Source organism: Streptomyces sp. GL_141, from assembly GCF_057834385.1.
Genome location: NZ_CM174402.1, coordinates 4,601,394 through 4,654,868 on the forward strand (window position 1 = coordinate 4,601,394; position 53,475 = coordinate 4,654,868).

Genomic DNA, 53,475 nt, shown 5'->3' on the forward strand with positions numbered 1-53,475 from the left:
ATGTCGCACAGCGCCCAGGCGAAGTCCAGTACGGGCACCCATCCCCAGGCTGTGGACACTTCCCGGTCCGCGTTGGTGTCGGCGAGGTAGACGTCCCCGCAGAACAGGTCGTGGCGCAGCGAGTGGACGTCCGCCGAGCGGTAGTCGGTCTGCGGGGGGTCGGGGAAGCGCCGGGAGAGGGAGTAGCCGATGTCGAGCACGTACCCGATGGTGTCATGCGTGGGGCGGGGGGTGGCCCGCCGTGGGTGCTCCCGGGGGCCTGCTCGCCGTCCCTTGTGGGGGGTGTGGGGCCGAGGATCAGAGTTGCTGATGCCCCCCTGGGGTGTCGGGTTCGCCGGATTATGCTCGGCGCGTCCGGGGGGTGTGGCGAGAGGGGACGGGCGTGGGAGGGGCCGGGGGGCAGGGGGAGGCCGTGGTGGCCGGCGTGCTGCGGGAGCGCCACCGGCTCGCGGCCGAGTTGCACGACACCGTGGCGCAGGGGCTGACCAGCATGCACCTGTTGCTCGACGCGGCCGACCGGGAGTGGACGCGGGAGCCGGGGCAGGCCCGGCAGCTGGTCCGGCAGGCCGCCGCCGCGGCCCGGGAGAACCTCGCCGAGGCCCGGCGGCTCATCCATGACCTGGCTCCGGTGGAGCTGGAGCGGGCGGCCCTCGCCGATGTGCTGCGCGAGCTGTGCGCCGGGGTGGCCGGGGCCCGGTTCCGGCTGGAGGGGGAGCCCCGGGTGGTGCCGGGCAGGGTCGAGGCCGCGGTGCTGCGGGCGGCCCAGGGCGCCCTGGCCAACGTACGCCGGCACGCGCGGGCCTCCGTCGTCGTGGTGACGCTGACCTATCAGCCGTACGTGCTCGCGCTCGACGTGTGGGACGACGGTGTGGGGTTCGATCCGGAGGCTGCCGATGCCGGGTACCCGGGTGGGGACGGGTTGCGGCTGCTGCGCCGCCGCATCGGGTACCTGGGGGGTACGGCGACGGTGGAGAGCAGTCCGGGTGGGGGTGGGACGGTGGTGTCGGTCTGCGTGCCCGCTCTGGGGGAGGGGGAGGGGGAGGCCGGGCCTGGACCGGGGGTGGGGGCGGTATGACTCCCGTGCGGATCCTGTTGGTGGACGATCATCCCGTCGTGCGGGCGGGGCTGCGGGCGTTGCTGGGCGGGTGTCCGGAGTTCGAGGTGTGCGGGGAGGCCGCGGACGGGGGCGCCGCGCTGCGGATGGTGCGCGAGCTGGGTCCCGAGCTGGTGCTGATGGACATCCGGATGGGCCCGGGGATGTGCGGGGTGGAGACCACGCGGCGGATCGGGCGGATGCCGGCTCCGCCCCGGGTGGTCGTGCTCAGCAGCTACGAGTCCGATGCGTACGTCGTACGGGCCGTGGAGGCGGGTGTGGCGGGGTACCTGCTGAAGGGGTCCCCGCCCGACCTGCTGTTCCAGGCGCTGCGGACGGTGGCGGCGGGGGAGTCGGCGCTGTCGCCGTCGGTGGTCTCGCGGCTGATGAGCCGGTACCGGGCGCCGAGTGCGGCGCTGACGGCCCGGGAGACCGAGATCCTGGAGCTGATCGCGACGGGCCGCTCCAACCGGGAGATCGGATCGGCGCTGTTCATCAGCGGGACGACGGTCAAGACGCACCTCGTGCACGTCTACGAGAAGCTCGGGGTGGAGAACCGTACGGCGGCCGTGCGCGCGGCCGTCGACCGGGGGCTCATCGGGCTGGGGTAGCCCCTGTGGGGTGGGCTAGTTCGGGTAGTTGATCTGGATCGCGGTGCCGTTGTACTGCCAGAGCGGGGAGAAGACGCGCTTGCGGATCTTCCAGACGCCGGCCGACCTCACGTACTCGTCGCGGTAGCGGATGCCGCGTACGACGACGGTCTCCGGGGCCGTGGCGGTGGCCGGGTAGACGAGCTGGGCGGTGGCGTGGCTGTCGCCGGTGGCGGTGTAGCGGCCGGTGACGCGGATGTGGGCGTTGGCCGTGACGTGGGTGGAGTAGCCCCAGGCCGCCGCGCCGTCGAGGTTGGCGACGACCGCCTCGATGCCGGTCTTGACGATGCCGGCGGTGCCGTCGGGGTGGGCCATCACGGTGAGGACGGCGTCGTCGGTGAAGAGGGTCCGGAAGACCGTCTTGTCCTTGGTGTCCACGGCGAAGAGGTAGGTCTCCAGCAGGCGGTTGATCGCCAGCTCGTCCTCCGCCGTACCCGCCGGGCCGAAGCCGTAGGAGGCGGTCGAAAGCTCCTCGGACGCGGCGGTGGCGGGCGTCGCGGCGGCGAGGGCGCCGAGCCCGGCCGCGGCGGCGCCGGTGCCCAGCATGGTGAGCATGCGGCGGCGTTCCGGGGCGAAATCGGTGGTCGGCATGGCGGGTTCCTCTCGACACGGCTGGTGGTGCCCGGGCCTGCTCGGGGCGGTCCGGGCACTGACGAGCCTGTCGTGTCGCCGCCCGCGGGGGATCGGCGCGGCGTACGAGCGCGATCTCGTACGGATGGACGATGAGATGCGGTGTCGTGCCGTGCGATGCCGTGCGATGCCGGGCGGTCGACGTGGTGTCGTGCCGTGGGCGGGGTCCTCAGGGGAGGAGGCGCTGTTCCTTGGCCACCGAGACCGCGCCCGCGCGGGTGTCGACGCCGAGCTTGTCGTAGATGCGGCCCAGGTGGGTCTTGACCGTGGCCTCGCTGATGAACAGGGCGCGGGCGATGTCGCGGTTGCCGAGGCCGCGGGCGAGCTGGCCGAGGATGTCGAGCTCACGGTCGGTCAGGGTGGGCCGGGTGCCGCGCATGTGGGCCATCACGCGGCTGGCCACGGGGGCGGAGAGCGTGGTGCGGCCCTGGGCGGCGGAGTGGATCGCGGCGAACAGTTCCTCCGGGCGTTCCGCCTTCAGGAGGTAGCCGGTGGCGCCCGCGCCGATGGCCCGGGTGATGTCCGCGTCGGTGTCGTAGGTGGTCAGGACCAGGACGTGCGGAGGGTTCGGGGCGGCGGTGATGCGGCGGGTGGCCTCCACGCCGTCGATGCCCTCGCCGAGCTGGAGGTCCATCAGGACCACGTCGGGGCGGAGTTTGGCCGCGAGCGCGACCGCCTCCTCGCCGCTGCCCGCCTCGCCGAGGACCTCGATGTCCGGCTCGCTGCCGAGCAGGGCCAGCAGGCCGGCGCGGACCACGACGTGGTCGTCGCAGAGGAGGATCGTGGTCGCCTTCTTGGCCGCCGGGGGCGTGGCGGCGGGCGCGGGGGTGGGGTCGGGGGTGGCGGCCGGGTTCTCGTTCGTGGTCACGGGGTGGGCTCCAGGGGGATCGACGCCGACAGGACCGTGCCCTCGCCCGCGGTGGATTCGATGGTCAGGGTGCCGCCGAGCTGGCGGACGCGGGCGCGCATCGCGGGGAGGCCGTGGCCGCGTTCCCCGGCGGCGGCGCGGAGTTGGGTGAAGCCGTGGCCGTCGTCGGCCACGTCCAGGACGACCTGGTCGCCCAGGAAGCTGAGGGTGAGGGCCGCGGTACGGGCCCCCGAGTGCTCCCGTACGTTCGCCAGCGCGCCCTGCGCGATGCGCAGCAGCGCCTGCTCCGCACGGTCGGGGAGGGGGACCGGCGCGCCCTCCAGGTGGAAGCGGACCTCGATGTCCGGGCCCGCCTCCAGTGCGCGCAGGGCGTCCGGGAGGCCGGCGCCGCCGGCGAGTTCGGGCGGTGCGAGGTCGTGCACCAGGCGGCGGGCCTCGGCGAGGCCGCGCGCGGTGATGTCGGTGGCGGTACGGACGTGCGCGCGGGCGGTGCCGGGATCGGTGTCCCAGGTGCGGTCGGCGGCCTGGAGCAGCATCTGCTGGCTGGACAGGTGCTGGGCCAGGGTGTCGTGGATCTCCATCGAGAGGCGCTGGCGTTCGGCGAGGGTGCCGGCGCGGCGTTCGGTGGCGGCCAGTTCCCGGCGGGTGCGGATCAGGTCGTCGATCAGGGTGCGCTGGGCTGCCGCCTGGCGCTCCATGTGGATGAACACGGCGGTGGCGAGGGCGGCGACGGCGGGCGGGGCGAGGAGGAGGTTGGGGTCGAAGGGCTCGCCCGAGCCGGAGGTCTGGGCGAGGCGGAGCTGGGCCGCCACGACGAACACGGTGAGCAGGGCCACGAGGACGACGGCCGCGCGGGGCGGGAGGGTGCGCAGGGCCGTGTAGAAGAGCGGTACGGCGCACCAGGCGAAGCTCGGCGCGAGGACGACGAGGACCACCCAGACGGCGACGACCAGGCCGAGCCAGATGAGGCGGCGCAGGGTGGGGGCGGCGCCCAGGGCGGGGCCGAGCACGTAGAGCAGGGCCAGGGTGATGCCGAGGGCGATGATCCACGGGGTGCGGGGTTCGTCGGGGTGGCGGAGGAGGAAGCGGGCCACGGAGGCGCCGAGGAGGAGGAAGAACGCGGTGTGCATGACCGTGGCCAGGGCGCGGGTGTCTTGTGCGGGTGGGGTGGTCGCCGGGCTCGGTGGGCGTGCCGGCCGCGGGGGTGCCGGGCTCGGCGGGCTCGGTGGGGGCGCGCTGGTCACGGGGTGCTCCTGGGGGTGGTGCGTTTGTCCATGGTGCCGGGTTGGTGGGGGGTGCGGGTGGGTGGCGCTGCGCGGGGCCGTCCCCTACCCACCCTTCCACCGTTCCCAGGGCTCCGCCCTGACCCGTTCGGACCGGGCTGCGCCCGAGGCTTCTGGGGCTCCGCCCCAGACCCCGGTCCTCAAACGCCGGACGGCTGAGGGGAGCCCCGGGCGGCTGGGAAGGGCCCCCGACAGGGTGGGAGGGCCAGGTAAGCGCCCCGTGGGGGGTGGCCGCATCAGCCGATCGGTTGACCCTGGGGTCAACCGGTGGGGGGCGGGTTCGGAGCCGGTACGGGGACGGGTGGGTGGGGGTGGCGGGGAGAGGCTTGGAGCAACGGCAGGAGAGCCCGCCGTGCCGACGTTCACAGGAGCAGCAGACATGAAGACCCGCACCCGCGTTCTCACCGGTACCGCCGTCGCCGTCGCCCTCGGCGCCGGAGCCTTCGGCGCGGTCAGCGCCAACGCCGCCCCGGCCTCCGCTCCGGCCGCCGCCGTTGCGAAGAAGGACGGCGACAAGAAGAACTTCACCACCTCCACCCACCTCACCATCGACGCCGCCACCCGCGCCGCCCAGGCCGCGCTGGACGCCGCCGAGAGCGAGAACCAGAAGGTGACCGTCGCGGTCGTCGACCGCAACGGCAACACCATCGTCACGCTGCGCGGCGACGGCGCCGGTCCGCAGTCCTACGAGTCGGCGCAGCGCAAGGCCTTCACCGCCGTGTCCTGGAACGCCCCGACCTCGGTGCTCGCCGGCCGCCTCGCGCAGACCCCGAACCTGAAGGACATCCCCGGCACCCTCTTCCTCGGTGGCGGCACCCCGGTCCAGGCCGACGGCGCCCCGGTCGCGGGTGTCGGCGTGGCCGGCGCCCCGAGCGGTGACCTGGACGAGAAGTTCGCCAAGGCCGGCGTGGACGCCCTCAACAAGTAGCAGCGCCGAGAGGCAGCAGCAGCGTCGAGCAGCGCGTCGCGGGACGTACTCTCGAACGCGTGGATCACCGCGTTCTCTCCCGCCTGGCCGCCCCCGCCGTCGCCACCCTGCTCGCCCTCACCACGGGCTGCACGGGGGAGACCGTGCAGGGGCGGCCGGGTGCGTCGGGGGTGCGCGACCCGTTCTTCCCCAAGGCCGGCAATGGCGGCTACCAGGTCGAGCACTACTCCCTGGACCTCGACTACGACCCGGCCGACGGGCGCCTGCACGCCACCGCCGTGATCACCGCCCGGGCCGAGCAGGGGCTCAGCTCCTTCAACCTCGATCTCAGCGGGCTGGAGGTGGAGGGCGTGAGCGTGCAGGGCGCCGGGGCCCGCTTCAACCGCACCGGCAACGAGCTGACGGTGCGCCCCGCCGAGGATCTGGAGCGCGGGGAGGTCTTCCGTACGGAGATCGACTACTCCGGCCGGCCCAAGGCCGTCACCGACCCCGACGGGTCCGAGGAGGGGTGGATCGTCACCCCGGGCGGCAAGGGCGCGGTCGGCGTCGGCGAACCCGTCGGGTCGATGGCCTGGTTCCCGGGGAACCACCACCCGAGCGACAAGGCCACGTACGACATCACGGTGACCGTCCCCCGGGGGTACGAGGCCGTGTCCAACGGCGAGCTGCGCTCCCGTACGCAGGAGAGCGGCGGGAGGACCGCGTTCGCCTGGCACTCCGCGGAGCCGATGGCGAGCTACCTGGCGACCGTGGCCGTCGGGAAGTTCAAGGTGACGACCGGGCGGACCGCCTCCGGGATCCCCGTCTACACGGCGGTCTCGCCCGGGGAGGCGGCGGCGAGCGAGGCGGCGCTCGCGCGGCTGCCCGAGATGGTGGAGTGGGGCATCGGGCGCTTCGGCCCGTACCCGTTCTCCGCGACGGGCGCGATCGTGCTGCCCGCGCACAGCCTCGGCTACGCGCTGGAGACGCAGACCCGGCCGGTGTTCCCGGGGGCGCCGGGCAGCGAGGAGCTGGTGCTGCACGAGCTGGCGCACCAGTGGTTCGGGGACTCGGTGTCGCCGAAGTCCTGGAAGGACATGTGGCTCAACGAGGGGTTCGCGACCTACGCCGAGTGGCTGTGGTCGGAGGACCACGGCGGGCCGAGCGCGCAGCAGCACTTCGACGCCTACGTCGCCGGGGACACCCGGGTCGACGGGGCGGCGGGCTCGGACTGGGGCGCCTTCCCGCCGGCCGCCCCGCGGAACCCGAAGGAGATCTCCGGGTCCCCGGTGTACGGGCGCGGGGCGATGGTCCTGCAGCGGGTCCGGCAGGAGGTCGGCGACGAGAAGTTCTTCGCCCTCGTACGCGGCTGGGCGGCCGAGCACCGGCACGGGAACGCGTCCACGGCCGACTTCACCGCCTACGCGGAGGAGAAGACGGGCCGTGACCTGACGGAGGTCTGGGACGTGTGGCTGTACGGGAAGGACCGCCCGAAGGCACCGAAGGCACCGAAGGCCCCGACGAAGGCGCCGTAGCTCCGCCTACAGGGCCTTGCGCAGGACCGTGCAGGGGCGGCCCATCTCGCGGTCGGCGGCCCGGCGCAGGGTGGCGTAACCCTGGGACTGCCAGAAGGCGAGGCCCTTCTCGTTGGCGTCGAGCACGGCGATCCGTACGCCCGAGCGTCCCGCGGCGCGGAAGCGGTCCTCGACCATGGCGACCATGGCGCGGCCGTATCCCTCGCGGTGCGCGGTGGCGTCGATGAGCAGCAGGCCGATCCACGGGTCGGGGTCCTCGGACTCCGGATCCGGGTGCCGGGCGAGCGTGGCGGCCAGGCCTACGAGGCGTCCGGCGGAGCGGGCGAGGAGGACCTCGGCGCCCTCGTGGGCGAGCTCGTCGGCGAGGGCGGCGGCGACCTGCTCGACCGTGATGCGGCCGGGGTCGGGGAAATCACCGCTGAGCTCGAAGAACGCGTGGTTGGTCGCGTAGAGCGTGGCGATTTCGGTGAGGACCGGGCCCGGGAGGGCGCCGTCCTCGACGGGAGCGAGCGGCAGGAGGATCACGTACCGAACGGTAGCGAAGCCCCCTCCCCGGACGGCCGGGAGGGGGCTCCAGCTCAGACGCGTCCTCGGACGCGGGCGCTCAGGGTCAGACGTTGACGCCGAAGTCCTGGGCGATGCCGGTCAGGCCGGAGGCGTAACCCTGGCCCACGGCGCGGAACTTCCACTCGGCGCCGTTGCGGTAGAGCTCGCCGAAGACCATGGCGGTCTCGGTCGCCGCGTCCTCGGAGAGGTCGTAGCGGGCGATCTCGACGCCGCCGGCCTGGTTCACGACGCGGATGTACGCGTTGCGGACCTGGCCGAAGTTCTGGCTGCGGGTCTCGGCGTCGTAGATGGAGACCGGGAAGACGATCTTGTCGACGTCGGCGGGCAGGCCCGCGAGGTTGACGTTGATGGCCTCGTCGTCGCCCGCGCCCTCGCCGGTGCGGTTGTCACCGGTGTGGACGATGGTCTGGTCCGGGGTGGACTTGTTGTTGAAGAAGACGAAGTGGCCGTCGGAGACGACCTTGCCGAGCGCGTTGACCGCGATGGCGGAGGCGTCCAGGTCGAAGTCGACACCGGTGGTGGTGCGGGTGTCCCAGCCGAGGCCGACCGTGACGGCCGCGAGGCCCGGGGCCTCCTTGCTGAGCGAGACGTTTCCGCCCTTGGAGAGGCTTACTGCCATGGTGACTGGTGTCCCTTCCTAGTCTCACTTGGTCTCACTTGTCGTATCGACCGTGAGAGTGCCCAAGTTACCGCTGCCCTCCATAACGCGGGGAGAGGGGCGCCAGGTTCCGCATTCGGGGATTTGTCCGCGATGCGGGCGGAAATGCGGGTGACGGGGTCCCGGCGGGCACGGATCATAGGGGGCATGCCTGGTCCCTATGTCATCCGCGGTTCGGTCGTGCTCCCCGAGGGCGAGCTCGCCTGGCGCTTTTCGCGATCCTCCGGGCCGGGCGGGCAGCACGTGAACACCTCGGACTCGCGCGTGGAGCTCCTCTTCGACGTCGCGGCGACGAAGTCGCTGCCCGACGTGTGGAAGGAGCGGGCGCTGGAGCGGCTCGCGTCCCGGCTGGTCGACGGGGTGGTGACGGTACGGGCCTCCGAGCACCGCTCGCAGTTCCGCAACCGGGAGATGGCGCTGGTCCGGCTGACCGCGCTGCTGGCCGAGGCCACGGCGCCGCCGCCGAAGGCGCGCCGGGCGACGAAGATCCCCCGGGGGATCAACGAGCGGCGGCTGCGCGAGAAGAAGGCCCGCGGCGAGACCAAGCGGGGCCGCAACGCGCGGGACTGGTAGCCGCGGGGCCGGTGGCCGCCCGGCTGATGGCCGCCCGACCGGTGGCCGCCCGACCGGTGGCCGCCGGCGCTCAGGGCGCCAGGTGCCGGTAGCGCCCCCGGAAGTACGTCAGCGGCGGGGAGTCCGGCGCCGGCTGGGCGGCGCTGAGGACGTGGCCGATGACCAGGGTGTGGTCGCCCGCCTCGACGCGGTTCTCCGTACGGCACTCCAGGGTGGCCAGTGCCCCCGACAGCAGCGGGGCGCCGGAGACGCCGCCGCGCGTGTAGGGCAGGTCCGCGAAGAGCAGCCGGTCGCTGATGCGGTTCTTCATCGAGAACCGGCTCGCGATCTGGAGCTGGTGGTCGGCGAGCACCGATACCGCCCACAGCGGCTGCTCGGCCAGCAGGTCGTCCATCCGGGAGCCCTCGCGCACGCTGACGAGGACCAGCGGTGGTTCGAGGGACACGGACATGAAGGCGGTCGCCGTCATGCCGACGTCCTCGCCGCGCCGGCCGTCGGCCGACAGGGGCGGCTCCTGCGCGGTGATCAGGCACACGCCTGCCGCCAGTCGGGACATCGCGGCCCGGAACTCGTCGTTGCTCACCCCCTCAGCATGGGGTGCGGGTAGGGAAAGTGGTGTCACGGGGGTCGTTGGGGGCACGGTCGGGACGCTACTGTCACCCCTCGCGCGGCGCATCGGGCGCAAGTCCGAGCAGCGCCCCCGCCCGTTGGCCTAGGTCGCCGCGGCCCCGGGCGTATCGTTTGCTTCCGGGAATGATCCGGACGAACCGGTGGGAATGAGCCCGAGTGGGGCGGCGCGGCGGTCACCCTTATTCATCTCATGTGACTTGAGTCACAGAGAGCAAGATTTGTTGACCCTGTGTACCTGCCGCACAGCTCACTGTGATTCAGTGGACGGGACACCGCAACGAAGCGCCGATGACAAACCTGGAGTTGCTGTCGAGGTCTCGGGGAGAGCGAGCAATGGAGACCGAGTCGGAGCCGTACGTCCGTCTTGCGACCCTGCGGCAGCTGCACCGGGTGGTGGCCGAGCTCAATACGGCCCGGAGCCTGGCGGACACCCTGCAGACCGTCGTGGACGGCATCGTCCTCGGCCTCGGCTACGAACTCGCCTGCGTCAACCTCGTTCGCCCCGACGGTGATCTGGTCGTCGCCGCCTTCGCGGGAGACCCCGCCGCAGAAGCCCTGATCACCGGCCGCGTCGGCTCGCGCGCCTCCTGGGAACGCCGTCTGACGATGGGCGAGAACTGGGACGGCCTGCGCTTCATCCCGCACACCGAGGGCTGGGTCCTCGTCGAGGACGACGTCCCGCAGTGGCACACCGAGGGCCCCGACCCGCGGTTCGAGGACGAGTGGCACCCCGAGGACCGGCTCTACGCCCCCATGTACGCCTCCGGCGGCGAGCTGCTCGGCGTGGTCTCCGTGGACCGCCCGCGCAACGGCCGCCGGCCCGGCGCCTGGGGCCGCGAAGCGCTCCAGATGTACGCCTTCCAGGCCGCGATTGCCATCAGCAACGCACGGCTGCGCGCCAACATGCAGCGGGCCCTGGTCCGGCTGGAGCGTGAACAGCAGGCGCTGCGCGCCAGTGAAGAGTCGTTCCGCCAGGCCTTCGAGTACGCGCCGAGCGGCATGGCCATCGCCGAGATGGGCGGCGACCAGCACGGCCGCCTGCTGCGCACCAACGACGCGCTGTGCCGGCTGCTGGGACGGCCCGCCTCCGTGCTGCGCCGCTACTCCTTCTCCGACCTCGTGCACCCCGAGGACATCGGCACCCTGCTGCGGACCTCCGCCGAGGGCGGCCGCGCCGAGCTCAGACTCGGCCGGCGCGACGGTACGTACGTCTGGGTCTCGCTGCGCAACTCCGTCGTCGCCGACGCCGCCGACGGGCCGCGCTTCCTGCTCACGCACGTCGAGGACATCGAGGAGCGCAAGCGGCACGAGCTGCAGCTCGCCCACCGGGCCAGCCACGACTCGCTGACCGGCCTGCCCAACAGCGCCGAGCTCCGCTCCCGGCTCGGGGCCCGGCTCTGCCGCCGCCCGCAGTCGGTGCGCGCCACCGCCGTGGAGGCGCTGGACGCGGCCTTCGAGACCCGGCCCTCGGTGGAGGCCCAGGGCGAGCACACAGGGCACGGTGAGCACGGGTTCCGGCCCGACGGCTTTCCCGAGCCCTTCGAGTTCCCCGGCGGCATGGGCGGCGGCTCGGCCGCGGTGGGCCCGTACGACCACCACGTGCACACGGTCGCGCCGGCGACCGACATCGACGACGGTACGAAGGGGCTCGCGGTGCTCTTCTGCGACCTCGACGGGTTCAAGTCGATCAACGACCGGTTCGGGCACCACACCGGCGACGCCGTCCTGATCGAGGTGGCCCGGCGGCTGACGACCGGTGTCCGGGACGGGGACACGGTGGCCCGGCTGGGTGGTGACGAGTTCGTCGTCCTCGCCGACGGGCTGGGCGCCGCCGACGCCGCCGACCTCGCCGTGCGGCTGCGCAACGCCATCATCCCGCCGATCCGCGTGGACGGCCGCGCGGTCCGCGTGGGAGCCAGTTTCGGCATCGGCTGGGCGAGCTGCGGCATGTCGGCCGACGAGGTGCTGCGCTCCGCCGACCAGCGCATGTACATCGAGAAGCGGTCCCGTTCGAAGGCGCACCGCCGAGCCGGGTAAGCTTTCGGGCCGCCCGTGGGCGCACCTGTTCGGGGTAGGCTCCCCGGGGTCGAAAGGAGTGACCTGCGATGACGACGCCCGCGAACCACGGCCCGAACAACGGGGCGAACCAGCCCGAGGATGACGACCCGTTCGGCTACCTCTACGAGGACGGCCAGGCCGCGGGGGCCACCCCGCCCGGGCAGGGCGGCGGGTACGGCTACCCGGGACCGGCCGGCGGTCAGCCGGGCGTGCCCCGGACCTCGTACAACCAGGTCCGCACCGTCGGTGACCGGCCCTACGGCGGCCAGCGCGGCCAGGTTCCGCAGCAGCAGCCCCCGGCCTACCAGGCGCAGTACCAGGCCCCCGAAGCGCTCCAGGCGGGCGGCTACGGCGTTCCGCCGCAGCAGCAGCCCCCGCAGTACACCCAGTCCGTTCCGCTGCCGGGCTCCGGCGGCGGCCACGGCGGCGGCGGGTCCAGCCGCAGGGGCATGCTCATCGCGGCCGTCGCGGTGGTCGCCGCGGTGGCGATCGGCATCGGCGCGGCGGTGATCTTCGGCAAGAAGGACGACGCCGACAAGAACAAGAACGCCGCGAACACGGGCCAGAGCCCGTCGGCGCCCGCCCCGAACACCCCCTCGGGCCAGCCGAGCGGCTCCGCGCCGGCGGACGCACCGCTGCCCAAGGGCGACGCGGGCGGCTCCGGCATGGTGATCAGCGGTGGTGCCAAGCTGGAGAGCGCGGTGCCCGGCGCCAAGAGCGCGGGCGGCCAGTACGTCGGCGGCTTCACCCAGCAGGGTGCCGCCGTGACCTGGACGCTGGAGGTGCCCAAGACCGGCGAGTACACCTTCCGGATGTACTACGGCGTGCCGGGCAAGGACGCCAACATGACGCTGGCGATCAACGAGACCGTGCAGACCCGGCCGATCAACATGAAGAACTTCGCGAAGGCCGGCGAGGGTGCCTGGGACAAGGGCTGGACCAACACCTACTCGTACGTGAACCTCAAGCAGGGCACGAACACCATCAAGATCTCCTGCGAGGCGGGCAACTCCTGCGAGGCGGTCATCGACCAGTTCGTCCTCGAGAAGCGCTGACCGATCCGGGGGCCTAGCCCTCCGTGACCTTCACCGACCCCCGTACCTCCTCGTAGGTGCGGGGGTCGAAGTCTCCCGCCGTGGGGGATGCGACCGTGGCGGCCGAGAGGGCCACCGCGCGGGTCAGGCGGTCCGGCCAGTCCAGGCCTTCGGTGAGGGCCGAGAGCAGGCCCGCGACCGCGGAGTCGCCGGCGCCGGTGGGGTTGCCCGCCAGGGTGCGGGGCGGGGCCGCCCGCCAGGTGCCGCGGGCGGTGGCGGCGAGCAGTCCGGCGGGGCCGAGCGAGGTGACCACCGCGTGGGCCCCGCGCCGGCGGGCGCCCTGGGTGGCGGGGAGCGGGTCGCGGGACCCGGTCAGCTCGGCGAGCTCGGCGGCGTTCGGTTTGATCACGTCGGGGCGGGCGGCGACCCCGCGGCGCAGGGCCTCGCCGCTGGTGTCGAGGAGGACGGGCACGCCGGCCGCGCGGGCCGCCCGGACGAGGGTGGCGTAGGCCCCCACGGGCACGCCCGGGGGCAGGCTGCCGCACAGGGCCACCGCGCGGGCGCCGCCCGCCAGCAGGGCCTCGTAGCGGGAGAGGAAACCGGTCCACTCGGCGGCGGTGATCAGCGGGCCGGGTTCGTTGAACTGCGTGGTGTCCCCGGAGGCCTCGTCGACGACGGCCAGGGTGCGCCGGGTGGTGTCCGCGCAGGGGACCAGTTCGTCGCGGACGCCGGGGGAGCCGGCGAGCAGCTCGCGTACGAGGGCTCCCGTGGGGCCGCCCGCGAAGCCGGTCGCGGTGACCTCGTGGCCGATCGCGGCGAGCACGCGGGCCACGTTCAGGCCCTTGCCGCCGGGGCGTTCGGTGACCTCGGTGACGCGGTGGGAGGCGTGCGCGAGCAGGCGCGGTACGCGGTAGGTGACGTCGAGCGCGGTGTTGAGCGTCACGGTCAGGATCATGGTGGGGCCCCGGGTCTCTGTGTGTGCCGGGATCATGCCAAAAGAAGGAGCGGTCGGCCCAGTACCCCGGGCCGACCGCTTTCGCGTACGGCGCTGGTCAGCTGCCCGCCGCGAGCGGGTTCACGATCCATTCGCCGCGCCGCATGACGCCCCGGACGTCGAAGGCGGAGTCGAGGACGACGAGGTCCGCGTACTTTCCGGGCTCCAGCGAGCCGACCTGGTCGTAGACGCCGATCAGCTTGGCCGGGTTGGCGGAGATCGCCTGGACCACGGACTCGACGGGGAGCTTGTCGAGGGTGACGGACCGCTTGAAGGCGGTGTCCAGGGTGAGGGTGGAGCCCGCGATGGAGCCGCCCTCGACGAGGCGGGCGACGCCCTCCTTGACCTCGACCTCCAGCGGGCCGAGGTGGTAGATCCCGTCGCCGAAGCCGGCCGCGTCCATCGCGTCGGTGATCAGCGCCACCCGGTTCGCGCCCGCGTGGTGGAAGGCCAGCTCCAGCATGGCCGGGTGCAGGTGGGTGCCGTCGTTGATGAGCTCGACGGTGACCCGCTCGTCCTCCAGCAGCGCCGCGATGGGGCCGGGGGCGCGGTGCTCCAGGCCCGGCATCGCGTTGTAGAGGTGGGTGGCCACGGTCGCGCCGGCGTCGATGGCTTCGAGGGTCTGCTCGTACGTGGAGTCCGTGTGGCCGATCGCCGCGATGACCCCGTGCTCGGCGAGCAGCCGTACGGAGTCCAGGCCGCCCGGGAGTTCGGTGGCGAGGGTGAACATGCGGGCGGCGCCGTGCGAGGCGTCGATCAGCTTGCGGACCTCGGCCGGGTCGGGGTCGCGCAGCAGGTCTTCCTTGTGCGCGCCCTTGCGGCAGGGGTTGATGAAGGGGCCCTCGAAGTGGATGCCCGCGATGTCGCCCTGCTGGGTCAGCTCGGCGAGCAGTCCGGCGCGGCGGGCGAGCTCGTCGAGGTCGCCGGTGACGGTGGAGGCGACCAGGGTGGTCGTGCCGTGCTCGCGGTGGGTCCGTACGCCCTGGAGCACCTCCTCGGCGGTGCCGGAGGTGAAGGAGGCGCCGCCGCCGCCGTGGTTGTGCATGTCGACGAAGCCGGGGACGATCAGGCAGCCGGTGAGGTCGACGACGGCCGCGTTCTCGTCGGCGCTGCCGGCGATGCGCTCGCCGTCGACGATGAGGCGCCCGCCCTTGACGATGCCCGTGGGCAGCACCACGTCGGCGCCGGAGAGAACGGTGCTGCGGCCCACATGTGCGCTTCCGGACATCAGGCAGGTACCTCCGTGGCGAGTAGATCCCAGGCGAGCAGCCCTGCACCCAGGCATCCGGCGGTGTCCCCGAGGGCCGCCGGAACGATGTGGGGCAGCCGCTGGAACGTCACGCGTTCCTCGACGGCCGTCCGTAGTGGTGTGAACAAGGTTTCCCCGGCCTCGGCCAGTCCGCCACCGATGATCAGCGTGCGCGGGTCCAGCAGGGTGATCGCGGTGACCAGCCCGTCGGCCAGGGCGCCGATGGCGGCGAGCCACACCTCCTGGGCGCGCTCGTCGCCGGACTCCACGGCCTTGGCGCAGTCCGCGGCGTCCGCCTCGGGGTCGCCGGAGGCGGCCGCCCAGGCGCGGCTGACGGCGGAGGCGGAGGCGAGGGTCTCCAGGCAGCCGCGCTGGCCGCAGCCGCAGGCGGGGCCGCCGGGGCGGACCACGATGTGGCCGATCTCGCCCGCGTACCCGTGCGCGCCGGCCTCGATGCGGCCGGCGATGCCGATGGCTCCGGCGATGCCGGTGCCGAGGGGAACGAACAGGAAGCGGTCGGCGCCGCGGCCCGCGCCGATGCGGCCTTCGGCGAGTCCGCCCGTGCGGACGTCGTGGCCGAGGGCGACGGGGATGCCGCCGAGGCGTCTGCCGAGCAGTTCGCGCATCGGGACGTCGCGCCAGCCCAGGTTCGCCGCGTAGACGGCGATCCCGTTCTCGGCGTCGACGATGCCGGGGACGGCGACGCCGGCCGCGGAGGCGGTGGTGGCGAAGCGTTCCCGGCCGAGGTCGAGGAGCTCGGCGGCGAAGTCCTGGATCGTCTCGACGACGGCTTCGGCGCCCCGCTCACGGCCGGTGGCGCGGCGCGCCTCGTGGAGCAGGGTGCCGTCGGCGGCGACGAGGGCGGCCTTCATCCCAGTGCCGCCCACATCGAGGGCGATGACGTGTTTCACGGGTTTCACGGGTGACAGTCTCGCGTGATCGGAGGGTAAAGGTCTAGTCCACTGAGGGGGATTGTTGAGTGGCCATACAAATTCAGGACCTTCGTCGATGGGCGGGCCGGTACGCGGGTCCGTACGTGTGTGCGCATGCGTGTCCGCGTGCGGGTCCGTACGTGTGTGTGCGTGCAGGCCGTGTGCACGTTTGGGCCCGGATGTTGACGCGGCTCAAAAGTGGTGTAGACCTTTACGCGAATCGTACGGAACAACCTGGGGTGGAACGAGAACTGTGAAGGCCCGAACTGTCCAGGCCAGAAAGCTGAACCTCGCCGCGTCCGGCCTCGCACTGTGCCTGACCACGGTGACGCTGACCGGCTGCGGCGCCGTGTCGGACCTCGCAGGGGACAACGAGGTCACCCTGAAGGTCGTGGCGGCCGACTACGGGGACAAACCGGAAAACTCCTCCAAGCCCTACTGGAAGGACCTCGCCGCGGCCTTCGAGAAGAGGAACCCCGGCCTCAAGGTCCAGGTCGACGTCTACTCCTGGTCCGAGGTCGACGCCAAGGTCGCCGAGATGGTCAAGGCGGGCGAGGCCCCCGACATAGCCCAGATCGGCGCCTACGCCGACTACGCGGCCGAGGGCAAGCTGTACTCGGCCGACGAGCTGCTCTCCGTGACCACCGAGGCCGACTTCCTCGAGCCGCTCGCCGACGCGGGCAAGGTCAGGCGCAACCAGTACGGCCTGCCCTTCGTGGCCAGCACCCGGCTGATGTTCTACAACGAGAAGCTGTTCGCCGACGCCGGGATCATCCCCAAGGACGGCAAGACCCCCTGGCAGCCCAAGAGCTGGGCCGAGCTGGAGGCCGCCGCCAAGAAGCTCAAGGCGGCCGGCGTCCCGACCCCCTTCGCGCTGCCCCTGGGCCGCGAGGAGGCACAGGCCGAGACGATGCAGTGGCTGCTCGCGGGCGGCGGAGGCTACGCCGACAACGAAGAGCAGTACTCGATCGACTCCGCGGACAACGTCAGGACCCTGGAGTTCCTGCGCGACAAGCTCGTCGGCGCGGGCCTGACCGGCCCCGTCGAACCGGCCAAGCTGGACCGCCAGGCCGCCTTCGACTCCTTCGCGCGCGGCGAGGTCGGCATGCTCAACGGGCACCCGACGCTGCTCAAGCAGGCCGCCGCGAAGGGCGTGAAGTACGGCATGACCGCCATGCCCACCGCCGACGGGGCCGGCCACCCGACGATGGGCGTCGCCGACTGGGTGATGGCCTTCAAGACCGGCCACCAGACGCAGTCCGGGAAGTTCCTCGACTTCCTGTACGAGGCGAACAACGTGACGGCCTTCACCGAGAAGTACGACCTGCTCCCGGTCACCACCAGCGGGTCCCGCGCGATGGAGGCCTCCACCGGAGCCTCCTCGGCGGAGCTGAAGACCTTCCTGCGCGCGCTGCCCAACGCGCGGCTCTACCCGGTGGGCAAGAAGTCCTGGGCGGCCGTGAGCGAGGACGTCAAGAAGAACATCGGCAAGGCCGTGCAGCCCGGCGGACAGCCCGAGAAGATCCTCGGGGACCTCGCGGAGATGGCGCGCAAGGCGGAACCGCGCTGACCGGCGCCGCCGGTCGGCGCTGACCAGTGCTGACCGGCGCCGACCGGGGGCTGTCGGAGGGCGGCGTTAACCTGGCGGTATGACGGACGCGGACGAGAGGCCGCCGGCCGGGCTGAGCGCCGACGAGGCGGCCGTACTGGCCTACGAAGGCCGCACCTGGCCGGGGCCGGGCGCCAAGGAGCGGGCCATAAGGGAAGGACTGGGGATGCCCCCGGTCCGGTACTACCAGCTGCTCAACGCGCTGATGGACGATCCCAGGGCGCTGGAGCACGCACCGGGCACCGTGAACCGCCTGCGGCGCATCCGGGAGGCCCAGCGGGCGAGGCGGTAGCGGTGGCGGCACAGGCCCCCGCCACGGCTGTGGCCCGCGCCGTAGCCGTGGCCCGGCAGGGCCGTTAGGGTCGTGCGTATGGGGAGCCATCCGCACGATCTGCCGATGCCCGTCACCACCGCCGGACGCGAGGGACTCGAAGCCCTCCTCCGGACACCGCGCCGCTCCGTCGTCGCCCTCGACTTCGACGGCACGCTCGCCGACATCGTCCCCGACCCCGACCAGGCACGGGCCCACCCCGGAGCCGTCCCCGCGCTCGCCGCCCTCGCCCCCGAGGTCGGCTCCATCGCGGTCGTCACCGGCCGGCCGGCCGGGGTCGCCGTCCGCTACGGGGGCTTCGCCGGGGTCCCGGGACTCGAACACCTGGTGGTCCTCGGGCACTACGGAGCCGAGCGCTGGGACGCCGTGAGCGGCATCGTGCACGCTCCGGCCGAGCATCCGGGGGTGGCGGCGGTCCGGGCGGAGCTGCCCGGGTTCCTGGACGCGATCGGCGCGTGGCGCGGGACGTGGATCGAGGAGAAGGGCCAGGCGCTGGCCGTCCACACCCGGCGTGCGGCCGACCCCGAAGCGGCCTTCGCGGCCCTGCGGGAGCCCCTGGCGGGGCTTGCTGCCCGGCACGGACTGATGGTCGAACCGGGGCGGGCCGTACTGGAGCTGCGGCCGCCCGGGATGGACAAGGGCGTCGCCCTCACGGAGTACCTCGCGGAGGTGGGGGCGGAGGCCGTGCTCTACGCCGGGGACGACCTGGGGGACCTGGCGGCGTACTCGGCGGTGGAGAAGCTGCGGGCCGGGGGGATGCCGGGGCTGCTGCTGTGCAGCGGCTCGGCGGAGGTTCCTGAACTCGCCGCCCGCGCGGACCTGACGCTGTCCGGCCCGTCGGAGGTCGTCACCTTCCTGTCCGCCCTGGCCGCGGCGCTGGCCGTACCTTCTTGACGCGCCGCTCGCACCGCTGCGCCGGACTCCGTCCGGCGGTGGCGGGTCGGTGCTGCCGCCACGGCCGTCCCGGCGTGGGCCCGGTGGGCGGGTGCGGCTGGTTCGGCCCTGCGGGGCGAGGTCCCCTACCCGCCCTTCCACCGTTCCCCGGGCTACGCCCGGACCCTTCGCCGGGTGCGGCGCCGTTCCCGGGGGCCAGCCCCCGGACCCCCGCTCCTCAAACGCCGGAGGGGCTGGGTTCTATCCAGCCTCGCCGGCGTTTGAGGCGCGGGGTCTGGGGGCTGGCCCCCGGGGGGCCGGGCGCAGCCCGGGACCCCCTCCAGCCCGTCCGGCGTTTGAGGACCGGGGTCCGGGCAGAGCCCGGGGAACGGGCGAAGGGCGGGTAGGGGAACTCCGCCCCGCGCAGCGGCAACGGGTGCTGCGGGGCGGAAGTCCCGCGTAGCGGGGCAGTGGGGGCCGGGCCGGGAGGGTCAGGGGCGTAGGGCGTCCAGTTGGGACGTGAGCCACTGGGTCGGGGGGAGGGCCGTCGCCGCGACCGCGAGGCGCTTCGTGCGGTCCGCACGTTCCGCCGCCGGCATGGAGAGGGCCGCGTGCAACGCCTCCGCCGTGGCCGTCACGTCGTACGGGTTCACCGTCAGCGCATCCGCGCCGAGCTCCTCGTACGCCCCCGCCCCGGTGGACAGCACCAGCACGCACCCCGCCTCCGAGACCACCGGGATCTCCTTCGCGACGAGGTTCATGCCGTCCCGCACGGGATTGACCAGCGCCACGTCCGCCAGCCGGTACGCCGCCAGCGACCGCGCGAAGTCGTCCTCGACGGAGACGAGCACCGGCTGCCAGTCGGGCGTGCCGAACTCCGCGTTGATCTCCGCCGCCAGCTCGCGCACCGACTCCGTGTACTCCCGGTAGACCGTCAGGTCCTGCCGGGACGGGTAGGCGGAGGCCAGGTGGACCACCCGGCCGCGCCATTCGGGGTGGGCCGTCAGCAGCTCCCGGTACGCCAGCAGCCCCCGCAGGATGTTCTTCGACAGCTCCGTCCGGTCCACCCGGACGATCGTCTTCAGCCCGCCGACCTCCGCCCGCAGCGCCGCCAGCTTGTCGTCGACCTCCGGCCGGTGCGCGAGCCCGCGCAGCTCGTCCCCGTCCACGCCGAGGGGGTAGTGCGTCACCGCGGTGAAGCGGTTCTCCGCGTGCATCGTGCCGTCCGCGAACCGCAGTCGGGTCCACACCCCGTTTTCCCCGTCCAGTGGGGTGAAGCGGGACGCCGTACCGCGTGCGTCGTGCAGGTGCGCGCCGTTGAGGAAGTTGGTTTCCCACCGGTCCGTGTGGAAGCCCAGCCGGTCCGCCCCGAGCATCCCCCAGAGCAACTGGCTCCTGATCTCCTCCGGGAGCATCTCCAGAACCTCCGGCGAGGCCCACGGCGTGTGCGTGAAGTGCCCGATCCGCAGGTCGGGGCGGAGGGCGCGGAGCATTCCGGGGGCCAGCGCCAGGTGGTAGTCCTGGATCAGGACCGCCGCCCCCTCGGCCGCCTCCTGAGCCAGCGCCGTCGCGAAGGCCTCGTTGTACGTGACGTACGAAGCCCAGCGCCGCCGGAACTCCGCGTCGAAGACCGGCTCGCGCGGGATCTCGTAGAGGTGGTGGTGGAGGAACCACAGCACCGAGTTCGCGATGCCGTTGTACGCGTCGTCGTAGACCGCCGGGTCGATGGACAGCATCCGTACGCCCGGCTCGGCGACCCCGCGCCGTACCGCCTCCCGGTCCGCGTCCGACAGCGCCGCGCAGATCCACAGCGCCCCGGGCTGCTCGGCGAGGGCGGTGGAGAGGCCGGAGACGAGGCCGCCCCCGCCGCGGCGGGCACTGAGCGTGCCGTCCGCGGCGAGGGCGTACGAGAGGGGGCCGCGATTCGCGGCGACGAGCACCTGGGAAGCCATGCGGCGAACCTAGCCCGCCCCGCCTCCGGTCAAACGTCAGTGCTTGCGCGTCCGCCGGACCGAGAGGAAGACCACACCGCCGAGTGCCGTGAGCGTGGCGGCCGCCGTGCCCATCAGCCACAGCTGCCGGCCGTCGGAGCCGGTGGTGGCCAGGTTCCCGCCCGGGGAGCCCTCGCCCGGGGGTACGGGGTCCACCGGAGTCTCCGGCAGCGGTCGCGGCTGCTGCGTCGTGGGCGGAGTGGAGGAAGGCGTGGTGGGCGAGGGCGTGGTGGGTGAGGGGGTCGCCGACGGGGAGGTGGAGGCGGACGTGCTCGGCGACGGCGACGGCGACGGCGACGGCGACGGAGAGGTCGAGGCCGAGGTCGACGGGGACGGTGACGGGGACGGGTCCGGGGGCGTGATCACCGGCGGGACCGGTGTACACGCCGGGTCCTTCGAGCCCGCCTCGCAGTTCGTGCGGCCGCTCTCCGCGACCACGTGGTTCGTCAGCTTGCCGTCACCGGTCAGCGGGTCGTTGACCTTCACCTTGTAGGTGATCGTCGCCGTCTTGCCCTGCGGGACGTCGCCCGTCCAGGACAGCTTCGGCGCCGTGTACGAGGCCGTGCCGAGGTCCGCGGTCACCACCCCGTCGAAGGCCGCGTCGTCCAGCAGCTGCGTCAGGTCGTCCGTCAGCTTCGCGTTCGGGTAGTCCGGGCCGCCGGTGTTCTTCGCGGTGATCGTGTAGGTCACCGTGTCGCCGGGCGCGACCGACTTCGCGGGCGAGGCCGTCTTCTTCACCTCCAGGTCCGGCACCGGCACGGCCAGCGCGAACTGCGAGATGACGTACGTGTCCCCGCGGGTGCGGAAGGTCAGGTCGGCGGAGGTGGCACCGGCCGGCAGCGCCGTCGCCGGGACGTCGAAGGTCTTCGCGTCGATGCTGAGGTTGTTGACGTGGTGCGGATCCAGGGAGCCGTCGGCCGAGCTGGTGAAGAAGTTGTCGGTCGCGCCGTTGCCCGGCCCGGCCGGGTTGGCGATGTTCGCGCCGTTCACCCGGAACTGGTCGCCCTTGGTGTTCCGGTCGCCCTCGTACGCCGTCGTGCTCGCCCGGACCGGGCCGTCGCCGGTGCGGTAGAAGCCCTTGACCGCGACCGTGGTGTCGGGGTCTCCCGAGCGCTGGAGCACGTGGCCGCCGTAGACGTAGACGTTGCGCCGTTCGGGCGCGTGCTCGTTCGGGCCGGGGTACGCGTACACGACCGTCAGGGACCAGCCGGCGACGCAGCCGCGGCCCTGCGGGGCCCAGATGTTGCCGACGGCGACGGGCACCGGGGAGCCGGTGGTCATGTCCGCGAAGGCGGCGGTGACGTCGGATTCGCCCGTGTAGTAGTGCGGGCCGCCGGTCTTCGCCGGGTCCTCGACCATGTCGGAGAGGGTCACCGGCCGGGCGGCGCCCGAGCCGACCTTGAGGACCGGGCGGGTGGTCAGCGGCTCACCGGGGGCCCGCTCCACGTTCTCGCCGGAGACGTCGCACCGCTCGATGAGGTTCGAGCCGAGCTTGTAGGTGCCGTTGTTGCCGCCCCAGAAGAGCCGCGCGTACGCCACCTCCGCGCCCGGCGGCACGGTCAGCAGGCCGGTGCTGGAGGTGCCGGTGTCCGTGCGGAGCCCGGCGGCGTCGACCGGGCGGGCGACGAAGTCGTTGTTGTTCTTCGTGCCCCCGCCCCGCTGGACCTCGGCGCACTCGGCGGCCTCGGCGGGCGGTGCCTGGGGGCACCCCATCACGGTGTTGCCGATGGTGCGGAAGTCCCCGTAGAGCGCCTCGTCGTAGCGCTTCTCGAAGGGGGAGACCACCTCCGCGACGGCCGGCCCGCTCAGCGAGCCGAACAGCAGCGCCGCGCCGCCGGCCACCGCGAGGGCGGATCCCCATGCATGCCTGGCATGTCTGAAACGTATAAACCCCATGATCGGAAAATTAGCCCGATAGGGAATGAATCGGGCGTTACGCCACGCGACGGCGCGCGTACTCCTCGATGTCCCGCATCGGTGGCCGCTCCTCGGTGTCCACGGCGTAGGTGTGCGGTACGAACCCCTGCGGGCCGCGCTCGAACTGCGTCAGCTCGGGGCGTACGAGGTGTCCGCGCGAGAGCCTGACCTGCGCCGTGCGGTAGATCGCGGCGGCCATCCGGCCCAGGGCCTGGCCGTCCTGGTGGCGGTGCAGCCGTACGCCCACGTCCACCTGGGCCATCGCGTCCAGCCCGGCCGTGTGCAGTGCGTCCACCAGCAGGCCCAGCTCGACCCCGTAGCCCACCGGGAACGGCAGCCGTTCGAGGAGCTCGCGGCGTACGGCGTACTCGCCGCCGAGCGGCTGGACGAAGCCGGCCAGCTGCGGCCAGTGGAGGTTGAGCAGCGGGCGGGCCACCAGCTCCGTGACCCGGCCGCCCTGGCCGTGGGCCTTGGCGGAGGCGAGGCCGGTCGGGTCGCCGAACTCCTGGCCGCCGAACTCCGGGCCGAGGGGGCGGTCGTACATGGCCTTGACGAACCGCACGTCCGGATCGGTCAGCAGCGGGCCGACGATCCCCGAGACGAAGGCGGCCGAGAAATCGCGCAGGTCGGCGTCCACGAAGCAGACGATGTCCCCGGTGGTGGCCAGCAGCGAGCGCCACAGCACCTCGCCCTTGCCGGGCAGCGCCGGGATCCGCGGCAGGACCTCGTCGCGGTGCACCACCCGGGCCCCGGCCTTGGCCGCGACCTCCGCGGTGCGGTCCGTGGAGCCCGAGTCGATCACGACCAGCTCGTCCACCAGGGGCACCGGCAGGCCCTCGATCAGATCGCGCCGGATCACCTCGACGATCTCACCGACCGTCGCCTCCTCGTTCAGCGCCGGCAACACCACGCTCACGGTGGTCCCCGCTGCCCGCTTGGCGGAAAGCAGCTGGCCGAGCGGTCGGTCGGCGGCGGACCAGGAGCGGTCTGCCAACCAGCGCTCCACCTCTTCCAGCACCTTCAGCACTCCCTGTCCATCACTGGGTTGTTCACTGGTTTGGACCGAATTGTGATCCATCTCGCGGTTCGGACGGCTGTCTCAACCCCCCGGGCCTTCGGTTACAGTCTTGAACAACGCGATGGTCCACCGCATGCCGGGGGGCCCGCGTACAAACGCACCGGCGCGCCACAGAGCGCGTGTGCCGGTGCCATACCGCTCATCCAGAGGGGCAGAGGGACACGGCCCGTTGAAGCCCCGGCAACCCTCCAGTCGGTTCTCGCGATCGCGCATTCCAGCGCCGCCAGCGAGGTCCCCGGCTAGGGAAGGTGCCAATTCCGTCTCATGGCGAAGTGCGCCATGGGGAAGATGAGGAGAAAGGGCCTCGCCATCATGGCTGCACAGTCTGTCGCAACCTCTGCCGAAACCGTTGAAAACGCTTCTGGCACCTCTGTCGATCTCGGTCCCGCCACCGGCCTTTCCTGTCGTGAGTGCGGTACCCGCTTCGAGCTCGGCCCGATCTTCGCCTGCGCCGAGTGCTTCGGACCGCTCGAAGTCGCCTACGACCTGCCGCTCGGCGACCCCGAAGCCCTGCGCGCCGCCATCGAGGCCGGCCCGAACAACATCTGGCGCTACGCGCCGCTGCTGCCCGTCCCGGCGGACGTGGCCTCCAAGCCGAGCCTGAACCCCGGCTTCACCAAGCTCGTGGACGCGGCCAACCTGGCCAAGGAGCTCGGCGTCACCGGCAAGCTGTACGTCAAGGACGACTCCGGCAACCCGACGCACTCCTTCAAGGACCGCGTCGTGGCCATCGCCGTCGAGGCCGCCCGCGCCTTCGGCTTCACCACCCTCTCCTGCTCCTCCACCGGCAACCTGGCAGGCGCCGTCGGCGCCGCGGCCGCCCGCGCCGGCTTCCGCTCCTGCGTATTCATCCCGCACGACCTGGAGCAGGGCAAGGTCGTCATGGCCGGTGTCTACGGTGGCGACCTGGTCGGCATCGAGGGCAATTACGACGACGTCAACCGCTTCTGCTCCGAGCTCATCGGCGACCCGCTGGGCGAGGGCTGGGGCTTCGTCAACGTCAACCTGCGCCCGTACTACGGCGAGGGTTCCAAGACCCTGGCGTACGAGATCTGCGAGCAGCTCGGCTGGCAGCTGCCCGACCAGATCGTCATCCCGATCGCGTCCGGCTCGCAGCTCACGAAGATCGACAAGGGTCTGCAGGAGCTGATCAAGCTCGGCCTCGTCGAGGACAAGCCGTACAAGATCTTCGGCGCCCAGGCCGAGGGCTGCTCGCCCGTCTCGACCGCCTTCAAGGCCGGTCACGAGGTGGTCCGCCCGCAGAAGCCGAACACCATCGCCAAGTCGCTGGCCATCGGCAACCCGGCGGACGGCCCGTACGTCCTGGACATCGCGCGCCGCACCGGCGGCTTCGTCGAGGACGTCAACGACGAGCAGGTCGTCGAGGCCATCAAGCTCCTCGCCCAGACCGAGGGCATCTTCGCCGAGACCGCGGGCGGCGTGACCGTCGGCGTGACGAAGAAGCTCGTCGAGAACGGGCAGCTCGACCCCACGCTGACCACCGTGATCCTGAACACCGGTGACGGCCTCAAGACCCTGGAGGCGGTGGCCGAAGGTGGTGGCCAGACCGCCACCATCCGCCCCAGCCTGGACGCGTTCCGCGCCGCCAACCTGGCCTGATTTCCCTCCCTGCACCCGGAAAGGCAGTAGCGCCATGAGCGTCAACGTCCGCATCCCCACCATCCTGCGCACCTACACCGGCGGCCAGGCCGAGGTCTCCGCCGAGGGCGCGACCCTCGAAGAGGTCATCCAGTCCCTGGAGGCGAGCCACCCCGGCATCGCCGCGCGCGTCCTGGACGACCAGGGCAAGCTGCGCCGCTTCGTCAACGTCTACGTCAACGACGACGACGTGCGCTTCGAGGGCGGGCTGCAGACGTCCACCCCGGACGGCGCCGGCGTCTCGATCATCCCGGCCGTCGCGGGCGGTTGCTGAGGCTCGTCCGGCTTCGTAACGCTTCGTAGAAACTGAATTGCCCCCTCCGTTACTAAACGGAGGGGGCAATTCTGCTTGGTTGGGCGCGGTAGAGTTGGGGAAGTCCCCTCCGCTGTTCTTGCCCGCCGCATATGAGCGGGTCGCGTGAGGGTTGACATTGAGTCAACATGCAAGTGCGCTATGGGCCGTTGGCGGCGTTTGTCCGGCCCGAGTTGCCCTGGAATATTCCTGGTTTTCACCCTATTTCAATCTTTTGGCGTGTCCAGAATTCTCGTCGGAATGACCTGTTGCAGACAGCAGCGGTGCGGATACATTCAGCCCCGGTCGAGGCGTTCCGGCGCAAGTTCTGACCCGGGACCGCGAAGTGCGGTCCTGCGCAAGGGCCAGTAATAGGGGAGTTAGGCATGGCTCAGGGCACCGTCAAGTGGTTCAACGCGGAGAAGGGCTACGGCTTCATCGCGGTCGACGGTGGTGCGGATGTGTTCGTCCACTACAGCGCCATCCAGATGGACGGGTACCGCACCCTTGAAGAGGGTCAGCGGGTCGAATTCGAGATCTCGCAGGGCCAGAAGGGTCCGCAGGCGGACATGGTCAAGCTCGCCGCCGGCTAGTCCGACCGCGATCGACCACCGACACGTACGGGGCCGTGCACAGCGGCCGCGCACGACGGCACAACGGCATATGTACGAGGGGCCCACATCCTGGACACGGGATGCGGGCCCCTCGTGCGTGGCGGCCGCGGCGCCCTTGCGGCGCCTGGGTGTTCATCCCGGGTTGCCCGAAGCCGCTTGCACTCGGGGGGGTCGAGTGCTAATCATTGGCGTTAGCACTCTCCGGGTGAGAGTGCTACTAAACGAGGACCGGGTCGGTGAGGCCCGCGGGGTCCGGCGGGAAGAAACCGCCGGGCACGGCAGGCCGTCCGTCGCGGGCGCGGGCGCGGTCCAGGAGCAATCCACCGCTGTCCGGGAGGACCACTTCAGATGGCCAAGATCATTGCGTTCAACGAGGAGGCCCGGCGCGGTCTCGAGCGAGGCATGAACCAGCTCGCCGACGCCGTCAAGGTCACCCTTGGCCCCAAGGGTCGCAACGTCGTCCTTGAGAAGAAGTGGGGCGCCCCCACGATCACCAACGATGGTGTCTCCATCGCCAAGGAGATCGAGCTCGAGGACCCGTACGAGAAGATCGGCGCCGAGCTGGTCAAGGAAGTCGCCAAGAAGACGGACGACGTCGCCGGCGACGGTACGACCACCGCCACCGTTCTCGCCCAGGCGCTCGTCCGCGAGGGCCTGCGCAACGTGGCCGCCGGTGCGAACCCGATGGCCCTCAAGCGCGGTATCGAGAAGGCCGTCGAGGCCGTCTCCGCCGCCCTGCTGGCGCAGGCCAAGGATGTCGAGACCAAGGAGCAGATCGCTTCCACGGCCTCCATCTCCGCCGCCGACACCCAGATCGGCGAGCTCATCGCCGAGGCCATGGACAAGGTCGGCAAGGAAGGCGTCATCACGGTCGAGGAGTCGCAGACCTTCGGCCTGGAGCTCGAGCTCACCGAGGGCATGCGCTTCGACAAGGGCTACATCTCGGCGTACTTCGCCACCGACATGGAGCGCATGGAGTCGTCCCTCGACGACCCGTACATCCTGATCGTCAACTCCAAGATCGGCTCGGTCAAGGACCTGCTGCCGCTCCTGGAGAAGGTCATGCAGTCCGGCAAGCCGCTGCTGATCATCGCCGAGGACGTCGAGGGCGAGGCGCTCTCCACCCTCGTCGTCAACAAGATCCGCGGCACCTTCAAGTCCGTCGCCGTCAAGGCTCCGGGCTTCGGTGACCGTCGCAAGGCCATGCTCGGCGACATCGCCATCCTCACGGGCGGCACGGTCATCTCCGAGGAGGTCGGCCTCAAGCTCGAGAACGCCGGTCTCGACCTGCTCGGCCGCGCCCGCAAGGTCGTCATCACCAAGGACGAGACCACCATCGTCGACGGTGCCGGTGACAGCGACCAGGTCCAGGGTCGTGTCAACCAGATCCGCGCCGAGATCGAGAACTCCGACTCGGACTACGACCGCGAGAAGCTGCAGGAGCGCCTGGCGAAGCTCGCCGGCGGTGTTGCGGTCATCAAGGCCGGCGCCGCGACCGAGGTCGAGCTCAAGGAGCGCAAGCACCGCATCGAGGACGCCGTTCGCAACGCGAAGGCGGCCGTCGAAGAGGGCATCGTCGCCGGTGGCGGCGTGGCCCTGCTGCAGGCCTCCTCGGTCTTCGACAAGCTGGAGCTCACCGGCGACGAGGCGACCGGCGCCAACGCCGTCAAGCTCGCGCTGGAGGCCCCGCTCAAGCAGATCGCCGTCAACGGTGGTCTCGAGGGTGGCGTCGTCGTCGAGAAGGTCCGCAACCTGCAGATCGGTTGGGGCCTGAACGCCGCGACCGGCGAGTACGTGGACATGATCGCCGAGGGCATCATCGACCCGGCGAAGGTCACCCGCTCTGCCCTGCAGAACGCGGCGTCGATCGCGGCCCTCTTCCTCACCACCGAGGCCGTCATCGCCGACAAGCCCGAGAAGGCCGGCGCCGCTGCCGGCGGCGGCATGCCGGGCGGCGACATGGACTTCTGATCCACCCCCGGGCTCCGGCCCGAAGGTAGATCGGCGGTTCGCATCACGTAGTACGGACCGAGGGCGGCACCCCTTCCTGACGGAGGGGGTGCCGCCCTCGGGCGTTTCCGTGAGGAGCTGGCGATGTAAGACGTTGCGTCTTACGCTGGTGACATGGCTGACACCGTGACGATCCGCACCGACTCCGAGACCGAGCACGCCCTGGCCGTTCTCACGCAGGACGGCAGCTCGCGATCCGTGGCCATAAGAGCGGCCGTGCTGGAGGCGGCTCTCCGCAAGGAGCGCGCGGCTGCGCTGCGCCGGGCTGTGCTGCGCATGCCGCTGGGGGAGCCTGATGGCATCGACATCGCGGCGGAGCTCTCCCGGAGTCGCGAGGAAGAACGCTGATGATCTACCTGGACTCCGCCGCCGTCGTGAAGCTGGTCCACGCCGAATCCGAGTCTCAGGCATTGCGTGAGTGGCTCGATGAAAGAGCGGAGACCGGATGGGTCAGTTCGGTCCTGGCGGAGGTGGAGTCCTTCAAGGCGCTGGCCCGTTACGCGCCACAGGCGGCGGTCAGGCTCCATCTCGTCCTGGATCTGATCGAGCTGATCGACCTTGATCCCGGCATTCGCATTCTCGCTCAAACCGTGCGACCGGCCACGGTTCGCAGTCTCGATGCCGTCCATCTGGCGACGGCGCTCAGCATCGGAGAGCGGCTGACCTCGTTCGTGACGTACGACAAGTGCCTGGCCGATGCTGCTCGGGACGCCGGACTGATCGTTGATGCGCCCGCATGACCTGATTGACTGCATGGCATGACTGATGTGTTCGTCAAGATCTGCGGGCTCAAGACCGCGCACGATGTCGAGGTCGCCGTGGCGGCCGGGGCCGATGCCGTCGGCTTCGTGTTCGCGCCCGGCAGTCCGCGTACGGTCGATGCCGCGACCGCACGGGCACTGGTCGCGGGGGTGCCGGACGGGGTGCTCACCGTGGGGGTGTTCCGGGGGCAGTCCGTCGCCGAGGTGCGGCGGTTCGCCGAGGAGAGCGGCGTACGGGGCGTGCAGCTGCACGGCGAGGAGGGCCCGGAGGACTTCGCGGCGCTGCGCGCGGAGGGGCGCACGCTGCTGCGGGCCACGGCGCGGCACGTGGAGCGCTGCGGGGAGTACGGCGAGGACCTGCTGCTCCTCGACGCCCCGGATCCGGGCTCCGGCAAGCCGTGGAACTGGGGCTCGGCGGAGTTCACCGCCCCCGCGGGCCGCTGGCTCCTGGCGGGCGGGCTGACACCGGCCACCGTGCGGGGGGCCGTCGCGGTCACCGGCGCGTGGGGCGTGGACGTGTCCAGCGGCGTGGAGAGCGAGCGCGGCATCAAGTCCCCGGACCTCATCCGCGCCTTCATCACGGCGGCCCGGGGCGTCTAGCCGCCCGGCGCTTGAGGCCCGGGGTCCGGGCGGAGTCCCCCCGGCCTCGCCGGCGTTTGAGGCGCGGGTCCGGGCGGAGCCCGGGGAACGGTGGAAGGGCGGGTAGGGGACTTCGCCCCGCAGGGCCCACCGCCCGCGGCAGACCGCGACGGGCGGCGGAACGCCGGGGGCCGGGGCCGGGGCCGGGCGTGTGGATCTGCTGCGCCGTCCGGCCGCTCACCGCAGGTGTCTCCGGGGGCCGGGACACCGGGAATGGTCGGCTGGCCGACGGCCCATCGCCCGCATCGAAAGCCGGTCCCCGTGAAACGAGCACGCTTCCTCGCCGCCGCCGCCATCCCGACCCTGCTGATCGCCACGCTCGCCAGCACCGCCGCAGCCGCTCCGCTGCCCGACCCGAAGCCCCCGGTCCCGGTCCCGGTCCCGCACTGCATCACCCCCTTCGACGGGGACCTCAACGAGCTCTACGGCGTGAAGGACCGCATCGTCGGTCCGGCCCCCTGCCGCGAGACCTACGCCAAGGAGAAGTGGGTCAGGATCGTGCCGGGCTGGGGCACGGCGCGCAGCGCCGCGGAGGCCGTCCACCCGGCCGGTTACACGCCGGAGCGCCCCGATCCGATCGACGACTTCAACGCCAAGTTCGTCAGCGCCACGTACGTCCACGACCTCGGCACGCCGCAGGAGCAGCGCTTCACCTACAAGAAGAGCCGGGTCCTGCGCACCGGTCTCTTCGGCCCCGACGGCGTTCCGTACTCGATCGCCATCTCGCCGCCGTTCAAGGCGCTGGACCTCGGCACGCACACCACCCTCGTGCTGTTCACGCTCAAGGCGCAGCACTGCGACGGGCTCGGGACGGTCGAGGAGGAGAACTGCCTGCCCGCGGGCACCTTCGCGTACACGGGCAACGCCCCCTTCGAGGTGATCCCGAAGCCCGCCGCCTGAGCCGGGCGGCCGGGCGGCAGGGCGCCAGGACGGCCGGTGTCAGGCGAGCGAGTCGATCCAGCGCTCCAGGCGGCGGCCCTCCGAGGCCATCAGTTCCGGGTCGCGGAAGGTGTTCGTGAGCAGCGAGATGCCCTGGTACGAGGCGATCAGGGCGACCGCGAGCTCGCGGGCGTCCGCGGTGCGGCCCAGTGCGAGGAACTGCTGCTCGGCCCAGTCGAGCAGCACCCGCATGACCTTGGCGAGGGTCTGGTCGAGGCCGTCGTCGCGCTTGTCGAGCTCGGAGGCGAGCGAGCCGGTGGGGCAGCCGTAGCGGGCGGTGAGCTCGCGCTGGTCGACCCAGCCGGCGAGGAGGGCCTTCAGGCGGTCCTGCGGGGTGGGGAGCGCGTCGAGGACGCCGATCATGTCCGCGAGGGTCTGCGCGTGGGCGTCGATGGCTGCTTCGACCAGCTGGTCCTTGGTCTTGAAGTAGTAGTAGACGTTGCCGACGGGGACGTCGGCCGCGCGCGCGATGTCGGCGATCGTCGTCTTCTCCATGCCCTGTTCGTGCAGGACCTGGGCCGCGGCCGCGGCGAGGCGTTCGCGCTTGCTGCTGCCGCCCCCGCGCTTCGTACCTGAGTAAGTCACCTGACTAAGTGTAGACGGGCACCGCCCGGCGGGCTATGGTCGTGCCAGGAGTTAGTCAGTCAACTAACTCACTTCACGGGTGGGAGCCTTCCATGATCGTCATCACGGGTGCGACCGGGAACGTCGGCAGCGAGCTGGTACGGATCCTCGCGGCGGCGGGGGAGCAGGTCACGGCCGTCTCCCGCCGGGCGCCGGAGGGGGAAGCCCTGCCCCGGGGCGTCCGCCACCACCGGGCCGACCTCGCCGAGCCGCAGAGCCTGCGGCCCGCCCTCGCCGGGGCCCGGGCCCTGTTCCTGCTCGTCGCGGGCGAGGACCCGCGGGCCGTCCTCGGCCTGGCCGCGGAGGCCGGCGTGCGCAGGGTCGTGCTGCTGTCCTCGCAGGGGGCCGGGACCCGGCCCGAGCTGTACGGGCATCCGGCCGCCTTCGAGGAGGCCGTCCGCGGCTCGGGTCTGGAGTGGACGGTCCTGCGCTCGGGCGGGCTCGACTCCAACGCCTTCGCCTGGGCCGAGTCGATCCGTACGCACCGCACGGCCGCCGCACCCTTCGGGGACGTCGGGCTGCCGACGGTGGACCCGGCGGACGTGGCGGAGGTCGCGGCGGCAGTCCTGCGGGACTCCGGGCACGCGGGCCACACGTACGACCTGACCGGCCCGGCCCCGGTCACCCCGCGCGAGCGGGCCGCGGCGATCGCGGCGGCGATCGGCGAGCCGGTGCGCTTCGTGGAGCAGAGCCCCGAGGAGGCCCGGGCGCAGATGCTGACCTTCATGCCCGAGCCGGCGGTGGAGGGCACCCTGTCCATCCTGGGCGCCCCGGTCCCCGCCGAACGGGCCGTCAGCCCGGCCGTCGAGGCGATCCTCGGCCGGGCCCCGCGCCCCTTCGCCGCCTGGGCGGACCGCACGGCGGCGGCCTTCCGCTGACCCGACCGCATCCGGCCGGGTCCCGCACCGGCCGACGCCTCTCTCGGCCGAGGCCTTCCGCTGACCCGACCGCATCCGGCCGGGTCCCGCACCGGCCGACGCCTCTCTCGGCCGAGGCCTTCCGCGGCCGACGCCTCCCTCCCCTTCTCCGCAGGAGCAGCAGCCATGCCCGTACAGCCCGTACTCGACTCGACGATCCACTACCGGGAGGCCGGTGCACGTACCGGTGTGCCCGTGGTGTTCCTGCACGGGAACCCCACCTCCTCCCACCTCTGGCGGGAGGTCCTCCCCGCCCTCGGTGACGGCCCGGTCCGGCTGCTCGCGCCGGACCTGATCGGCATGGGGGGCTCGGGCAAGCCCGCCATCGGCTACACCTTCGCCGACCACGCCCGCTACCTCGACGCCTGGTTCGACGCCCTCGGCCTCGACGAGGCGGTGCTCGTCGGGCACGACTGGGGAGGCGCGCTCGCCTTCGACCGGGCCGCCCGGCATCCGGGGCGGGTCCGCGGGATCGCGTTCACCGAAACCATCGTCAAGCCGCTGAGCTGGGAGGAGTTCCCGGAGGGCGGCCGCGACCTGTTCCGGGCGATCAAGACGCCGGGGGTGGGGGAGGCGATGATCCTCGACGAGAACGCCTTCATCGAGCAGGCGCTGCCCGGCAGCGTCGCCCGCCCGCTGGACCCGCGCGACCTGGACGCGTACCGCGCCCCGTACCCGACGCGGGAGAGCCGGCGCCCGCTGCTCCAGTGGGCCCGGTCGATGCCGCTGGGCGGGGAGCCCGCCGAGGTGGTGGCCCGCGTGGCGGCGTACGGGGAGTGGCTCGCGGGGAGCCCGGACGTGCCCAAGCTGCTGCTGACCTTCGCCCCCGGACCCGGGGCGATGACGGGACCGGAGGCCGTCGACTGGTGCGAGGCGAACATCGCGGGCCTGGAGCTCGCCCGGCACGACGACGTGCCGGCCGGGCACCACACCCCCGAGGACCACCCGCTGCTGGTCGCGGCGGCGGTGCGGGAGTGGGCGCAGCGGCACGGGCTGTGGGGATGAGCCGGTTGCCCGGTCGGTTGCTCCGGTCGCCGGGCCGGTTGCCCCGGGCGCCGAGGAGGGGGCGAAGGGCGGGCGGCGCGGGCCTTCCGTCCCACCGGCGACGGACGTAGGTCCCTGTCCGCGGGCCTTCCGCCCCGGGAGACTTCGAAACATGGACACTCTGGACTCGGTGATCGTCAACGTCAACGATCACCTCTGGACCTACCTGCTGATTCCGCTGGTGGTCGGTGCGGGCCTGTACTTCACGGTCCGCTCCCGGGGTGTGCAGCTGCGCCTGCTTCCCGAGATGTTCCGGGTGGTGAAGGAGAAGACCCCGCCGCGCGCCGACGGCCGCAAGCAGGTCTCGTCCTTCGGCGCCTTCACGATCTCGGCCGCCGCGCGCGTCGGTACCGGCAACATCGCCGGTGTCGCCGCCGCCATCACCCTGGGCGGCGCGGGCGCCGTGTTCTGGATGTGGATGATGGCGCTGATCGGCGCGGCCTCCGCCTTCGTGGAATCGGCCCTCGCCCAGCTCTACAAGGTGCGCAACGCCGGCGGCGCCTACCGGGGCGGCCCCGCGTACTACATGCAGCGGGCGCTCGGTAAACGCTGGCTCGGGGTGCTCTTCGCGGTGACGATCACCGTCACCTTCGGCTTCGTCTTCAACGCCGTGCAGGCCAACACCATCACCGCCGTCGCCTCGGGCTCCCTCGCCGACGCGGACGGATCGAACTGGTTCGGCCCCTCCCTCGGCGTGCTGCTGGCCGCCCTGCTGGGCCTGGCCGTCTTCGGCGGGGTCAAGCGGATCTCGGCCGTCACCACGGTCCTGGTCCCGGTCATGGCGATCGTCTACCTCCTCCTCGGCGCGGCGGTGGTCCTCCTCAACGTCACCGAGTTCCCCCGGGTCATCGCGGACATCGTCGGCGGCGCCTTCGGCTTCCGCGAGCTGGCGGCGGGCGGCATCGGCGCGGCGATCCAGCAGGGCATCCGGCGCGGCATGTTCTCCAACGAGGCGGGCCTCGGCTCCGCCCCGAACGCGGGCGCGGCCGCCGAGGTCTCGCACCCGGTCAAGCAGGGCCTCGTACAGTCCCTGGGCGTCTTCTTCGACACCCTCCTCGTCTGCACGATGACGGCCTTCATCGTCCTCGTCACCAACCCGGAGCTGTCGGGCCGCCAGGGCGCGGACCTGACGCAGACGGCGCTGAGCGACACGCTGGGCGGATGGGCCGGCCACCTCCTCACGGTGGTGGTCTTCATGCTCGCCTTCAGCAGCATGATCGGGAACTACTACTACGGCGAGACCAACATCCAGTTCATCACCCGCAAGCGGTGGGTCCTGCCGGGATACCGGGTGCTGGTCCTGTCGGCGGTCGTCATGGGCTCGCTCGGCTCGGTGTCGGTCGTCTGGAACCTGGCGGACGTGTTCATGGGCCTCATGGCCCTGATCAACCTCGCCGCGATCATCCCGCTGTCGGCCATCGCCTTCCGCCTCCTGGACGACTACCTCGCCCAGCGCCGGGCGGGCCTGGAGCCGGTCTTCACCCGCGACCGCATGCCGGACCTGAAGGGCGTCCAGTGCTGGGACCCGATCCGCACGACGGTCCCGTCGTCGCAGGCGCCGGAGCGGGTGTAGCGGGCTGGTGGTGCGCGGGGGTTGCTGCGTGCGCCACCCGATCGTGGGACGCTGAACGAAACGGCCGCACGCCGTGAAACCGTCTGTCTACGCTCGCTGGCATATGCCACAGGAGAGGAGACCCGCGATGACCGCAGCCATGGTCGAACCCGACCGGAACGCCGACGGCCGCACGTGGGAGTACCTGCTGCAGAGCTGGCGTGACCTGGACGTGCCGGAGGGCTGGCGCGCCGAGATCGACGGAGGACAGATCGCCTTGGTGCCACCGCCCCACCGCCACCACAACGCAATCGCAGAGAGTGTGCAGCGCGGCCTGTACGGGGTCCTGCCGCCCGAGTGGGGCGTCTACCAGACGCTCGGCATCCACATCGCCCCACTGGACAAGCTCTACGTGCCGGACCTGGTGGTGGTCCCGTCCGTCCTGGTCAGGGGTGTGGAAGTCGAGGTCTCCGACCCGGTGGACGCGGCCGAGGCGCTGCTCGTCGTGGAGATCACCTCCAAGAGCAATGCCGATGTCGACCGGAAGAAGAAGCTCTGGGCCTACGCCCACGCCCCCGTCCCGGTCTACGTCCTGATCGATCGCTTCGACGAGCACGGTCCCACGGCCACCCTGTTCACCGAACCGCAGAACGGCGCCTACAAGCACGCCGTCCGGGTGGCCTTCGGCGAGGAGTTGCGGCTCCCCGAGCCCTTCGCGCTGACGCTCGACACAGGGAGCTTCCCGCTCTGACCAGGGGTTAGACGGCCGGGCCGGATACGGCGACTGGGCCGTCCGGCTCGACCGAGGTCACGACCGCCGTTGCCCGCAGGGACTCGACCTGGTCGGGGGAGAGGCGGGCGCTGAAGCCGTTCAGGGCGTGGCGGTAGACGTGGACCGGGGTGATCCCGTAGGCGTCCGCGACGGCGGCCGGGTCGAGGCCGCGGTGCACGGTGACGATGTACGCCGGCCACTCGGCCGGGGCCGTACGGGAGGCGGGAGCGGCTGGTCCGGGTCCCGTGGCGTGGGCGGGCGGGGCGGGCAGGGCGAGGGCGGCGGCGAGGGCGACGGCGGCGACGGCGGGGATCGACAGGGTCCGGCTCGTACGAGTGCGCATGACCGCGAGGCCACCACGTACGGCCGGTCCGGTCAACGACCTTCGGCGGCGCGGCGGCCGCGGGCGGGGGTGAACCGCGGGAACCGCGAATGCGCCCCTCCCCGGATGAGCACGCGGTGTCCCTTCCGTACGGGTGAACCTGCAAGCCCCCGCGGCAGGGCCGCGAGCACGGGCCGCGCAGGCCTGGAGGCCGCTGGGCGGAAGGGGCGGAATCCTTTCTTCAGTCCGTACGAGAATCAGCCCGCGGCACGGCCGTACGGCCGGTCCGGTCCGGTCAAGAGCAGCGGCCGGCCCGCCGATGAAGGGGAGGGCCGCATTCCGTGAGGCGTTCCCCGTCGGACGGAGGCGGCTTCCGCATGCCGCCCTCCACCCCTCGGGAGTCCCCTCGATGTCCATGCGCCTGCTCGCCCGCGCCGCCACCGCCGCCCTGCTCGCCGTCACCCCGGTGGCCGCCGCTTCCGCGTCCGCCGACGTCCTGCCCGAGCCCACCCCGGTGCCGCTGACCATCTCGGCCAACGCCATCCCCGGCCAGTACATCGTGACCCTGGAGCCGGGCTACGACCCGGCCAAGGTGGCCGAGCGGCTGGGCCTCAAGCCGAAGTTCCTCTACACCAAGGCCATGAACGGCTTCGCCGTCCCCATGACCAAGCTCCAGCTGGAGATCGCCCGCGTCGCCCTGGGCGTGAAGTCGGTGGAGACGGACGCGAAGGTCTCGGCCCCGTCGAGGGTGCGGTCCACGGCCACCGCCCTGCGCGGGCCGTCCGCCTCCTGGGGCTTGGACCGGATCGACCAGAAGGAACTGCCGCTCGACAACACCTTCACCACCCAGGGCAACGGCGCCGGGGTGACCGCTTACATCCTCGACACGGGCATCGAGTACGCGCACGACGAGTTCGGGGGGCGGGCCACCTTCGGCTTCGACGCGATCAAGGACGGCCGCGACGGCGCGGACTGCAACGGCCACGGCACGCACGTCGCGGGCACCGTTGCCGGCAAGACGTACGGCGTGGCGCGCAAAGCCAACCTGGTCAGCGTCCGCGTCCTCGACTGCAAGGGTGAGGGCGACTCCTCGGGGATCATCGCGGGCCTGGACTGGGTGGCCAAGAACGCCAAGCAGCCCGCCGTCCTCAACGGCTCCCTGGGCGGCGACAAGTCCCAGGCCGTCAACGATGCGGCGAACGCCGTGACGGACGCGGGCGTCCTGCCGGTCATCGCGGCGGGCAACTCCTCGAAGGACGCCTGTCTCGTCTCGCCCGCCTCGGCGGGGAAGGTGCTCACGGTCGCCGCGAGCAACCAGTGGGACGAGGAGACCAGCTTCTCCAACTGGGGCGAGTGCGTGAGCCTGTACGCGCCCGGAGAAGCGATCGTCTCCGCCAAGCTGGGCGGCGGCAGCCTGGCCGAGAACGGCACGTCCATGGCAGCGCCGCACGTCACGGGCGTGGCCGTCCTCTACAAGCAGGCGAACCCGACCGCGACGCCGGAAGCCATCGTCGAGTACCTGCGGGACGAGTCCACGAAGGACGTCCTGAAGAGCATCAGCAAGTCCTCCCCGAACGAGCTGCTGTTCACCAACGGCCTCTGACCACGGCAGGCGCGAGGGCCGTGCCGCTCACGCAGCGGCGCGGTTCCAGCGCATCCGCGACCACGGCAGGGCCAGCTCGCTCCGGTCCGTCACCTCGCGCGGGGCGAGGTCCGCGATCGGGGCGGCCTCGCGGTGTCTCGCGTAGACGGTGTCGACGTAGCGGTGGCCGGTGTCGGGGGCGATGAAGAGGACCGTGCGGTGGGGTGAGCGCTCGCGCTCGTGGCGCGCCGCGAGGTAGCCGGCGCCGGTCGACAGCCCGGCGAAGACCGCGTGCCGGCGCAGCAGGTCGACGCTGCCGGCGAGGGCGGCGTCGAAGGAGACCCAGTGCAGGGTGTCGTACAGCTCGTGCGAGACGTTCCCGAAGGGGATGGAGCTGCCGATCCCGGCGATGATCATCTCGGGGTCGGTGACGTGCTCGGAGCCGAAGGTGACGCTGCCGTACGGCTGGACGCCGACGAGTTCGACATCCGCAGTGCCAGCGGCGCCCTCGCGGAGGTAGCGGGTCAGGGCGCCGGTGGAGGCGCCCGAGCCGACCCCGCCCACGACGGTGAGCCCGTCCGCCGTGCCGGTGGCCTCGCGGATCCGGTCGGCGATCGCGCGGTAGCCGAGGTAGTGGACGTCGTCGTGGTACTGGCGCATCCAGTGGTAGTCGGGGTGCTCGGCGAGGATCTCGTGGATCCGCTCGACGCGCCGCTTCTGGTCGAGCTTCAGGTCGCTGCACGGTTCCATCTGCTCCAGCGTCGCCCCGAGGACGGCCAGTTGGGTCCGCAGCGTGTGGTCCACGGTGGCCGAGCCGACGATGTGGCAGTGCAGGCCGTACCGGTGACAGGTCAGGGCCAGGGCGTACGCGTAGATGCCGCTGGAGCTGTCCAGCAGGGTGTCCCCGCGCCGCACGGCGCCGGTGTCGAGCAGGTGGCGCACCGCCGCGAGGGCGGAGACCACCTTCATCGTTTCAAAGCGCAGGCAGACGAGCCGGTCGTCGAGGCGTATCAGGTCCGGCCGGCCGATCGACTCCGCGATGTGCTGGTCCATGGTGAGAGATCTCCTTGGGACTGGTGGTGGCGCCGGTCGTGAAGGTGCGGGTGGCGGGGATGCCGTGGGCGTCCAGGGCGTGCAGGCAGCCGTGGACGCGGCGGCGCAGCCCGGGGGCGGCCGGATCGAAGAGCACGCCCGCCACCGCGCCGCTGTGCGCGATCTGCACGCCGACCGCCCCGGCCCGGCGGGCGAGGGCGGTCAGCGCGTCGAACTCCGGGTGGCCGAGGATCCGTTGGCCGCGCCGGGCGCTGGCGGTGGCGACCGCGCCGAGCAGCTCCGGGCTGCCGGTGGCCACGGCCCGGCGCAGCAGCGCGCGCAGCCGCTCGTAGGCCCGTACGTCGCTGCGGTCCACGTCGGCGACGGCGGCCACCGGCAGGGACAGGGTGTCGACGGGCGCGCCCCCGCCGAGGGTGCAGCCCACCACGACCAGCGGCGGCAGGGCCGGGCCGAGGACCTCCAGGACCCGGCCCTCCCGCTGGGCGAACAGCACCGGGCGGCCGCCGAGCATCAGGGGGTCGGAGGCCAGTTCGGCGCGTACGGCCAGCCCGGCGACCGTCGGGGGGTCCAGTCGCAGCCCGTACGAGTCCGCGACCGCGCGCACGGCTGCGATGACGTCGCTGCTGGAGCTGCCCATGCCCAGGCCCACCGGTATCTCGCCGGTGAGCCGCAACTCCCCGCCGCAGGGCGGCTGTCCGGTCCGCCGGGCGCACTCCGCGACGGTGAGGGCCGCCGCCCGTGCCGCCTTCGTGCGGTCGGCGGGCGCGACGGTGAGCGCCCCGGGCTCCGCGCCGGGGCGGCGGACGAACGCGGCGCTGCTGCCGGGGCCGGCCATGGGGAGGGTGACCAGTCCGGCGCACCGGCGCCCGGCGCCGTCGAGGAAGACGCCCTGGAGGATCTCGCCGTGGTGGCAGGGGGCCTGCCCGGTGCCGGACGGGGCCGGGAGGGCGGTGGCGCCGGGGGTCACGCGCCGTCCGCCGTCCGGTAGCGGTACAGGACCGTCTCCTCGGCGCTGAACTGGGAGAAGGGGAAGGGCTCCGCGGACAGGGCGGTCACCCCGGAGCCGAGGAAGGCGCGGGCGACGGCGCTGCCGGTCTGCGCGTAGACGACCAGCGGGATGCCGCGGGAGCGGCAGCGCTCCAGGATGGTGTCGAAGGTGCCGTTGCTCAGGGTCATGCCGGTGGCGACGACGGCCTGGGCGCGCTCCAGTACCTCGTGCATGTCGGCGGTGACCGGGTCGCCCCACTGGGTGGCCTTGAGGTTGAGGTCGCAGGGCAGTGGCCGGCCGCCGCGTTCGCGGATCGCCGCCACCAGCGGGTTGACGACGCCGATGAGTCCGACCTCGGCGCCCTCCTCGATGTCCAGCAGTCCGGCGATGGCCGCGTCGCGGGCCTTGGCGCGGAGCTCCGGGGTGCCGGCGGGGAGGGTGACGGGCTCGGCGTCGCCCTGTTCGGCCGCCGCGCGGTGGGGGCGGGTCTCGGAGAGGTAGGCGTCGAGGGCGGCGATGCGCAGGGGGCGCGGGGCCTCGCGCAGGAGGGCGTCGAGCGGGGTGCCGGAGGAGTCGCGGCAGATCGAGGGGTCGATCTCGCCGGCCTCGAAGGCGCAGCCGCCGAAGGAGCCGCCGAGGCGGACCAGGACGTACTGGTTGAGGTAGGTGGTGTCGCCGCCGGCCAGGCGGGTGCCGTGGTGGATCCAGAACACGCTGGTCGCGACGAGCGAGGAGGGCAGCGGGCCGTGCTCGCCGGCCAGTACGGCCTCGACGAGCGCGTCGACGGCGGGGGTGGTGGGTGTGGTGGTGGCGGTGGTGGTGGTCGGAGTCATGGGTTTCCTCTTCACAGTGCGGCTTGGGGTATCGGTGTCGTGGTGTGTGCGCGGAGCGGTCCGCGGTAGCTGACCTGGGGGTGTCCGAGGGCGTCGGTGGTGAGTTCGGCGTCGACCTCGAAGACCTCGGCGAGCCTCCGCGCCGTCAGGACGGCGGCGGGCGGGCCGGAGGCGATCAGGCGGCCGTGGTGCAGGAGCAGCAGCCGGTCGCAGTACCGGGCGGCGAGCGACAGGTCGTGCAGGGCGACCAGGACGGTCTGTCCGGTACCGGCCAGCAGCTCCATCAGTTCCAGCTGGTGTTTGACGTCGAGGTGGTTGGTGGGCTCGTCGAGCAGCAGCGCGGACGGCTGCTGCGCCAGCGCGCGGGCGATGTGGGTGCGCTGCCGCTCCCCGCCCGACAGCGCCTTCCAGGAACGGTGGGCGAGCGCGGTGAGTCCTACGCGTTCCAGCGCGGCGGCGACCACGGCCCGGTCGGTGGCGTCCGGCCCGCGCCAGCGGTCGCGGAACGGGGTCCGGCCCAGGCCGACGATGTCGGCGACCGGCAGATCGCTGTCCGCGCCCGCGTCCTGCTCGACGAAGGCGACGTGCCGGGCGATCCTGCGCGCACTCCAGCCGCGCACGGACTCCCCGTCGTAGCGGACCGCGCCCGAATCGGGAGCCCGCAGGCCGGCCAGACAGCGCAGCAGCGAGGACTTGCCCGAGCCGTTGGGGCCGAGCAGCCCGACGGTCTCGCCCGGGGCGATGTCCGCGCTGATCCCGCGTACGACCCGGGTGCCCGCCACCGACCAGCTGACGTCTTCGGCGCTGATCCTCACAGCTCCCCCCGCTTGCGCAGGACCAGCAGGAAGATCGGTACGCCGAGCAGTGCGGTGATCACGCCGACGGGAACCTCGCGGGGCCCGAAGGCGATTCGTGCCAGCGCGTCCGTCCACACCAGGAACACCGCTCCGGCCAGGGCCGTGTACGGCAGCAGCACCCGGTGCAGCGGCCCGACGAGGAACCGCACCCCGTGGGGCACGATCAGCCCGACGAAGCCGATGGCGCCGACGGTGGCCACCGCCACCGCGGTGAGCACGGCGGTGACCACGAGCAGCAGCATCCGCGTGTGCCGCACGTCGATCCCGAGGGACGCGGCGGTGTCGGTGCCGAAGGCGAGCCCGTCGAGGGCGTTCGAGCAGAGCCAGGCCGCGGCCAGCCCCAGCGGGGTGACGACCGCGCAGACCGCGACCGTGTTCCAGCGGGCCGGTGCCATCGAGCCCAGGAGCCAGTGGGTGACGGCCCGGGTGGTGTCCGCGTCCGCCGAGGCCATCAGTACGAGCGAGGTCAGCGCGGTGAAGAGCTGCCCGATGACGACGCCGGTGAGGACGATGCGTACGGAGTCCAGCCCGGTGCGCCGCAGGAGCAGCAGGAGCAGCCCGAAGGAGAGCAGTGCGCCGGCGAGCGCTCCGCCGGTGACGCCGAGGGTGCTCGCGCCGATCCCGAGGACGACCACGGTGACGGCTCCGGCGGAGGCGCCCGAGGAGACGCCGAGCAGGTAGGGGTCGGCGAGGGCGTTACGGGTGACCGCCTGGAGCACCGCTCCGCACACGGCGAGCGAGGCGCCGACGAGGGCGGCCATCAGTACGCGCGGCAGCCTCAGGTCCCAGACGAGCGAGTCCAGCAGCGGGGGCAACGGCTCGACGTCCAGGCCCAGTCGGGTACCGAAGACGCGGGCGAGGCCGGTCCAGCCCACGTCGGCGGCGCCTATGCGCACGGCCGCCGCGACCGAGGCCGCCAGGACGGCCGCGGCGAGGAGGAAGAGGCCTGCCCCGGCCAGCGGGGACCGGCGGGGGGCCGGGCCTGTGGTGGCGCCCGGACCTGTGAGGCCGACCGGGTCCGCGGTCACCGTGTCAGCGGACATACCCGAGGTCCTTCATGCCCGCCGCCAGCAGTCCCAGGGCGTGGACGGAGCGCACCGAGGGGTCCAGTTCGATGCCGGGCACTTCGAGGATCTTGTTGTCGCGCACCGCGGCGAGCTTCGACACGACGGGGTGCTGGGTCATGGTGGTGCGCTTCTCGGCGGCGCTGTCGCCGGGCCGGCCGCGCTCGGACAGGTCGCCGATCACGATGAAGTCCGGGTCGCGCTTGGCGACTTCCTCCCAGGAGACCTCCGGCCAGTCCTCGTCGACGTCGTCGAAGGCGTTCTTCGCGCCGACGATCCGGCTCATCTCGCTGGGCAGACCGCTCTTGCCCGCCACGTACGGCATGCCGTTGAAGACGGAGTAGAGGTAGACCACGGTGGGCTGTCCGGTGCCCGCGGTGCCCCCGGTGGCCTTCGCGGCGTTCTCCCCGGCCTTGGCCACGGCGCTGCGCTGGTCGGCGGCGAGCTTGGCGGCCCGTTCCCCGGCGCCGAAGACCTTGCCGAGGTTCTCGTAGTCGGAGAAGAGCAGCTCGAAGGGGGTCCGGCCGCCCGGGTTCTGCCCGGGGCAGTCCACGGCGCTGACGAAGGTCGGGACCTTGAGGGCGTCGAGCTCCTCGCGGGTGCCCGCCCGGTCCTTGGTGAAGAGGTCGGCGGAGCCGCCGATGACGAAGTCCGGGGTGGCTGCGCGCAGTTGCTCGCCGGTCGCGATCTTCGGGGCGATGACCGGGACCTTGGCGTACGCGGCCTTGTACGCGGCGGGGATCTTCGTCTTGAGGTTGGCGGTGCCCGCCATCGAGTCCTGGAGTCCGAGTTCGAGCAGGGTCTCGGTCGAGGTCTGGTCCAGGGCGACGGCCCGCTTCGGCGGTGCGGCGAAGGCGGCCTGGCGGCCGCAGCTCGTGACGGTGGAGGCCTGGGCGGCGGGGGCGGCCGCGGCTGTGGCCTTGGAGTCGTCGGAGTCGTTGGCGGCGGGTGCGGAGCAGGCCGCGGTGGCGAGGGCGAGGGCCAGGGCGATGCCGAGGCGAGCGGGGTGGCGCATGGGTTCTCCGGTCTGGGCGGGGCGGGTGGGGGCGGGCATGGGCGTTGTCGTGCACCGGGCAAGACCGCCGCGTTCGAAGGGTACTGTAATGGCATTCATTTTCATTAAGAACCCCGGGGGCGGCTCACCGAGCCCCCGCCCCACCCCCAAGGAGCGACCTCACCGTGGCAACCACACCCGCGCCCCCGGCGGCCAAGTCCGCCGCCGCACCGGCACGTTCGATCCTCCGCGACCTCCCGTTCCTGCGTCTGTGGGCGGGTACCACCGCCTCCGGACTCGCGACCTGGGCCCTGCCCTTCGTCCTCGGGCTCGCCGTCCTCCACCGCGACCTGAGCGCCGCCGGCCTCGGCCTGGTCCTCGCCGCGCGCACGGTCGGATTCCTCGCCGCCGTCACCGTCGGCGGCGTCCTGGCCGACCGGCACTCCCGCCGCGCGGTCGTCCTCTGGTCGGCCCTGGCGGCGGCGGTCGCAGCCCCCCTCCTCGCCGCCGGACTGGGCCGCTCGCTCCTGCTGATGACGGCCGCCGCCGCCCTCGCCGGGGCCGGACAGGGCGCGTGCCGACCGGCCTTCCAGGCGCTCACCGCCGAGACCGTCGACCCCGGCCGCCGTCAGCAGGCGAACGCCGCCATGACCATGGCCGTCCGTGGCTCCACCCTCGCCGGACCCGCCCTGACCGCGCTGCTCGCGGCCTTCCTCGACGTCCGGACCCTGCTGCTCGGCATCGGCCTGCTCTGGCTGGTCGCCGCGCTGGTCCCGGGCAAGGGCCGGGGGAGCGCCGCCGGCGCCGTCACCGCGCCGCGCGCGAGTTTCCGTACCGAATTCCTGGAGGGCGTACGGGAGGCCCGCCGCCACCCCTGGTTCCTCGCCGGGCTCGGCGCCCTCGTCGCCGTCATCGCTCTCGGCTACTCCGCCACCAGCGTCGCCCTGCCCCTGATCAGCCGGGACCGCTACGCCAGCGAATGGGTGCTCGCCGCGGCCATGACCGCGTACATAGTGGGCGCACTCGGCGGAGCCCTGGTCATCGCCCGCTGGCGGCCGCGCTCACAGGGCTGGGCCGCCTTCGCGGGACTGGCGGCGTACGGATTCGCCCCGCTGAGCCTGATGCTGCCCGTGCACCCGTGGGTGGTCGTCGCCGCCTACGCCGTCGCCGGGATCGGGATCGAACTGTTCAACGTGCCCTGGTTCACCGCCACCCAGCGCGAGGTCGCCCCGGACCGGCTGGCCCGCGTCTCCTCGCTGGACTTCCTCGTCTCCTACGGTCTGGCCCCGGTCGGCCTCGCCCTGATCGCCCCGGCCATCGACACCTTCGGCGTCACCCCCGTCCTCGGCGCCTGCGCGGCCGCCTGCTTCCTCGTACCGGCGGCGGCCGCCCTGGTGCCGACGGCCCGGCACTTCGCGCGGACGGCGCCTGCGGCTCCGGAGCGGACCTAGGCCGGGGCGTGCTGCGGGCGCCGTGAACTGCCCTGCGTCCAGGGGGAGTCCGTCCGGCGGCGGGCCCGTTCCACCGCCCGGTAGGTTACGGTCTGGGTCGGCGTCGTACGCGGGGCGGAGGTGGTCGTCGCTCCCCTCGTCGCGACGATCCCGCTCGCCATCGGTGCGGGCCTGCTGTTCTTCGCGGTGCACGTGACGCGGGTCCACTTCGCGCTGAAGCGGCGCGGGATCACCGTGCCCGCCCCTCTCGACTTCAGGACCGCGGACGGAGCGGCCTGGTACGAGTTCACCGACGTCGACGGCGTGGAGCACGGCGTCCGGGGCGAGCACCGCGGACCGGTGGCCCGCATCGCCTACGACCCGGAGGATCCCGAGGAGTGCTCCTTCGACATGTCGGTCAAGCGCGTCCTGCTCAGGGCGGGCCTCTCCACCCTCGGAGCGCTGCCGCTGCTGGGCGGCGGTGTCGCCCTCGCCGTGCTTCCGTTCCTGGTGGAGTGAGGCTCTGGGCGAGGGCGGGAGTTTGACGACAGGCCCTAGAACCAGGGCCGGGCGTCAGGGGTGGGCAGCGGGCGCAGCTTCGGCCAGCGTGCGAGGAGGCGCTCGGCCAGGGCGGAGCTGAGGCGGCCGACGCCGTGCAGGTGATCGTGGTCGCGGGTCATGCCGGCGACCACGCCCAGGCGGTGGACGAGCCGCTCGCGGGCGGAGACGTAGCCCCACTCGAAGTCCTCGACGGGCACCCGGGCGAGCTGGTCGACCGTCCCGCGGTGGGCCCGCTCGACGAGCGCGTCGCCCTGGATCAGCCAGCCCGCGCACGCGTCGGCGAGGTCACCCGGCACGTCCGTCCCGGTGAGGCCGCGCCAGGTGCTCCGGTAGATGTCCTCGACCTCCGTGAGGGGGGCCGCGGTGACCGACATGGCGCACCAGCAGGTGGGGAAGCCGATGCGGAAGTAGGCGAGTTCCATCAGGCCGTTGCCGAGCGAGGCCCGCTCGAAGTCGACGAAGCGGATGCCGTCGGCGGTGCGCAGGTCGTTGCCCGGGCAGGGATCGCCGTGCAGCAGCGCATGGTGCGGGGCCGGGTCCAACCGGCCGAGGAGGCCGTCGAGTTCACCGGGCACCCCGGCCGGTACGGGTACGTCGAGCGCCCCGGCCAGGGCGAGGAAGGACTCCGCGTCGGCGGCCGTGGGCCCCGACGCGACCGGCAGGGCGCCCGCGTCGGCGGGCCCCGTCAGGGCGTGCAGCCGGGCGAGCGACTCGGCGTAGGCGGGCAGCCAGTCGCCGGTCTCGCCGAGGTCGGCCACGTACTCCATGACGATCATCCGCGAGCCAGGGTCCGTGGCGAGCACGGCGGGAGCCACGGCGGGCCCGGCGGCCCGCCCCGCCAGGCGCAGCCCGGCGAGCTCCCGCGCGAAGCGGGCGTCCGCGTCGGCGGCCGTGTCCCCGGCGTCGGTCATCTGCTTGACGATCACCGGCCGCCCGTCCGACAGCCGCACCCACCACACCCGTGACCGCGGACTGCTGTCGAGGAGTTTGCTCTCCTCGGGGGTGCCCACGGTGGAGAGCAGCGCCTCGTTGAACGGAACACGGTTCGACATGCGCGGCCTTCCTAGGCGAGGGCGGCGACGAAGGCGGACCAGGCCGGGGCGCCGAAGGTGAGGTGGGGGCCGTCGGGGACCTTGGAGTCGCGGACGGGAACGACGCCGGGGTTGCCGTCGGCGACTTCCAGGCAGTTGCCGCCGTCACCCGCGCTGTAGGTGGACTTGCGCCAAGTGGCCATCTCCAGGCAGTCGCCGCCGCTTCCGCCGCTGTAGCTGGACTTGTGCCACGTGGCAGTCGAGATGTCGTACTCAGGCCTGCTCGTCATGTGCGTAATCCTCCGCCACGGACTCGATCAAGGCCAGCGACTTGTCTGGTGAGAGCGCGTTGGCCGTCAGTAGATCGTAGGTCAGCGAATGCCGCGCGACATCGGCCGGATCGTCCAGCAGCAAGCCTGTTTCAATGCCCTGTACGTAGGCGAGCGGCGGAGCGTCCGAGAAGGCCATCAGCTTGAGGGATCCCTCCAGGGCTGCGTGCGCGCCCGCACTGAACGGGAGTACCTGGAGGATGACCCGGTGGGACCGGATCAGGTCCGCGAGGTGTCGCAGCGTCTCGGCCATCACGGCCCGGCTGCCGATGACCCGGCGCAGCACCGCCTCGTCGAGCACGCACCACAACAACGGGGTTGTTGGCTCTGCGAGCAGGGCCGCGCGGGCCAGGCGGGCTTCGACCAGGGCGTCGATGGCCGTCTCCGTCGCCGTCGGCTGGTAGGCGCGGAAGACGGCACGGGCGTAGGCCTCCTTCTGGAGGAGGCCCGGGATCAGCAGGGGCGCGTACTCCCGGATGGCCTTCGCCAGGCCCTCGGCCTCGGCGGCCTCCGTGAAGTGGTCGGGGTACTTGAACTTCGTCACGGCTTGGCAGTTGCGGGTGAAGAAGTCGCCCGTGCCGAGGGTCTTGTCTATCTCACGACCAAGCTCCGGGGTCATCCTCCGCGTACCCGCTTCGAGTTGGCCGATGAAGGAGCCGCTGACGAAGAGGGGCTCGCCGAGTTTGTCCTGGCTGAGGCCGGCCCGTTTGCGGGCGACGCGCAGTTCGGAGCCGAGCATGGTGCGGGGTGAGGAGAACGGGTCGACGTCTCCGGAATCGGGCACGGCAACTCCCCTGACAACAGGTGCGGGTGTTGGAGTCTGGCCCTTGAAGGCTAGCCAGCCCGTCGCCACTCTGAGTACTGAACTCGACTACTCAGAGCGAAAGGTGACATTGCAAATGGTGCTCACGCCGATGGAACGGATGCTGGCGGCCGAGGAGGCCGTCGGGCAGTTGAAGGCCGCGCTGACGGACGTGGGGGTGGTGTTCCCCTCGCTCGGGGTGGACGGGGTGTCCGCGGCCGGGTCGTACGGGCTGCCGCTGGTCGATCTGGGGCGCTGCAACCTGGACACCGCGCTACGGCTGGCCGCCGTCCTGCACGAGCGGGCCCACCCCTGAGGGATCGGCGAGGCGGACGGTCAGGCGCGGGAGGAACCAGCCGACCAGGGGGCCCGTGCCCAGGGCGACGAGCACGGTGCCGAGGCCGAGGGTGCCGCCGAGCAGCCAGCCGAGGCCGGCCACGGACACCTCGATGCCGGTGCGCACCGTCGCGACGGGCAGCCGGGTGAGCCGGACGAGGCCGGTCATGATGCCGTCGCGCGGGCCCGAGCCGTACTGCGCGCCGAGGTAGAGCGCGTCGAAGAAGCCGAGGGCGACCAGGCCGAGGACGAGGTACGCGAGCGCGTCGGCGGTCCCCTCGGGGGCGGGGAGCACGGCGGCGGTGGCGTCGGCGGCGAAGCCGACGATCGCGACGTTGAGGACGGTGCCGAGCCCGGGGAGCTCGCGCAGCGGGATCCAGGCGAGGAGCACCAGGAGCGAGATCAGGTTGGTGGCCCAGCCGAAGGAGATGCCGAGGCTCTTCGCCGCGCCGTCGGTGAGCACGCTCCAGCTCGCCGTGCCGAGGCCGGACTCGACGAGCATCATGACGGCGGCGCCGTAGCCCGCCAGGCCGAGCAGGAGTTGGGGAACGCGGCGCGCGGTGCGGCCGGCCCGGAGCTGGGCGAAGGCGTTCATGCGGGGCGGGTGGTGAGTGGCGGGAGCGGGTACGGCCGTGACTCGGGGCATGGGGCCAGCCTCGGGGGATCTGGCCCCGGATTCGATAGCCAGATTGCGTACGCTGGTCCGGTGAAGATCAGCGCGCACGCCGTCGGACGCATGGTGGGGACCTGGCAGGAGGGGCCCGGGCCGGCGCACCAGCGGCTCTCCGACCGGCTGCGGCTGCTGATCCTGGACGGGCGGCTCGTTCTCGGGGCGGCGCTGCCGGGCGAGCGCGACCTGGCCACCGCGCTCGGTACGAGCAGGACCACGGTCGGGGCCGCGTACCGCACGCTCGTGGAGCACGGGTACCTGGAGACGAGGGAGCGCGCGAGGGCGACCGTACGGCTCCCGCACGAGGACGCGCCCGCCCGGCGGCGGGCCGGTGGCGCGGACGCGGAGACCATCGACCTGTCCTTCGCCGCGCCGCCCGCGCCGCCCGCGGTCCTGCACGCCGCCTTCGCGACGGCGCTGGAGCGGCTGCCGCTCCACTTCGAGCGGCACGGGTACGACCGGTACGGCACCGCGGAGCTGCGCGAGGCGGTCGCCGGGTGGTACGGGCGCAGGGGCCTGCCGACCTCGCCCGATCACGTCATGATCACCAGCGGTGCGCAGCACGCGATCGGTCTGCTGGTGCGCACGCTGCTGTCGCCGCGGGACAAGGTGGTGTTCGACCACCCCACCTATCCGCACGCGATCAGGGCGTTCGCCGATGCGCGCGCCCGGCTGCTGCCGGTGGCGGTGGGCCCGTCCGGCTGGGACGTGCCGCAGCTCCTCGCGGCGGCGAGGTCGGCGCAATTGGCGTACCTGATCCCGGACTTCCACAACCCGACCGGGATGTACATGCCCGCGAGCGTGCGCCGGAGCCTGCGGACGGCCTGCCCGACGATCATCGACGAGACCCTGGCGGACCTGGGGCTGGAGACGGCGGACCCGGATCCGGCGGCGGAACCCTTCGCCGCGACGCACCCCACCGTCATCAGCGTCGGCTCGGTGTCCAAGAGCATCTGGGGCGGCCTGCGCATCGGCTGGATCCGTGCCGTGCCCGCGCTGCTGGAGCGCGTCGCCCGCGCCCGGCCCGCGACGGATCTCGGTACCCCGGTGGTGGAACAGCTGGCCACGGCGGTGCTCCTGAACGGGGGCCGGACACGGCGGCCCGATGCTCTCCGCCTACTGCGCGCACAGCAGGACGCCTTGCTGGGGGCGCTCGCCGAGCATCTCCCGGAGGTGCACGCGCCGCGGGCGCCCGGTGGGGTGACGCTGTGGGCGCGGTTCCCGGAGCCGGTCGGTTCGCGGCTGGCGGCGATCGCACCGGACCACGGGGTGACGATCGCGGCGGGACCGCGGTTCGGGGTCGGCGGCGCGTTCGAACGCCACGTCCGGCTGCCGTACACGCTCCCGCCGCCCCGCCTCACCGAGGCCGTCCACCGCCTGGCGGCCGCCCACCGGGCGCTGACGGCGGGTGCCATCGGGATCCACACTCCGGCGGCGGTGGCCTGAGCCGCGTTGGGCCGTGGCGGTGGCCGTCCCCGGCCGTCCGGGGGAACGGCCGCGATCCGGCCGCCCCTTCTGCCGCCCGGCGTGCACATCGTCGTCATCGACGAACGAAAGAAGGTGGACGCGATGCCGCTGTATCTGTCGAGGTTCAGCTACACGCCGGAGACCTGGGCGAGGCTGACGGCCCACCCCGAGGACCGCTCACAGGCCGCCCGGTCGTACATCGAGTCCGTCGGCGGGAAGCTGCACGGCTTCTGGTACGCCTTCGGCACGCACGACGGCTACAACCTGTGGGAAGCCCCGGACGACGTGTCCATGGCCGCGGTCGCGCTGGCGATCAGCGGGGGCGGCGCGCTCAGCTCGTTCGAGACGACGGTCCTCCTGAGCGTGGACGACACCCTGGCCGCCCTGCGCAAGGCCGAACAGATCCGCTACCGCCCTCCGGGCGCGTCCGAGACGCCGTGAGTCGGGCGATCGAAGGGTTCTAAACCTTCACCGCGGCGAGGCGTGTGCCGCAGAGCGCGGTGAGGTCCTCGGGGTCGGAGGTGAGGACGGTGACCGGGCCGGGCGCCGCGAGTGCGGTGGCGGCCAGCATCGCGTCGATGGCGTACTTGTGCCCGTGCAGGCCGGCCTCGCGGAGCAGGGCGGTGGCGGTGTGGGCGATCTCCTCGGTGACGGGTTCGACCACCACTCTGGACAGCGCCCACATGAGGGCGGGCATGTTGATCTTCGGGTGCACCACCTCGACGAGGGTGGCCGTGCTGGTGATGACCCGCATGTCGTCCGCGAGGGCGAGGGCGAGCCAGCGCGTGATGGTGCGGTCCCGCAGCACTGCCTTTGCGAGTCCCTCGCTGTCCAGCACGAGGGTGCCGCCGGGCTTGGTCGGCTTCGGCGTCATGCGACGTCCTTCTGCTCGGTGTTGCTGTCGGGCTGCCCTCCGTGGGCGCGGCGGAATTCCTCCCGGGTCGCGTCGATCTCCTCCGCGGTGATCGGTCCGTGCTCCGCCTCCGCCACGGCGACGAGCTCCGCCAGGTTGTCCCGTTCGATCTGGCGGGCCACGGCGGCGGTGACGTAGGCGGAGAGGCCGGAGGGGCCGCTGCGGGCGCGAGCGGCCTCGGCGATGTCGCGGGGCATCGAGATGGAGTACTTCTGGGTGGCATCGCTCATGCCACCCATGCTACTTCCGATGCCACCGCCATGTTCGGCGTGTGGGGCGTAGAGGTACATGTGCATAGGCTCCTGGCATATGCACACCCTATGGATGTTTTTGGGTGCCGGTTCGCTCGATGGGGTGACGGCCCCCCGCCCTCAGTCCGTGCTGAGCCGGGCGTGGAGGTGTTCGTCGTGCCAGCCGTCCGCGTGGAGGAGGGCGCCGCGCATGGTGCCCTCCAGGGGGTAGCCGGATTTCACGGCGACGTGGCAGGAGGCCGGGTTGGCCGTGGAGTGGGTGATGCGCAGGCGGTGCAGGCCGAGTTCCCCGAAGGCCCAGGAGGTCAGGACGGCCAGGCCTTCGACGGTGGCTCCGACGCCGCGGCCCGCCGGGAGGAGCCAGTACATGAACTCGCCGCTGCCGCCGCGCAGGTCGATGTCGGCGAGGGCGATCACGCCGACGGCGCAGCCGCCGTCCGCGGGGGCCAGGGCCCAGATCGCCGAGCTCTCGGTGTGCCAGCGTTCGCGCCAGCGGGCGATGCGGTTGACGGCCTGCTCCTCGGTGAGCCGGTCCGGCCGGTTCCAGTGGCGGATGTCCGGATCGGCGTACGCGGCCACGAGCGCGGCCGTCTGGCCCGGCGGGACCACGGGCGGTATGAGGGCGATCGGCGGGGCGATCGGCGAGTCGGCGGGCGGGGCGGCAGGCGAGTCGGTCATCGGATCATCATCCGGTCTTCGGCTGGCCATCGGCGGGCCCCTCTTGGTTCCTCGTCGGGCCCGCGCCGGGTCGTGCCGCCGCCATCGGGAGCCGGTCGCGCCGGCGGAGTGCAGTGCACTGACCCGCAGCTTCGGTCTTCACGTACAGTCCCGCTAGTTCGTGAGCGTGACCATGAGCCATGTGAAGCGGGCGTTCAAGTACCGCTTCTATCCGACTGATGCGCAGACAGCCGAGCTGTCGCGCACGTTCGGATGCGTGCGGAAGGTCTACAACCTGGCGCTGGCCGCACGCAGTGAGGCGTGGGTGAGGCAGGAGCGGGTCAACTACAACCAGACCTCGGCGATGCTGACCGTGTGGAAGAGGACCGAGGAGCTGTCCTACCTCTGCGAGGTCTCGTCCGTTCCGCTCCAGCAGGGCCTTCGGCATCTGCAAGGCGCGTTCGCGAACTTCTTCGCCAAGCGGGGCAAGTACCCGCGTTTCAAGTCCCGGAAGAAGTCCCGCAAGGCTGCCGAGTACACATCCTCCGCTTTCCGTTACCGGGATGGCGCTCTGAGGCTGGCGAAGATGGCGGAGCCGCTGGCCCCAACGTCGCGGAGTCGGAGTACCTGGGCTGGATCGCCGACCGCTTCGCGGGCAAGCCGGCGCCGTCCGACTGCGCCTGACGGACGGCGGCTTCGAGCCGTGTTCGAGCAGTGAATGAAGGCTCCCGGCCGATGGACCACACCGGCCGGGAGCCTTCGTACGTGGGGGCCTGCCGTCAGCGGCCCACGGGGACGGGCGCCGCGTCCGGCACGGGCTCGGTGGCGGCCGACGCCGTCGGCTCGGTCTCCGGGGCCTGGGCGTTCTCCGCGTCCGGGGAGGTGTTGAACTCGGCCAGCATCTGCCGGGTGAAGCCGAAGAAGTAGGTGGCGGCGAAGCCCACGAGGTAACCGACGGCCAGGCCGCCCGCGTAGATCGCGATGGTCATCCCCATGCCCGACTTGCCGTCCAGCAGCGGGAACAGCGCCCAGCCCGAGGGGCCGATGGCGGTGGAGCCGAAGGCGGTGCCGAGCTGGTTGAAGAGGCCTACGAAGGCCCCGCCCGCGGCGCCGCCGATGCAGGCGGTGATGAAGGGGCGGCCCAGGGGGAGGGAGACGCCGTAGATGAGGGGTTCGCCCACGCCCAGGAAGCCGGCCGGGAGGGCGGACTTGATGGTGGCGCGGATCGAGCGGTTGCGGGGGAGCTTGTAGTAGACGGCGATGGCCGCGCCGACCTGGCCCGCGCCCGCCATGGCGAGGATGGGGAGCAGGACGGTGTAGCCGGTCTGCTCGATCAGGGTGGTGTGGATGGGGATCAGGGCCTGGTGCAGGCCCAGCATGACCAGCGGGAGGAAGAGTCCGCCGAGGACCAGGCCCGCGAAGGCCCCGCCGGTGGCGAGCAGCCAGGTGGCGAAGGTGCCGATGGCGGTGGAGACCTCACCGGCGACGAACATCAGGCCGAAGAGGGTGACCAGGCCGGAGATCAGCACGGTGAGGGTGGGGGTGACCAGGACGTCGAGCGCCTCCGGGACCCACTTGCGGCACCACTTCTCCACCTGGACGGCGAGCAGCGCGGCCGCCAGTGCGCCGAGTACGCCGCCCTGGCCGGGGGAGAGCTGCTGGCCGAAGGCGTCGATCTTCGCGACGCCGGGGAAGACGATGATCGCGGCGACCGCGCCGCCGAGGATGGCGGTGCCGCCGAACTCCTTGGCCGTGTTGTAGCCGACGAAGACGGCGATCAGGGACATGAAGCCGCTCGCCATCGCGGCGAGGGCGGGGACCACGGCCGGCACCCAGCCCATGTTGGTGAGGAACCCGTTGAGCCCGGCGATGATGCCGCAGCCGATCAGGGCCGGGATCAGCGGGACGAAGATGTTCGCGATGCGGCGCAGGAACAGCTTGAAGGGGGTGGAGTTCTTCGCCTTCTGGGCGTTCTTGATGGCCGCGCCCTGGGCGGCGAGTTCGTCGGCGGTGTGACCGGCGCCGGTCCCCGCGGGTGCGGCGGCGGGCGCG

57 protein-coding genes, 1 pseudogene and 1 riboswitch (2 of these 59 running past the window's edge) are annotated in these 53,475 nt (G+C 72.4%); of the genes and pseudogenes, 29 read left to right on the top strand and 29 right to left on the bottom strand.

What is annotated here, in order from left to right; genetic code table 11:
- Nucleotides 1-200, bottom strand: partial view of a hypothetical protein gene (locus AC3IX6_RS20220; protein WP_489363303.1) — the 5' portion only. It extends 304 nt beyond the left edge of the window; 200 of the gene's 504 nt are visible here — the first part of the coding sequence; the start codon lies at nucleotides 198-200; its stop codon lies beyond the left edge, outside the window.
- A 182-nt stretch (nucleotides 201-382) separates the two neighbouring features.
- Between AC3IX6_RS20220 and AC3IX6_RS20225 the strand changes: the two genes are divergently transcribed.
- Together AC3IX6_RS20225 and AC3IX6_RS20230 are read left to right on the top strand one after the other, a co-directional pair.
- On the top strand, nucleotides 383-1,075 hold the full coding sequence (locus tag AC3IX6_RS20225) for a sensor histidine kinase (RefSeq protein ID WP_489363305.1): 693 nt from the start codon (nucleotides 383-385) through the stop codon (nucleotides 1,073-1,075).
- Nucleotides 1,072-1,704: a response regulator gene (locus tag AC3IX6_RS20230; RefSeq protein ID WP_389697434.1), complete on the top strand. Its 633-nt coding sequence runs from the start codon at nucleotides 1,072-1,074 to the stop codon at nucleotides 1,702-1,704. Before AC3IX6_RS20225 ends, AC3IX6_RS20230 begins: the two co-directional genes overlap by 4 nt.
- A 15-nt stretch (nucleotides 1,705-1,719) precedes the next feature.
- Here the strand turns inward: AC3IX6_RS20230 and AC3IX6_RS20235 are convergent, their stop codons facing one another.
- The 3 genes from AC3IX6_RS20235 to AC3IX6_RS20245 form a co-directional block, all read right to left on the bottom strand.
- The gene (locus tag AC3IX6_RS20235) at nucleotides 1,720-2,334 is read right to left on the bottom strand and encodes a nuclear transport factor 2 family protein (RefSeq protein ID WP_489363307.1); all 615 of its coding nucleotides are present in this window, start codon (nucleotides 2,332-2,334) and stop codon (nucleotides 1,720-1,722) included.
- A 208-nt stretch (nucleotides 2,335-2,542) separates the two neighbouring features.
- Nucleotides 2,543-3,154 carry a response regulator gene (locus AC3IX6_RS20240; RefSeq protein ID WP_489371500.1) on the bottom strand — a complete coding sequence of 204 codons (612 nt, stop codon included), beginning with the start codon at nucleotides 3,152-3,154 and terminating at the stop codon, nucleotides 2,543-2,545.
- 83 nt (nucleotides 3,155-3,237) lie between these two features.
- Nucleotides 3,238-4,371, bottom strand: a complete 1,134-nt coding sequence (locus AC3IX6_RS20245; RefSeq protein WP_489371501.1) for a sensor histidine kinase — start codon at nucleotides 4,369-4,371, stop codon at nucleotides 3,238-3,240.
- A 532-nt stretch (nucleotides 4,372-4,903) separates the two neighbouring features.
- On the opposite strand from AC3IX6_RS20245, the gene AC3IX6_RS20250 reads away from it, so the two are divergent.
- The gene (locus AC3IX6_RS20250) at nucleotides 4,904-5,452 is read left to right on the top strand and encodes a GlcG/HbpS family heme-binding protein (RefSeq protein WP_489363309.1); all 549 of its coding nucleotides are present in this window, start codon (nucleotides 4,904-4,906) and stop codon (nucleotides 5,450-5,452) included.
- Between the two features lie 59 nt (nucleotides 5,453-5,511).
- Nucleotides 5,512-6,966 carry a M1 family metallopeptidase gene (locus AC3IX6_RS20255; protein WP_489363311.1) on the top strand — a complete coding sequence of 485 codons (1,455 nt, stop codon included), beginning with the start codon at nucleotides 5,512-5,514 and terminating at the stop codon, nucleotides 6,964-6,966.
- A gap of 6 nt (nucleotides 6,967-6,972) precedes the next feature.
- Here AC3IX6_RS20255 and AC3IX6_RS20260 read toward each other — a convergent pair whose 3' ends face one another.
- A complete protein-coding gene (locus tag AC3IX6_RS20260) occupies nucleotides 6,973-7,491 on the bottom strand; it encodes a GNAT family N-acetyltransferase (protein WP_489363313.1) in 519 nt (172 codons plus the stop codon).
- An 85-nt stretch (nucleotides 7,492-7,576) separates the two neighbouring features.
- The gene (locus AC3IX6_RS20265) at nucleotides 7,577-8,152 is read right to left on the bottom strand and encodes a TerD family protein (RefSeq protein ID WP_250744549.1); all 576 of its coding nucleotides are present in this window, start codon (nucleotides 8,150-8,152) and stop codon (nucleotides 7,577-7,579) included.
- A 186-nt stretch (nucleotides 8,153-8,338) separates the two neighbouring features.
- Between AC3IX6_RS20265 and arfB the strand changes: the two genes are divergently transcribed.
- Nucleotides 8,339-8,764, top strand: a complete 426-nt coding sequence (gene arfB / locus AC3IX6_RS20270) for an alternative ribosome rescue aminoacyl-tRNA hydrolase ArfB (protein WP_243339524.1) — start codon at nucleotides 8,339-8,341, stop codon at nucleotides 8,762-8,764.
- 70 nt (nucleotides 8,765-8,834) lie between these two features.
- Here arfB and AC3IX6_RS20275 read toward each other — a convergent pair whose 3' ends face one another.
- Nucleotides 8,835-9,440 carry a flavin reductase family protein gene (locus AC3IX6_RS20275; protein ID WP_489363316.1) on the bottom strand — a complete coding sequence of 202 codons (606 nt, stop codon included), beginning with the start codon at nucleotides 9,438-9,440 and terminating at the stop codon, nucleotides 8,835-8,837.
- A gap of 287 nt (nucleotides 9,441-9,727) precedes the next feature.
- On the opposite strand from AC3IX6_RS20275, the gene cdgB reads away from it, so the two are divergent.
- Entirely contained in the window at nucleotides 9,728-11,431 is a 1,704-nt protein-coding gene (gene cdgB, locus AC3IX6_RS20280) for a diguanylate cyclase CdgB (RefSeq protein ID WP_489363317.1), read from the top strand.
- A 68-nt stretch (nucleotides 11,432-11,499) separates the two neighbouring features.
- Complete coding sequence (locus AC3IX6_RS20285) at nucleotides 11,500-12,507, top strand: CBM35 domain-containing protein (protein WP_489363319.1); 1,008 nt, start codon at nucleotides 11,500-11,502, stop codon at nucleotides 12,505-12,507.
- Nucleotides 12,508-12,520: 13 nt separating this feature from the next.
- Here the strand turns inward: AC3IX6_RS20285 and AC3IX6_RS20290 are convergent, their stop codons facing one another.
- The 3 genes from AC3IX6_RS20290 to AC3IX6_RS20300 form a co-directional block, all read right to left on the bottom strand.
- On the bottom strand, nucleotides 12,521-13,441 hold the full coding sequence (locus AC3IX6_RS20290) for a 1-phosphofructokinase family hexose kinase (protein ID WP_489363321.1): 921 nt from the start codon (nucleotides 13,439-13,441) through the stop codon (nucleotides 12,521-12,523).
- Between the two features lie 97 nt (nucleotides 13,442-13,538).
- Nucleotides 13,539-14,708 (bottom strand): N-acetylglucosamine-6-phosphate deacetylase, encoded by a 1,170-nt coding sequence (nagA, locus tag AC3IX6_RS20295; RefSeq protein WP_489363323.1) that lies wholly within the window; start codon nucleotides 14,706-14,708, stop codon nucleotides 13,539-13,541.
- A complete protein-coding gene (locus AC3IX6_RS20300; RefSeq protein WP_489371502.1) occupies nucleotides 14,708-15,640 on the bottom strand; it encodes an ROK family protein in 933 nt (310 codons plus the stop codon). Before AC3IX6_RS20300 ends, nagA begins: the two co-directional genes overlap by 1 nt.
- A gap of 274 nt (nucleotides 15,641-15,914) precedes the next feature.
- On the opposite strand from AC3IX6_RS20300, the gene AC3IX6_RS20305 reads away from it, so the two are divergent.
- The 3 genes from AC3IX6_RS20305 (at nucleotide 15,915) to otsB (ending at nucleotide 18,495) form a co-directional block, all read left to right on the top strand.
- Nucleotides 15,915-17,231, top strand: coding sequence for an extracellular solute-binding protein (locus tag AC3IX6_RS20305; RefSeq protein WP_489363324.1), 1,317 nt, complete (start codon nucleotides 15,915-15,917; stop codon nucleotides 17,229-17,231).
- Between the two features lie 79 nt (nucleotides 17,232-17,310).
- Complete coding sequence (locus tag AC3IX6_RS20310) at nucleotides 17,311-17,562, top strand: DUF3263 domain-containing protein (RefSeq protein ID WP_250744542.1); 252 nt, start codon at nucleotides 17,311-17,313, stop codon at nucleotides 17,560-17,562.
- 78 nt (nucleotides 17,563-17,640) lie between these two features.
- A complete protein-coding gene (gene otsB / locus AC3IX6_RS20315; protein WP_489363327.1) occupies nucleotides 17,641-18,495 on the top strand; it encodes a trehalose-phosphatase in 855 nt (284 codons plus the stop codon).
- 470 nt (nucleotides 18,496-18,965) lie between these two features.
- Here otsB and AC3IX6_RS20320 read toward each other — a convergent pair whose 3' ends face one another.
- Genes AC3IX6_RS20320 through AC3IX6_RS20330 form a run of 3 tightly spaced genes read right to left on the bottom strand, consistent with a single transcriptional unit; the run spans nucleotide 18,966 to nucleotide 23,400 of the window.
- Nucleotides 18,966-20,426 (bottom strand): alpha,alpha-trehalose-phosphate synthase (UDP-forming), encoded by a 1,461-nt coding sequence (locus AC3IX6_RS20320; protein ID WP_489363329.1) that lies wholly within the window; start codon nucleotides 20,424-20,426, stop codon nucleotides 18,966-18,968.
- A 36-nt stretch (nucleotides 20,427-20,462) separates the two neighbouring features.
- The gene (locus AC3IX6_RS20325) at nucleotides 20,463-22,361 is read right to left on the bottom strand and encodes a DUF7927 domain-containing protein (protein ID WP_489363330.1); all 1,899 of its coding nucleotides are present in this window, start codon (nucleotides 22,359-22,361) and stop codon (nucleotides 20,463-20,465) included.
- A gap of 37 nt (nucleotides 22,362-22,398) precedes the next feature.
- Nucleotides 22,399-23,400 carry a glucosyl-3-phosphoglycerate synthase gene (locus AC3IX6_RS20330; RefSeq protein ID WP_489371503.1) on the bottom strand — a complete coding sequence of 334 codons (1,002 nt, stop codon included), beginning with the start codon at nucleotides 23,398-23,400 and terminating at the stop codon, nucleotides 22,399-22,401.
- A 196-nt stretch (nucleotides 23,401-23,596) separates the two neighbouring features.
- Nucleotides 23,597-23,755: riboswitch (SAM riboswitch) on the top strand.
- Nucleotides 23,756-23,772: 17 nt separating this feature from the next.
- Between AC3IX6_RS20330 and thrC the strand changes: the two genes are divergently transcribed.
- From thrC to AC3IX6_RS20370, 8 genes are all read left to right on the top strand, one after another.
- Nucleotides 23,773-25,080, top strand: a complete 1,308-nt coding sequence (gene thrC / locus AC3IX6_RS20335; RefSeq protein WP_489363331.1) for a threonine synthase — start codon at nucleotides 23,773-23,775, stop codon at nucleotides 25,078-25,080.
- A 34-nt stretch (nucleotides 25,081-25,114) separates the two neighbouring features.
- Nucleotides 25,115-25,393 carry a ubiquitin-like small modifier protein 1 gene (locus AC3IX6_RS20340; protein ID WP_250744537.1) on the top strand — a complete coding sequence of 93 codons (279 nt, stop codon included), beginning with the start codon at nucleotides 25,115-25,117 and terminating at the stop codon, nucleotides 25,391-25,393.
- 404 nt (nucleotides 25,394-25,797) lie between these two features.
- On the top strand, nucleotides 25,798-26,004 hold the full coding sequence (locus AC3IX6_RS20345) for a cold-shock protein (RefSeq protein ID WP_008743607.1): 207 nt from the start codon (nucleotides 25,798-25,800) through the stop codon (nucleotides 26,002-26,004).
- Nucleotides 26,005-26,373: 369 nt separating this feature from the next.
- On the top strand, nucleotides 26,374-27,996 hold the full coding sequence (gene groL / locus AC3IX6_RS20350; RefSeq protein ID WP_450909645.1) for a chaperonin GroEL: 1,623 nt from the start codon (nucleotides 26,374-26,376) through the stop codon (nucleotides 27,994-27,996).
- A 153-nt stretch (nucleotides 27,997-28,149) separates the two neighbouring features.
- Nucleotides 28,150-28,383 (top strand): hypothetical protein, encoded by a 234-nt coding sequence (locus AC3IX6_RS20355; protein ID WP_371616570.1) that lies wholly within the window; start codon nucleotides 28,150-28,152, stop codon nucleotides 28,381-28,383.
- A complete protein-coding gene (locus AC3IX6_RS20360; protein ID WP_489363333.1) occupies nucleotides 28,383-28,775 on the top strand; it encodes a type II toxin-antitoxin system VapC family toxin in 393 nt (130 codons plus the stop codon). Before AC3IX6_RS20355 ends, AC3IX6_RS20360 begins: the two co-directional genes overlap by 1 nt.
- A gap of 18 nt (nucleotides 28,776-28,793) precedes the next feature.
- Nucleotides 28,794-29,396, top strand: coding sequence for a phosphoribosylanthranilate isomerase (locus tag AC3IX6_RS20365; protein WP_489363334.1), 603 nt, complete (start codon nucleotides 28,794-28,796; stop codon nucleotides 29,394-29,396).
- Between the two features lie 300 nt (nucleotides 29,397-29,696).
- Complete coding sequence (locus tag AC3IX6_RS20370) at nucleotides 29,697-30,335, top strand: hypothetical protein (protein ID WP_489363336.1); 639 nt, start codon at nucleotides 29,697-29,699, stop codon at nucleotides 30,333-30,335.
- Nucleotides 30,336-30,374: 39 nt separating this feature from the next.
- Here the strand turns inward: AC3IX6_RS20370 and AC3IX6_RS20375 are convergent, their stop codons facing one another.
- Complete coding sequence (locus AC3IX6_RS20375; RefSeq protein ID WP_489363338.1) at nucleotides 30,375-30,959, bottom strand: TetR/AcrR family transcriptional regulator; 585 nt, start codon at nucleotides 30,957-30,959, stop codon at nucleotides 30,375-30,377.
- Nucleotides 30,960-31,051: 92 nt separating this feature from the next.
- On the opposite strand from AC3IX6_RS20375, the gene AC3IX6_RS20380 reads away from it, so the two are divergent.
- The 4 genes from AC3IX6_RS20380 (at nucleotide 31,052) to AC3IX6_RS20395 (ending at nucleotide 35,262) form a co-directional block, all read left to right on the top strand.
- Entirely contained in the window at nucleotides 31,052-31,876 is an 825-nt protein-coding gene (locus AC3IX6_RS20380; protein WP_489363340.1) for an SDR family oxidoreductase, read from the top strand.
- A gap of 165 nt (nucleotides 31,877-32,041) precedes the next feature.
- On the top strand, nucleotides 32,042-32,920 hold the full coding sequence (locus AC3IX6_RS20385) for a haloalkane dehalogenase (protein ID WP_489363342.1): 879 nt from the start codon (nucleotides 32,042-32,044) through the stop codon (nucleotides 32,918-32,920).
- Between the two features lie 151 nt (nucleotides 32,921-33,071).
- The gene (locus tag AC3IX6_RS20390; protein ID WP_489363344.1) at nucleotides 33,072-34,532 is read left to right on the top strand and encodes an alanine/glycine:cation symporter family protein; all 1,461 of its coding nucleotides are present in this window, start codon (nucleotides 33,072-33,074) and stop codon (nucleotides 34,530-34,532) included.
- A 127-nt stretch (nucleotides 34,533-34,659) separates the two neighbouring features.
- Nucleotides 34,660-35,262, top strand: a complete 603-nt coding sequence (locus AC3IX6_RS20395; RefSeq protein WP_489363346.1) for a Uma2 family endonuclease — start codon at nucleotides 34,660-34,662, stop codon at nucleotides 35,260-35,262.
- Between the two features lie 7 nt (nucleotides 35,263-35,269).
- Here the strand turns inward: AC3IX6_RS20395 and AC3IX6_RS20400 are convergent, their stop codons facing one another.
- A complete protein-coding gene (locus AC3IX6_RS20400; RefSeq protein ID WP_489363348.1) occupies nucleotides 35,270-35,626 on the bottom strand; it encodes a protease inhibitor I9 family protein in 357 nt (118 codons plus the stop codon).
- Nucleotides 35,627-36,020: 394 nt separating this feature from the next.
- On the opposite strand from AC3IX6_RS20400, the gene AC3IX6_RS20405 reads away from it, so the two are divergent.
- Nucleotides 36,021-37,208 (top strand): S8 family peptidase, encoded by a 1,188-nt coding sequence (locus AC3IX6_RS20405; protein ID WP_489371504.1) that lies wholly within the window; start codon nucleotides 36,021-36,023, stop codon nucleotides 37,206-37,208.
- A gap of 27 nt (nucleotides 37,209-37,235) precedes the next feature.
- Here AC3IX6_RS20405 and AC3IX6_RS20410 read toward each other — a convergent pair whose 3' ends face one another.
- The 6 genes from AC3IX6_RS20410 to AC3IX6_RS20435 are packed head-to-tail and all read right to left on the bottom strand — an operon-like array spanning nucleotide 37,236 to nucleotide 43,036.
- Nucleotides 37,236-38,240, bottom strand: coding sequence for a pyridoxal-phosphate dependent enzyme (locus AC3IX6_RS20410; protein ID WP_489363350.1), 1,005 nt, complete (start codon nucleotides 38,238-38,240; stop codon nucleotides 37,236-37,238).
- Nucleotides 38,161-39,207: a GHMP family kinase ATP-binding protein gene (locus tag AC3IX6_RS20415; protein WP_489363351.1), complete on the bottom strand. Its 1,047-nt coding sequence runs from the start codon at nucleotides 39,205-39,207 to the stop codon at nucleotides 38,161-38,163. The genes AC3IX6_RS20410 and AC3IX6_RS20415 overlap by 80 nt, the downstream gene beginning before the upstream one ends.
- Complete coding sequence (locus AC3IX6_RS20420) at nucleotides 39,204-40,061, bottom strand: Rossmann-like domain-containing protein (protein WP_489363352.1); 858 nt, start codon at nucleotides 40,059-40,061, stop codon at nucleotides 39,204-39,206. The genes AC3IX6_RS20415 and AC3IX6_RS20420 overlap by 4 nt, the downstream gene beginning before the upstream one ends.
- 11 nt (nucleotides 40,062-40,072) lie before the next feature.
- Entirely contained in the window at nucleotides 40,073-40,876 is an 804-nt protein-coding gene (locus tag AC3IX6_RS20425; protein WP_489363353.1) for an ABC transporter ATP-binding protein, read from the bottom strand.
- Complete coding sequence (locus tag AC3IX6_RS20430; RefSeq protein WP_489363354.1) at nucleotides 40,873-41,961, bottom strand: FecCD family ABC transporter permease; 1,089 nt, start codon at nucleotides 41,959-41,961, stop codon at nucleotides 40,873-40,875. Before AC3IX6_RS20430 ends, AC3IX6_RS20425 begins: the two co-directional genes overlap by 4 nt.
- Complete coding sequence (locus tag AC3IX6_RS20435) at nucleotides 41,951-43,036, bottom strand: ABC transporter substrate-binding protein (RefSeq protein WP_489363356.1); 1,086 nt, start codon at nucleotides 43,034-43,036, stop codon at nucleotides 41,951-41,953. Before AC3IX6_RS20435 ends, AC3IX6_RS20430 begins: the two co-directional genes overlap by 11 nt.
- Nucleotides 43,037-43,161: 125 nt before the next feature.
- Between AC3IX6_RS20435 and AC3IX6_RS20440 the strand changes: the two genes are divergently transcribed.
- Nucleotides 43,162-44,427, top strand: a complete 1,266-nt coding sequence (locus AC3IX6_RS20440) for an MFS transporter (RefSeq protein ID WP_489363358.1) — start codon at nucleotides 43,162-43,164, stop codon at nucleotides 44,425-44,427.
- Nucleotides 44,428-44,547: 120 nt separating this feature from the next.
- Nucleotides 44,548-44,925 (top strand): hypothetical protein, encoded by a 378-nt coding sequence (locus AC3IX6_RS20445; RefSeq protein ID WP_489363360.1) that lies wholly within the window; start codon nucleotides 44,548-44,550, stop codon nucleotides 44,923-44,925.
- A 35-nt stretch (nucleotides 44,926-44,960) separates the two neighbouring features.
- Here the strand turns inward: AC3IX6_RS20445 and AC3IX6_RS20450 are convergent, their stop codons facing one another.
- The 3 genes from AC3IX6_RS20450 to AC3IX6_RS20460 are packed head-to-tail and all read right to left on the bottom strand — an operon-like array spanning nucleotide 44,961 to nucleotide 47,111.
- A complete protein-coding gene (locus AC3IX6_RS20450) occupies nucleotides 44,961-46,019 on the bottom strand; it encodes a phosphotransferase (protein ID WP_489363362.1) in 1,059 nt (352 codons plus the stop codon).
- Between the two features lie 11 nt (nucleotides 46,020-46,030).
- Nucleotides 46,031-46,288, bottom strand: coding sequence for a DUF397 domain-containing protein (locus tag AC3IX6_RS20455; protein ID WP_489363364.1), 258 nt, complete (start codon nucleotides 46,286-46,288; stop codon nucleotides 46,031-46,033).
- The gene (locus AC3IX6_RS20460; protein ID WP_489363366.1) at nucleotides 46,272-47,111 is read right to left on the bottom strand and encodes a helix-turn-helix domain-containing protein; all 840 of its coding nucleotides are present in this window, start codon (nucleotides 47,109-47,111) and stop codon (nucleotides 46,272-46,274) included. Before AC3IX6_RS20460 ends, AC3IX6_RS20455 begins: the two co-directional genes overlap by 17 nt.
- A gap of 115 nt (nucleotides 47,112-47,226) precedes the next feature.
- On the opposite strand from AC3IX6_RS20460, the gene AC3IX6_RS20465 reads away from it, so the two are divergent.
- Nucleotides 47,227-47,445: a hypothetical protein gene (locus tag AC3IX6_RS20465; protein ID WP_274548266.1), complete on the top strand. Its 219-nt coding sequence runs from the start codon at nucleotides 47,227-47,229 to the stop codon at nucleotides 47,443-47,445.
- Here the strand turns inward: AC3IX6_RS20465 and yczE are convergent.
- Nucleotides 47,404-48,111, bottom strand: coding sequence for a membrane protein YczE (gene yczE / locus AC3IX6_RS20470; RefSeq protein ID WP_489363368.1), 708 nt, complete (start codon nucleotides 48,109-48,111; stop codon nucleotides 47,404-47,406). The genes AC3IX6_RS20465 and yczE overlap by 42 nt on opposite strands.
- A 60-nt stretch (nucleotides 48,112-48,171) precedes the next feature.
- On the opposite strand from yczE, the gene yczR reads away from it, so the two are divergent.
- Both yczR and AC3IX6_RS20480 read left to right on the top strand, forming a co-directional pair.
- The gene (gene yczR / locus AC3IX6_RS20475; protein WP_489363369.1) at nucleotides 48,172-49,581 is read left to right on the top strand and encodes a MocR-like transcription factor YczR; all 1,410 of its coding nucleotides are present in this window, start codon (nucleotides 48,172-48,174) and stop codon (nucleotides 49,579-49,581) included.
- A gap of 123 nt (nucleotides 49,582-49,704) precedes the next feature.
- A complete protein-coding gene (locus AC3IX6_RS20480) occupies nucleotides 49,705-50,043 on the top strand; it encodes a GYD domain-containing protein (RefSeq protein WP_489371505.1) in 339 nt (112 codons plus the stop codon).
- 19 nt (nucleotides 50,044-50,062) lie between these two features.
- Here AC3IX6_RS20480 and AC3IX6_RS20485 read toward each other — a convergent pair whose 3' ends face one another.
- The 3 genes from AC3IX6_RS20485 to AC3IX6_RS20495 form a co-directional block, all read right to left on the bottom strand.
- On the bottom strand, nucleotides 50,063-50,476 hold the full coding sequence (locus AC3IX6_RS20485) for a PIN domain-containing protein (RefSeq protein WP_489363371.1): 414 nt from the start codon (nucleotides 50,474-50,476) through the stop codon (nucleotides 50,063-50,065).
- Nucleotides 50,473-50,745 (bottom strand): CopG family transcriptional regulator, encoded by a 273-nt coding sequence (locus AC3IX6_RS20490; protein WP_489363372.1) that lies wholly within the window; start codon nucleotides 50,743-50,745, stop codon nucleotides 50,473-50,475. The genes AC3IX6_RS20485 and AC3IX6_RS20490 overlap by 4 nt, the downstream gene beginning before the upstream one ends.
- A 141-nt stretch (nucleotides 50,746-50,886) precedes the next feature.
- On the bottom strand, nucleotides 50,887-51,444 hold the full coding sequence (locus tag AC3IX6_RS20495) for a GNAT family N-acetyltransferase (RefSeq protein ID WP_489363374.1): 558 nt from the start codon (nucleotides 51,442-51,444) through the stop codon (nucleotides 50,887-50,889).
- A gap of 172 nt (nucleotides 51,445-51,616) precedes the next feature.
- On the opposite strand from AC3IX6_RS20495, the pseudogene AC3IX6_RS20500 reads away from it, so the two are divergent.
- Nucleotides 51,617-52,024, top strand: a pseudogene (locus AC3IX6_RS20500) (RNA-guided endonuclease InsQ/TnpB family protein); the annotation flags it as partial.
- A 178-nt stretch (nucleotides 52,025-52,202) separates the two neighbouring features.
- On the opposite strand, the gene AC3IX6_RS20505 reads toward AC3IX6_RS20500, so the two are convergent.
- A protein-coding gene (locus AC3IX6_RS20505) for a PTS transporter subunit EIIC (protein WP_489363376.1) crosses the window boundary here: on the bottom strand, nucleotides 52,203-53,475 show its 3' portion. Its footprint extends 266 nt past the window's final position; the window shows 1,273 of its 1,539 coding nt (coding positions 267-1,539); the start codon falls outside the window, past its right edge; the stop codon is at nucleotides 52,203-52,205.

Excerpts from the sequence above, each read along its gene's own strand:
- yczE (WP_489363368.1), bottom strand. The coding sequence starts at position 48,111 with ATGCCCCGAGTCACGGCCGTACCCGCTCCCGCCACTCACCACCCGCCC.
- AC3IX6_RS20245 (WP_489371501.1), bottom strand. The coding sequence starts at position 4,371 with ATGCACACCGCGTTCTTCCTCCTCCTCGGCGCCTCCGTGGCCCGCTTC.
- AC3IX6_RS20230 (WP_389697434.1), top strand. The coding sequence starts at position 1,072 with ATGACTCCCGTGCGGATCCTGTTGGTGGACGATCATCCCGTCGTGCGG.
- AC3IX6_RS20495 (WP_489363374.1), bottom strand. The coding sequence starts at position 51,444 with ATGACCGACTCGCCTGCCGCCCCGCCCGCCGACTCGCCGATCGCCCCG.
- AC3IX6_RS20485 (WP_489363371.1), bottom strand. The coding sequence starts at position 50,476 with ATGACGCCGAAGCCGACCAAGCCCGGCGGCACCCTCGTGCTGGACAGC.
- AC3IX6_RS20400 (WP_489363348.1), bottom strand. The coding sequence starts at position 35,626 with ATGCGCACTCGTACGAGCCGGACCCTGTCGATCCCCGCCGTCGCCGCC.
- AC3IX6_RS20275 (WP_489363316.1), bottom strand. The coding sequence starts at position 9,440 with ATGCGCCGCGCGAGGGGTGACAGTAGCGTCCCGACCGTGCCCCCAACG.
- groL (WP_450909645.1), top strand. The coding sequence starts at position 26,374 with ATGGCCAAGATCATTGCGTTCAACGAGGAGGCCCGGCGCGGTCTCGAG.
- AC3IX6_RS20285 (WP_489363319.1), top strand. The coding sequence starts at position 11,500 with ATGACGACGCCCGCGAACCACGGCCCGAACAACGGGGCGAACCAGCCC.
- AC3IX6_RS20480 (WP_489371505.1), top strand. The coding sequence starts at position 49,705 with ATGCCGCTGTATCTGTCGAGGTTCAGCTACACGCCGGAGACCTGGGCG.
- AC3IX6_RS20355 (WP_371616570.1), top strand. The coding sequence starts at position 28,150 with ATGGCTGACACCGTGACGATCCGCACCGACTCCGAGACCGAGCACGCC.
- AC3IX6_RS20345 (WP_008743607.1), top strand. The coding sequence starts at position 25,798 with ATGGCTCAGGGCACCGTCAAGTGGTTCAACGCGGAGAAGGGCTACGGC.
- AC3IX6_RS20360 (WP_489363333.1), top strand. The coding sequence starts at position 28,383 with ATGATCTACCTGGACTCCGCCGCCGTCGTGAAGCTGGTCCACGCCGAA.
- AC3IX6_RS20325 (WP_489363330.1), bottom strand. The coding sequence starts at position 22,361 with ATGGGGTTTATACGTTTCAGACATGCCAGGCATGCATGGGGATCCGCC.
- AC3IX6_RS20340 (WP_250744537.1), top strand. The coding sequence starts at position 25,115 with ATGAGCGTCAACGTCCGCATCCCCACCATCCTGCGCACCTACACCGGC.
- AC3IX6_RS20310 (WP_250744542.1), top strand. The coding sequence starts at position 17,311 with ATGACGGACGCGGACGAGAGGCCGCCGGCCGGGCTGAGCGCCGACGAG.
- AC3IX6_RS20450 (WP_489363362.1), bottom strand. The coding sequence starts at position 46,019 with ATGTCGAACCGTGTTCCGTTCAACGAGGCGCTGCTCTCCACCGTGGGC.
- AC3IX6_RS20395 (WP_489363346.1), top strand. The coding sequence starts at position 34,660 with ATGACCGCAGCCATGGTCGAACCCGACCGGAACGCCGACGGCCGCACG.
- AC3IX6_RS20490 (WP_489363372.1), bottom strand. The coding sequence starts at position 50,745 with ATGAGCGATGCCACCCAGAAGTACTCCATCTCGATGCCCCGCGACATC.
- AC3IX6_RS20365 (WP_489363334.1), top strand. The coding sequence starts at position 28,794 with ATGACTGATGTGTTCGTCAAGATCTGCGGGCTCAAGACCGCGCACGAT.
- AC3IX6_RS20385 (WP_489363342.1), top strand. The coding sequence starts at position 32,042 with ATGCCCGTACAGCCCGTACTCGACTCGACGATCCACTACCGGGAGGCC.
- AC3IX6_RS20455 (WP_489363364.1), bottom strand. The coding sequence starts at position 46,288 with ATGACGAGCAGGCCTGAGTACGACATCTCGACTGCCACGTGGCACAAG.
- AC3IX6_RS20465 (WP_274548266.1), top strand. The coding sequence starts at position 47,227 with ATGGTGCTCACGCCGATGGAACGGATGCTGGCGGCCGAGGAGGCCGTC.
- thrC (WP_489363331.1), top strand. The coding sequence starts at position 23,773 with ATGGCTGCACAGTCTGTCGCAACCTCTGCCGAAACCGTTGAAAACGCT.
- AC3IX6_RS20405 (WP_489371504.1), top strand. The coding sequence starts at position 36,021 with ATGCGCCTGCTCGCCCGCGCCGCCACCGCCGCCCTGCTCGCCGTCACC.
- nagA (WP_489363323.1), bottom strand. The coding sequence starts at position 14,708 with ATGTCCGGAAGCGCACATGTGGGCCGCAGCACCGTTCTCTCCGGCGCC.
- AC3IX6_RS20410 (WP_489363350.1), bottom strand. The coding sequence starts at position 38,240 with ATGGACCAGCACATCGCGGAGTCGATCGGCCGGCCGGACCTGATACGC.
- AC3IX6_RS20420 (WP_489363352.1), bottom strand. The coding sequence starts at position 40,061 with ATGACTCCGACCACCACCACCGCCACCACCACACCCACCACCCCCGCC.
- AC3IX6_RS20290 (WP_489363321.1), bottom strand. The coding sequence starts at position 13,441 with ATGATCCTGACCGTGACGCTCAACACCGCGCTCGACGTCACCTACCGC.
- AC3IX6_RS20435 (WP_489363356.1), bottom strand. The coding sequence starts at position 43,036 with ATGCCCGCCCCCACCCGCCCCGCCCAGACCGGAGAACCCATGCGCCAC.
- AC3IX6_RS20430 (WP_489363354.1), bottom strand. The coding sequence starts at position 41,961 with ATGTCCGCTGACACGGTGACCGCGGACCCGGTCGGCCTCACAGGTCCG.
- AC3IX6_RS20320 (WP_489363329.1), bottom strand. The coding sequence starts at position 20,426 with ATGGCTTCCCAGGTGCTCGTCGCCGCGAATCGCGGCCCCCTCTCGTAC.
- AC3IX6_RS20380 (WP_489363340.1), top strand. The coding sequence starts at position 31,052 with ATGATCGTCATCACGGGTGCGACCGGGAACGTCGGCAGCGAGCTGGTA.
- AC3IX6_RS20250 (WP_489363309.1), top strand. The coding sequence starts at position 4,904 with ATGAAGACCCGCACCCGCGTTCTCACCGGTACCGCCGTCGCCGTCGCC.
- arfB (WP_243339524.1), top strand. The coding sequence starts at position 8,339 with ATGCCTGGTCCCTATGTCATCCGCGGTTCGGTCGTGCTCCCCGAGGGC.
- AC3IX6_RS20390 (WP_489363344.1), top strand. The coding sequence starts at position 33,072 with ATGGACACTCTGGACTCGGTGATCGTCAACGTCAACGATCACCTCTGG.
- cdgB (WP_489363317.1), top strand. The coding sequence starts at position 9,728 with ATGGAGACCGAGTCGGAGCCGTACGTCCGTCTTGCGACCCTGCGGCAG.
- otsB (WP_489363327.1), top strand. The coding sequence starts at position 17,641 with ATGGGGAGCCATCCGCACGATCTGCCGATGCCCGTCACCACCGCCGGA.
- AC3IX6_RS20265 (WP_250744549.1), bottom strand. The coding sequence starts at position 8,152 with ATGGCAGTAAGCCTCTCCAAGGGCGGAAACGTCTCGCTCAGCAAGGAG.
- AC3IX6_RS20235 (WP_489363307.1), bottom strand. The coding sequence starts at position 2,334 with ATGCCGACCACCGATTTCGCCCCGGAACGCCGCCGCATGCTCACCATG.